The following is a 57671-nucleotide window of genomic DNA, read 5'->3' on the forward strand; positions in this document are numbered from 1 at the left end:
TATAAAAAATAATTTCTACCGATTTTTTTAACTTTTAAGGATTAAATATGTTTGGAAAAAAAAGTCAATTATCACAAGACTTTGAAAATTTACAAAATAAAATCAAAGAACTAGAAGAAGAAAACAAAAGACTTCTTTCAGAAAAACAAGAATTAATTAAAAATTATGAAAAACAACTTCAAGGAAATTGCGGAAAAACTGAACTTGAAACAAATCTTTTGGAAATGCTATTAAATGGTGTTTTAAAAGGTATTGCAAATGTTCAAAGTGATATGCAGGAAAATGTTAATAAAGCGGAAATGATTTCTCAATATTCTGATTCCTCTTTAAAAGATATGCAAGAGTTAAATTCAATAACTCACTCTATCATATCTTCACTTCAAAGCATTATAGAATCAGCTAATCGCTCAAGAGATACAGCGGGAAATTTACACCGCAGCGTTGATGAGATCACTAATGTTATTAACTTAATCAAAGATGTATCCGATCAAACCAATCTTTTAGCACTAAATGCCGCAATCGAAGCTGCTAGAGCAGGAGAACACGGCAGAGGCTTTGCTGTTGTTGCTGATGAAGTAAGAAAACTTGCTGAAAAAACACAAAAAGCAACTTCTGAAGTAGAATTAAATATTAACCTATTAAAACAAAATGCTGATGAGATGTATGGACAAAGTGAACAAGTAGAAAAAGTATCATTAGAATCTAATGAGCATATAGTAAAATTCTCTAGTAATTTTGCTCAATTAATTTCTAATGCAAATTCAACTAGTTCTCACGCTAAAAGCATTACCTCTGAAATATTCATATCACTAGCAAAACTAGATCATATTGCATTTAAATTAAATGGATATAATGAAATTATTCATGCTTCAGGAAAAACTTTATCTGATCATTTAAGTTGCAGACTTGCAAAATGGATTGCTGGTATTGGCAAGGAAAGATTTTCTAGCGGAAGAGCTTTTGGTAAGTTAAATTTACCACATCAAAAAGTACATGAAAATATGAACCAAGCCGTTGCTTTAGCACATAATGAAGATACAAGTGATAAACTAGTACAAAATCAAATTTTAGATAAATGCTCTAATGCTGAAAAGGCTTCTGAAGATTTATTTGGAATCTTTAAAGAAATGCTTGATGAAAAAGATCTAAATATTGAAAATAAAGAGGAAAAATAAAAAGAGGTAAGATTAATTCTTACCCTTAAACCATAAATACACATACTCAAGTAAAGGCGTTTTTATAGGATTTTCTTTAGAAAACTTTTCAAAATCTTTTCTTTTTATCCATACTGCTTGGATATCTTCCCCCTCAATTCCACCACCATTACCAATTTTATCATCTTCATTAATTTCAGCAAAAAATAAAAATTGTCTACTAACGCCTGAACCAAAACCTGTATAAAATTCCCCTATTTTTTCTACAACCTTAGGAGCATAACCTAGTTCTTCAATACATTCTTCTTTAGCTATTTCCTCTAAACTCAAATCTTTATCAACAAGACCTGAACAAAGCTCTATGCTAAATCCCATCTCGTTTAAATTTAAGTTATTGCGTTTTTGATAATCCCATAAAGGAATTCTAAATTGCTTTACAAAAACAAAAGAATCTTTTTGAGTATGATATAAAAAAACAGAAACACTATCTAATGCTTCTATAAAATCCCAAGTGTATTTTTTGTTATCTTTACCTATATAAGTATATCTTTTAGGTTTAATATATTTTGAGTTAGAAAATTGCTCTTCTTGTAAATTTTTCATGTAAAATCCTTATAATTTTACATCTATTATAACAAAATAAAACGAGTATGAAAAAATATAAAAGAATTTAAAAGAGTTGCTATAAAAAGCAACTCCAAAAAGAAGTAGAAAAGATGGTATTACATCATACCACCCATACCTCCCATACCGCCCATACCACTCATATCAGGCATAGCAGGTTTATCTTCTTTAATTTCGCTAATTGTAGCTTCAGTTGTTAAAAGCATACTAGCTACTGATACCGCATTAAGTAAGGCTACTCTTTCTACTTTAACAGGATCGATAATACCGCTTTCAAGCATATTTACATATTCACCTTTTGCAGCATCAAAACCAGTATTTTCTTCTTTACTATTTTCTACTGTATTTACAACTACACCAGCATCAAATCCAGCATTTTCAGCAATTTGTCTTAAAGGTGCTCTTAATGCTCTTTCTACAATAGCTGCACCAATAGCTTCATCACCTTGCAAATTTAAGCTGATTTTTGATTTTGCTTTGATTAATGCAGCACCACCACCTATTACTATACCTTCTTCAACTGCAGCTTTTGTAGCACTTAATGCATCATCAACTCTATCTTTTTTCTCTTTCATTTCAGTTTCAGTAGCCGCACCAACTTTAATCACCGCTACACCACCGCTTAATTTAGCTAATCTTTCTTGTAATTTTTCTCTATCATAATCTGAACTTGTTTCAGCAATTTGAGCTTTGATTTGGTTAATTCTTGCATCAATATTTGCTTTTTCACCTGCGCCATTTACAATAGTTGTATTGTCTTTATCAATAATCACGCTTGAAGCTTGACCTAAATCTTGAATACTAGCACTTTCTAAAGTTCTTCCAAGCTCTTCAGAAATCACTTCACCACCTGTTAAAATAGCAATATCTTCAAGCATAGCTTTTCTTCTATCGCCAAAGCCAGGAGCTTTAACTGCTGAAATATTTAAAACACCTCTTAATTTATTTACAACTAAAGTTGCCAAAGCTTCGCCTTCAATGTCTTCAGCTATAATTAAAAGTGGTTTTCCTGTTTTTTGAATTTGTTCTAAAATTGGTAATAAATCTTTTAAGTTGGCAATTTTTTTATCAAATAACAAAATAAAAGGATTTTGCAATTCAGTTGTCATTTTTTCAGTATTTGTAATGAAATATGGGCTTAAATAACCTCTATCAAATTGCATACCTTCAACTACATTTAATTCATCATTGATTGATTTTGCTTCTTCAACAGTGATAACACCATCTTTTCCAACTTTTTCCATAGCATCAGCGATTAAATTTCCGATTTTCTCGTCTGAATTTGCAGAAATTGTCGCAACTTGAGCTATTTCTTTTTTATCTTTAACTTCACGAGAAAGTTTTTTAAGTTCAGCTACTATAGCTTCGCAAGCTTTATCCATACCTCTTTTAACTTCGATAGGATTAGCACCTGCTGTAATATTTCTCAAACCTTCTTTAAAAATAGCATGTGCTAAAACTGTTGCTGTTGTTGTTCCATCGCCTGCTTGATCAGCTGTTTTACTAGCTACTTCCCTAACTAAAGAAGCACCCATATTTTCTAAAGAATCTTTTAATTCCACTTCTTTAGCTACACTCACACCATCTTTTGTGATAGTTGGAGCACCAAAACTTTTTTGGATTAATACATTACGACCGCGTGGCCCCATAGTGACTTTTACAGCATCATTAAGTTTTTTAACACCTTCATAAAGTTTATTTCTTGCTTCATCTGAAAAAAATATTTCTTTTGCCATTTTTTATCCTTTTTTATTTAATAATCCCTAAAACATCTTCAACATTAAGAACTAAATACTCTTCATTATCAAGTTTAATTTCAGTTCCACCGTATTTTGCAAACATTACTTTATCATTTACCTTAATATCTTCTATTTCTTTGCTTACTGCAACAACTTCACCATTTAATGGTTTTTCTTTAGCATTATCTGGTATAATAATCCCAGAAGCAGTAGTTTTCATTTCTTCTAAGCGTTTTACTAAAATACGCTTTCCTAGAGGTTGAAAATTCATTTTTTATCCTTTCTAAAATGTGCCATTTTTAGCACTCTTTGTTTTTGAGTGATAGAATTATACATTAAAGAAAGTTAATTGTCAATAAATTAAGTAAAATATATCATATAAGTTTAGTCTATATCACTAAATTTATATGATATATCATTATAAAGGTTTCTCATGAAAAAAATTCTTTACATTCTTTTAGGTGTAGTGTGTATAGCATTTCTAGCTATATATACATTATTATTTACAAGCATGGGTAATGCTTTTTTAAAGCCAAGAATCGAAACGATTATTGCTCAAAAAAGTGGTATGAATGTTAAATTTGAAAATTTTAAAATTAGTTTTTCACAACTTGACATTAAAGCAAATATTGATGATAAATTTTTTGCTAACATAGAAGGTGGCATATCACCTTTAAGACTAGGATTTGATTTAAACTATCTTTTAGGACTTAAACAAAACTATATTCAAAATCTTGGCTTAAAAAGCGATAAAGATTTTACATTTAAAGGTAGTGCCATAGGTAAAAGTAGTAATTTTTCAGTAAAAGGCAATGGATTTTTGTTTGATTCTAATCTTAGCTTAGATGCAAAAATTGTTGATTTTTCTCCTATAAATCTTGAATTTATTGGTAAAAATATAGATTTGGCTCAAATTTTAGATTTTGCTAATCTACCAAGATATGCTCAAGGAAAAATTAGTATTATAAGTGATATACAAGCTAAAGATTTAAAACCAAATGGTAATGCTTTGATTAATTTTTACACAAGTTCTATCAATAATACTCTAATTGAAAAAGATTTTAATCTAAGCTTACCAAAACAAAGCTATATAAAAGGTGAAATAAGATCTTTAATCCAAAGCAATGAAGTTATTTCTAAAAGTGAAATTTTAAGCAACTTCTTCAAACTTTATACACAAAAAAGCATTTATGATATAGCAAAACAAAGCTTAACTAGTGATTTTGATATCAAAATAGATGATTTTAATCAATTTTCATCTCTAGCCAAAATGAAACTCCAAGGTAAAAGTCAAATTCAAGGTAATTTAATTTTTGCAAACAATCAATTGCAAAAATTAGATGCTGACTTACTTGGATTTGGTGGTAACTTAAAAGCTGTTTTAGAAAATAATAATCTTAATATCAATACAACTAATATAGAAGTAGCAGAACTTTTAAAAACCATATCCATACCTGCTTTTATTAATTCTAAATTAGTTTTAGATTTAAAAGCACAAGGGCTTGATTTTAAAAATTTCAATCTAAACACTAGGTTAAACAATGCAAATATAAATGTTATGGAATTTAAAAAACTAAGCAATCTTGATTTTCCAAAAACAAATTTTAACTTACAAGCTAAAGCAAATGCGAAAAATTCTTTGATTGATTATGAAGCTTTACTTGATTCAAACATAGCAAAAATACCTCAACTAAAAGGTTCATATAACCTTACAAACAAAGATTTAAACGTACAAATTAGTGCTTTTGTGGATAATCTTAACAAATTAAAACCTTTAACCAAACAAGATCTCAATGGACCTTTAAATTTAGATGCCAAAGTTGATCTTAAGTCAAATCAAATTCAAAATCTTGATGCAAATATTAAAATCATGCAAGGGCTTATCAATGCAAAATCCAATGGAAAAAATTTACAAGCGAAAGTTGATAATATAAAATTAGAACAACTTTTTCCTTTGATAGGACAAAAAGTTTTAGCATTTGGTGATGTAAATGCAGATATTGACTTAAAGTCACTTGATTTTAACAATATTAATGGTGATTTTAAAGCAAATATTAATTCTTCTTTTAATGAAGTAGAATTATCTAAACTTTTAGAAAAAAAATTTCCAAAGAATACTTCAGCAAAAATCAATCTTGATGGAAAAATTTCTAAATCAATCATTGATTTTAACGCTAAAGTTCTAAGTTCATTTGCAAATATTAATTCATTAAAAGGTAAATTTGATCTTAATCAAATGGCTCTAGCAAGCACTTATAATATATCATTGCAAGATTTTTCTAAGTTAGGATTTTTAGTTGATAGAAACTTAAAAGGCAAGGCTGATTTTGAAGGAAAATTTGATTTTAAAAACGCTTTAATAGATGCAAGTATTAATAGTAAAAATATATTTAACGGCTCGTTAAATGCCACTTTAAAAAATAATATTTTTAACGCTAAAATGCAAAATACCGATCTTTCAAATTTAACTCAAAGCTTAGATTTACCTGATTATTATCAAGCAAAATCAAATTTAAGTATTGACTATAATCTTTTAAAAGAAAGTGGTGTGGTGCTAATGAATTTAGCCGATGGGCGACTTAAGAAAAATCTCATCACAGGTGCTTTAATGTTACTTTTACAAAAAGATATCACTCAAGATGTATATCGCAACGGTGAAGCCAAAATAAATATCAACAAAAATCTTATAGATTTAAATTTAAACCTAGTGGCTGATAGAAGCAATATAAATATTAGCAAAGGTAAGGTTGATACAAAAAGTACCAAATTAAACATTCCCTTTAATATCGTCATTGATAGAGCAAACTTCAAAGGTGTTATAAAAGGAACAACGCAAGATCCTAAAGTAAGTCTTGATACAAAAAGTGTTGTAAATTCTATTGTTAATACAATAGGTGGAAATGCTAGTGATGGTGCTAAAAATACAGGTAAAAAAGTAGATCAAGCAATAGATAAAATTTTTAACAAACTCTTCTAATAAATCTAGCCTTTAAAAAAGGCTAGATTTTTTAAAATAAACCAAATTTACCATCTTTTTTCTTATATAGCACTCTCATTTTTGCATCTATGTCATTAAAAACTAAAAATATATCTTTACTTGCTTTTAATTTTTCCAACGCTTCTTCAATTTCCAAAGGCTTATATAGCTCAAGTTCTGTTGGAACTATCTCATCTTCCTCAATCAAGCTCGGTAATACTAAATTTTCTTTTATCTCATCTTGATGTTTATGGGTAATATTTTTATCATGCAATCTTCTTAAAACCTTAGAAATTCTATCAGTAGCTAAATCTATAGCAGCGTATAAGTCTTTATCTTTTTGCTTTACAACCACTGTATTAATACCGGCTAGATTAATGCTAAATTCAGCCCAAAATCCTTTCTTTCCATGCCTTTCATCAGCACTTATAACACAACGCGCAGAAATCACATCTAAGCCATATTTACTTAAAGCATCAAAGCTTTTTTCCACATACTCTTTTATAGACTCAGTTAGCTCAAATTGCTTTCCAACTATACTTGTATTCATTACTTCTCCTTTTTATGAAGTTAAATACATTATAGCACTTTAATCGTAAAAAAAATAACTTTTTAAATAAAAAATAAATTTAAAATTTTAAAGGATCTAGAATAAATACACCATCCTCTGAAAGTTTTTTACCTTGAAAGTGTGTTTTACAAAAAGAAACAATTAAAGCATGAAAAATTTGATAAAGCTCATATAATTTACATTCTTTTTTTAATAAAACACACAATTCTTGTTGATTTTTAGCTATGTCTTTTTTTAAAAAATCTGCCAACTCATCATAACTTTGACACTCATAGCCTAAATAATTAGCTATTTTTGCACTATAAGCATCAACTACTAAAACTTCTTTTTTGCATATATAATTTAAAATTCCATCAGCACTTTCTTGACCAAAACCCTTAATATCCAAAAGCCATTCTCTATCAACTTCTTCTTTAAAAAGCTCAAAAGAATTAAAATATTGAAAATATTTTTGAGTAAAATTTTTAATATATTTTGCCTTAGTATTATAAAATCCACTTGGCTTTATTAAAAACGCTAAATCTTGAGTATTTAAATTTGATAAATCTTCTATTTTAGTAATATTTGCTTGTTTTAAATTTATCAAAGCTTTCAATACATTTTTCCAGTTTGTATTTTGAGTTAAAACTACAGAAATTAAAATTTCAAACTCACTTAAAGTATTATTTTCTAGCCATTCAAAATCTTTATAATCAATATTTGCATTAACTAAAGCTTTAAAAATTTCATATCCACTCATGCTTTTTCACTCTTTCTTAAATGCATCAAAATAGCCTCAATTACATCATCATCGTCTTTACTTTTTGCTTTAATGACTTCTTTGCTCTCATCATCTTTTACAAAACAAATATTTTGTTCATAATTGCTCACTAATTTATAATGTTTGCTAGCTAAAATTTTTATGATGATTAAATCCAAAAACTGCTTTGTGAAGATATCAGGTCTTCCAAAACGATCATTCATCTCACTTTCTATCTCATAAACTTCATTAGCACTCATACACTTACTAAGTCTTCTGTAAAGTTCTAATCTCAAACGATCTTCGCTAATATACTCACTATTTAAAAAAGCATTGATATTAAGCTTTAGATCTATTTTTTTCTCTTTAATTTCTTCTTTTTTACTTAATTTATTAATCTCATCTTCTAACATTTTAAGATACAAGCTATAGCCAATTTGCTCTATATGCCCACTTTGATCTACGCCTAATAAATTTCCACCACCACGAATTTCTAAATCATGGTAAGCAAGCACGCTTCCTGAACCTAAATAAGAATTACTCTCTAAACTCGTAAGTCTTTTTAAAGAATCTTTTGTGATTTTTTCCTTATCTTCAATCAAAAAATAACAATATCCTTGCTTAGCACTACGCCCTACTCTTCCTCTAAGTTGGTGTAAATCAGCCATACCAAAGCGATCTGAATTTTCTACTATGATAGTGTTTGCATTTGCCAAATCAATACCACTTTCAACTATAGAAGTACAAAGCAATAAATCATATTCTTTATTTTCGAATTTAATCATTTCTTCTTCAGTAATTTTTGCATCAATTTTAGAATGCAAGATTAAAATTTTTAAATTTGGAAACAAATCTAAAAGATATTTTTTACACTCATCAATACTTGCTATATGATTGTGTATATAAAAAATCTGTCCTGCTCTTCTTAATTCTCTTGAAATAGCTTCTTTAATCAAAGCATCACTACTTTCTCTAACAAAGGTACGCACATCCAAACGATCCTCAGGTGGAGTTTGTAAAACACTATATGACTTTAAAGAGCTAAGAGCTTGATTTAAACTTCTTGGTATAGGCGTTGCCGACATAGATAGAATATGTGAATTTTTACTTAGTTCCTTGAGTTTTTCTTTTTGTTTTACACCAAATTTATGCTCCTCATCTATCACGACTAAACCCAAATTTTCACACTCAACCCCTAAAAGAGAATGCGTTCCAACCACTACACAAGGCTTATTTTCTTTTAAAAATGCTAAAACTTGTTTTTTTTCTTTAGCACTAGTAAAACGATCTAGCTTAAAAACCTCTATATCAAAAGAATCAAATCTTCGTTTTAAGGTTTTAAAATGCTGGGCTGAAAGCAAAGTAGTTGGCACAAAAAATAAAGCCGTATAACCACTTTTTACACAAGTAAATATAGCGTTCATAGCAACTTCTGTTTTACCAAAACCCACATCGCCACTTAAAAGCCTATCCATCACCTGCATACTTTTTAAATCTTGAGTGATTTCTTGACAAACTTGACTTTGATCTTTAGTGTAAAAAAATCCTGCCTTATTGATAAATTCATCTTGTAATTCTTGAGAAATTTTTAATTCTTTTGCTTTTATCAAAGCTCTAGCCGCTGCTAAAGAAACTATATTTGAAGCAATGGCAAATAATTTTTCTTTTAATCTTTCCTTGATTTTTAAAAAACTTCCTTTTCCAAGCTTATCAAGTAAAGGCACACCACCACTTACACCGATATATTTATCAATCATATATAAATTTTCAACAGGTAATAAAAGCTTATCGTTATTTAAATACCCAAGAGCGACAAATTCTTTTTTTGCTCCCGCTATTGCAATAATCTCAAGACCTAAAAATTTAGCTACACCATAATCTTCATGCACAACAAAATCCCCAACCCTAAGCTCATCTATTACCAAGCTTGCTTTTCTAACTCTTTTATTTTTTTCTTTTTTATTTAAAGATATGATAAGCTCATCTTGAGTACTTAAATTAATTCTTTCTTGGGATATTTTTAATTTAATATTTGAAAATTCTTGTAAATTTAAAGCTTTAAACAAAGCTTCATTTTTTGCTAAAATAGTAATTTTTTTATCTTTGTGAAAAGTGAAAAAATCATAATTATAAGAACTTACCAAATCTTTATAAAATTTTGGTTCAGATAAAATATTTTGATTGATTTTACTAATATCTTCTTCAAAATCATTTACATCAAATTTTTTTATACTTACAAAATTTAAATCTAAATAATCACAAAAATCATCAACACACCAAAAACCTAAAGAATTAACATCATTTATAATACTTTGGCTTTGGAAATTTTGAATTTTTTCTTGTAAATTTTCATATTGCTCTTGACTAAAAGCACTCAAAAAAGGACAAATTTCTATATTGGAGAGTTCAGTAGGGATTGATTTTTGTGTATGTATATCAAAATATCTTATACTTTCTATCTCATCTGAAAAAAGTAAAATTCTGAAAGGTTGTTCTTCATTAATCGCAAAAATATCTATAATATCCCCGCGTATTGAAATTTCACCCTTATCTTGAACTATATCTACAAACTCATATCCACTATGTAAAATTTCTTCTTTAAATTTCTCTAAAGCAAGAAGTGAATTTCTTTTAAGAATAATGTTTTTTAGATGCTTTTTACCTGGTAACTTTTGCAAAATTGTTTTTATAGGAGATATTAAAATTTTATTTTCATTTTCTTTATGATAAGCATTTAATACTTTACAAATTTCAAAAAGTTCTTTAGAAAAAGAGCGTAAACCGCTACCAAATTCTGCTCTAAAATCAGGTAAAATAAAAGTTTTTAATTTTAAAAATAAGCAAACTTGAGCTAATTCATCTGTTTCTTTATCATTCTCACAAATTATTAACTCAGTTTTATTACTTAATAAATATTCATATAATTTAGCTTGCATTTTCTGAATTTTCTATACTCACATCAATAGTTGCAAGCTCTTCTTCTTTTTCAATTATTTTACTACTTCCGTTAAATTTCCCACCATTTTCAATACTTAATTGTTTAACTATGATATTACCATTAAGCACACCGCCGGATAAAATTTCTAAAGAATCAACTTGCATTTCTCCCTCAAAAACTCCATTGATTACTATTTTACTTGCCTTAACTTGTCCTTTTAAAACACCACTTTTACCTATCACTATCACATTAGAAGAATTAATTACTCCTGTAATTTCTCCATCTAAATGAAGCATAGAATCAAAATAAAATTTTCCTTCTATTTTTGCTCCGTTTGAAATGACTGTAGTTTCGGATACTGCAGCAATAGAGCCTTTATTAAAGATTGCCATGGCACTCTCCTTTCTTTTTCAAAAATTTGTTCATAGTTTTTTCGGTTTAAATCTATAAAAATCTTAGGATCTAAAAGTTTATTAATAAATCTAACCTCATAATGCAAATGCGGGCCCGTAGAAAGACCTGTATTTCCCGTATAACCCAACAAATCACCTTTTTTTACAAATTGCCCTGCTTTGACAACATCCTGACGCGTCATATGTGCATAAACCGTTTTAAAACCAAAATTATGGATCAAAATCACTGAGTAACCATAACCATTATTGCTATATGCAGCGTATTCAACCACTCCATTTGCAGGCGCATAAATAGGAGTTTTTAAAGCTGCTCTTAAATCAATACCTGGATGAAATTCTTTTTTATTTAATATAGGATGATGGCGCCATCCGAAATTACCTGTGACTCCATTATCTTCTATCACATGACCATTTGGAATTTGTGTTAAAAATAAATAAGCTTGATCATTAGTAAGTTTGACTTTTTCTAATCTTTCTGGTATATCTAAACTTTCATCTTGTTTTAAGCCTAAATTATCCTCAATATCTGCAAGTTGGGTTTGGAGTTCATCATATAAGGCTGTTTTTTCTTCTAAACTTTTTTGCATACTCTCATTTTGAGAAAACAATTTAGTATTCTTTGAAGATAATATTTCTTGTTCTTTTAAAAGCTCTGAACGCTTATCTGCTAGATAATTAATATATAAAGCACCTAAAACTATAACAACAAAAACAAAAGTAGTAAAATAAATTATTACTTTTTTTTATAATCTGACTTAATAAAAAATGTCTAGAACCATTTACATCTGTAATAGTTAGCGTAAATTTATCTTTCATTATAGCCTCTTAAAAATTTTTCTACCAATACAAAAGAACCAAAAACTAAATATAACTCATCTTTTTTTATTTGTTCAAATTTTTGATAAACAATATCTAATTTTTCTAAATTTTCTAGCAAAACAGAACCCGCCAAAGGTCTATCTTTACTTTCATAATCATAAATTTCAACTATTTTTATTATAGGTTTTAAAACCTTTAAAATTTTATAAGAATCTTTATCTAAAAAGCAATTATAAACTAAATGAACTTTTTTTTCCTTGAAAATTTCAACTAAAGCTAAAGCCGCCATTTCATTATGTCCTACATCAATAAAAATATTTTGACTTATTTGCTCGCACCTTCCTTTTAAATCAAGTTTTGGTAGATTTTTGATACTTTGAATTAATTCTTTTTCATTTTTAGCACAAATTTTAGAAAAAGCTTCTAAAGCTAAAAAAAGATTATCTTTTAAAAAAGTTGCAAAACTGTGCTTTTGAATATATTCTTGCACATAAGGATTAATAAAATTATTTTTTTCTAGCAAACTAATACTTAAACTAGCTCGTTTTAAATTTGCTATTTTTTGAGCCAAATTTAATACTTTTGCTTCTTGCTTATGATTAATTAAAGCTCTGGCACTCATGGCTTTTAATTTTGTTCTTGCTATTTCTTCTAAATTTTTACCTAATAAATCTTGATGATCAAATCCTATTTTAGTAAAAATACTAAAATCTATTTCAAAAACACTTGTCGCATCATACTCCCCACCTACTCCGGCCTCTAAAATCACATAATCACAATCTTTAAAAATAAAAAAAGCTAAAAAAGTAGCGTATTCAAAATAACTAAGTTTTTTTACATCTTCCAAAAAAACACTTTCTAGTTTTTCATGCGCTTTTTCTAAAAGTTCATTGCTTGCAATTTTGCCATTTAACCAAAATCTTTCATTAAATTCAAAAATATGTGGACTTGTATAATGACCTACTTTATATCCTTGCTCTAAAAGTAAAAGCGCTAAAAATCTACCCGTACTTCCTTTACCATTAGTGCCAATAATTTGGATATTTTTAGTTTTTGGAATAAATTTTTTATACTTCTCATACATGCTAAACATAAAAAATCTACTAATTTTTTGCACATACATAGTTTTTTGTGAAAGTGTTTGTTGAAATTTCATGCTAAGCTTTTTGGATTAATTCTTTTAAAATATCACCATCTGGAAATTCTTTTTTTTCTATGTAAGAAGATGATAAAATAAGTTTAACTACTTCTTCTTTATAAATAAATTTATAATCATCTATAAGCTTTAAGGCTTTTTCTATAAAAATCTGAGCACTTTCTAAATTTTTACCTGGAAGTATAACCAAATAAGAACTTTCATCTAAAATCCAAATTTCACCCATATCTTTACATAAATCTTTAAGTATCTTTTTAAACTTTCCACTAATTGCCTTAAAACTATCAACACCATAAACATTAATAACATGCTCTATATTATTAATTTTAAAAAAACATAATGCATAATTAACAGCATAAAGCTTATAGTTTTCATCAAGTTTTTTAAGTTCTTGAGCAAGACTCCACTGCTCTCTTTGCTCATCATCACTTGTAGCTTGAATTTGAGTTTTAATTTGCGCTATTTGCTCGTTTGCATACAAAAGTTTATCTTTTAGTGTATCAAAATTAATTTGAACATTACCATTTTCATCTTTAGTTAAAGCATTAATAAATTTCACATCTTCTTGGCTGTTATCATAAAGCTTTGATACCATTTCATTTAAGCTTTCTAAGTGCTGATTAAAAAAAGAAAGGTTTTTTTGTATATAATATTTATCTGTTGCTTCTTTTTTTTGCAACATTAAATAATACTCATGTGCAAATTCTTTCCTGGCAATTAATTTAGGATTTTCTTTTAAATTTTGTTTAAACTGCTCAAGCTCTTTACTTGCTCCAAACAAAGACTCCAAAGAAGCTAGTAAAAGTTCAGCCTGCTTCTCATAAGATCTCTCCTTTAACATAACAATGAGTTTTTCAACTAAAGTGTGAAAATCCAAAAACGCTCGAATATTAAATTCTTCTAATTTTTTTAAAAGCTCATAATCCTCATAAGATTTTTCAAGCTCTCTCCATTTAGCCCTTAAAAGATATATGGTTTCTAAATCCATAGCTTGAGATAATCTGTGTTGAGTAATTTTTGCTAATTCTTTGATTTTTTTATCTTTGCTAATACTAAGCTGTTGCACAATCAAATCAAGCAAAGCATAAACATCTTCATATTTTCTACTTACTTGCCTATTAAGTCTAGAAACTAAAAACATCAAAAACTCATCAATAGTTCGAATGCTTTTTCCTTTTAGCTCTTGCTTATAAATATCATCTAAAAGATTAGTATATTTTTCTATCCTTGCTTTATTAAAACTCATCACTCCCGCTTTTTTAGCACATTCTTCAAATACCTCACTATAATTTTCAGGAGTTGGATGCAACTTACGCTCTTTTAATTTTATCAATGTTTCTTTTGCAATCTCATTGATATGACTTGCCATTTATTTATAACCCCTAATAGCTATGATAGAAACAAATTCATCAAAAGCTTCACTTGATGCATTTTTAATTGCTTCAAATCTAGCTTGATCGCTAATAATAGAATTTGGATTAATATCAAAATTATAACTTCCCTTGGTATTTACAACTTCTTCTTTACCATTTTTATAACGCATAAGAAATTCCAAGTAAAGCTCTGCTTTATAATTAACTACATAACCATTTCTATCATACACTATAGGATGAAATTCTAACTTTTTCATCGTAACTATAATAGAACTATCTGCATTATGCTCATCTGTGACTTTTCTGCCAAGCTTATTAAGCATAGCTTCTCTTAAAATATCTGTTATATAAACACTATTTTCGGGATCTTGTTTACTAATATTGATTTTCAAAAATACATTTTCACCCAAAACCCTACTTGCCATTTGAGATGATGGGATATATCCACAAGATATAATAAAAAAAGCAAAAAAAGATATTAAATATTTTTTCATTTAACCACCAAATTTACCAATTTCTTATCAATATAAATTTCTTTTACAATGGTTTTTCCTTCTAGCCATTTTGCAACATTTTCTTTAGCCAAAGCTAAAATCTCATCTTCTTTAGCCTCTGAATTTATTTCAATCTGTGCTCTTTTTTTACCATTAACACTAATAGCTATATTAAAACTATCTTTTACAAAAACTTCTTCTTTTATTTTTAATACTTTAAAATTTTCACATTTAAACAAATGCTCGCTAAGCTCAAAACAAACATGAGGGATAATAGGCTCTAAAATATTTAAAATAATATAAAAAGCTTCTTTTAAAACTTCTTTATGATTTATAGCATTTAAGGCATTTAAAGCTTCCATACATGCAGCTATTAAGGTATTAAAGGCAAAACTTTCTTCATAAACTTCAAAAGATTTTTTCAAAGCTTCATATACTTTTAATCTAGCATATTTTTCTTCTTTATTTAAACTTTGATGATCAATTTCTTGTAATTTTCCACATTCTAAACTCATAGCCTTTTCATAAAGCCTATTGATAAATTTAAACGCACCCTCTAGCGCACTATCGTTCCATTCAAGTTCTTTAGCAGGTGGTGCAGCAAACAATATAAACAATCTTGCACTATCTGCTCCATATTTTTCTATAATATAATCAGGATCAACTACATTACCCTTAGATTTACTCATCTTAGCACCATCTTTAGTGACCATTCCTTGGGTTAAAAGTCTATTAAAAGGCTCATCATCTTTTAAATAACCCAAATCTCTAAGTGCTTTTTGGAAAAATCTAGCATAGAGTAAATGCAATATCGCATGTTCAATCCCGCCAATATATTCATCAACATTCATCCAATAATTAACACTTTTTTCATCCACCGCTTTTTCTTGCCATGTTTTATCATCACTTGCAAAACGCGCAAAATACCAAGAACTTTCAAAGAAAGTATCTAAAGTATCGCTTTCTTTTTGTGCTTTTTTACCACATTTTGGACAAATGCACTCTTTCCATATTTCATGCTTATCAAGTGGATTTCCCTCTCCATTTATAATCACATCTTCAGGCAAGGTAATAGGTAAATTTTCTATTTTTTGAGGAACTATGCCACAAGAATTACACTTAATCATTGGTATAGGAGCACCCCAATATCTTTGTCTAGAAACACCCCAATCACGAATTTTAAAATTGGTAACCTTTTTACCAATACCCAAAGATTCAATTTTTAAACTAATTTTTTCTCTAGCATCATTACATTCTAATTGATCAAATTCGCCACTATTAGTTAAAACACCTTCTTTTAAAGTGTAGCATTGTGCATCATTTTCATCTTTATAAATTACTTTTTTTATAGCTAAATTATAAGTTTTTGCAAACTCATAATCTCTTTCATCATGAGCAGGCACACTCATAACAGCCCCACTACCATAATCACTTAAAACAAAATTAGCTACCCATAAAGGAATTTTTTCTTTACTTAGTGGATGGATTACATGAAGATTTAAAAAATATCCTTCTTTTGGCGCAGCTTGTCTTTGGCGGGGTGTTTGATTTTGTATATTTTGAATTTTTATAATAGTATCTTGATCTAGTAATTTTTTATCAATTAATTCGTTTACTATTTCATGATCAGGTGCTAAAGCAATATAAGACACTCCATAAATAGTCTCAGCTCTTGTTGTAAAAACATTGATCTTTTTTGCGCTGATTTTATCATTTTCTTCTATATCAAAATCAAAACTAAGCCCTGTGCTTTTACCTATCCAATTTTCTTGCATAGTCAAAACCTGACTTGGCCATTTTCCTTCTAATTTTTTAAGATCTTGCAATAATTCATCTGCATAAGCGGTAATTTTTACATAATATCCTGGCATTTTTTTTCTAATGACTTCATGTCCGCAACGCCAACATTTGCCATCTTCAACTTGCTCATTTGCCAAGACTGTTTTATCATTCTCACACCAATTAACTTCAGCTTCTTTAGTATAAACAAGTCCTTTTTCATACATTTTAATGAAAAATTCTTGCTCAAATTTAGTATATAAAGGATCAGAAGTAGCAAACATTCTTTTTTTAGAAAAGGAAAAGCCCAAAGAAGCAAGTTCATTTTGCATATAATCAATATTTTCATAAGTCCATTTCTTAGGATGAATACCGTGTTTTATCGCAGCATTTTCAGCAGGCATACCAAAACTATCAAAACCTATAGGATGTAAGACATTAAAACCTTTTTTTCTATAATATCTAGCCATAGCATCACCTATGCTATAGTTTCTCACATGCCCCATATGAATTCTACCACTTGGATATGGAAACATAGATAAAATGTATTTTTTTGGTAAAGAAAAATCATCTTTTGGCTCAAAATATTCTTTTTCTTGCCAAATTTTTTGCCATTTTTTTTCTATTTTACCTGCCTCATATGCCATTTTAACTCCTAATTTTCTTCTTGACTTTTTACTGAATCAACTATAACTAAAATCATTGAAAAGATATTAGCTATCAAAGCACCAATTGCTAAAGTATAAACCATAACATTAGCCTCTGGATTAATTTGTATTAAAGCAAAAGCTGGAATTAAATGCAAATCAGCCACTAAAGAACTAGCAAATAATTCAGCTGCTAAGAAATTTCTAACTCCGATTTTCAATAAAGTAGAAATTAAATTCACACAAGCTGCAATAAATAATGCAACTTCATTTTGATCATATAAAAATCCTGCGGTTGTAGTTAAGCTCATTAGAGCAAAAAAGATATAAATAACCTTACCCCAATTCATTTTTACACCGTTCCTTTTTCATACATCGCTCTTAATTTCTCTTTTTCTTGTTTTTTCTTTACTTTTTCTAATTCTTTTTGACGATACTGCGTAACACTAAATTTAAACCATAAAAGTGCTGGACTTGCTACAAATATAGAACTTGCAGTACCTGCTACAATACCCACTATCATAGTTAGAGCAAAACCTTCTATCATAGATCCACCAAAGAAATAAAGCACTACAACAGTAATCAAAGTTAATCCCGTTGTTAAGGTAGTTCTTGATAAAGTTGCAGAAACTGATTCATTGATAATTAAATCAAGTTTTGAATTTTTACTTGTTTTAACACCTTCTCTAATCCTATCAAAAATAATAATCGTATCATTTAAAGAATATCCAAGCACGGTTAAAACAGCCGCCAAAATATCTAAATTTACATCTATTTCAAATAATGCAATAGCGCCTAAAGTAATGACTATATCATGAATTTCACACACAATAGAAGCCATAGCAAAACGCCATTCAAATCTCACTGCTAAATAAATCAAAATAGCAATCAAAGAAATTCCAACCGCCATAAGACCTTTATTACGCAGTTCATCTCCTACTTTTGGACCTACTACATCCACACGGCGCACTTCAAATTTACCTGTATCTTTTAATAAATTTGCAATACTTACTCCAATGTCACTTCCCAAGCTATCGCTACTTCCTGAAAAACGAATAATCACTTCATTAGCACTACCAAATTCAGTAACGCTAGCACCTTTTAAATTTTCATTGATAGCTAAAGCTTTGCGAATTTCAGCCAAAGGAGCTTTTTGCTCGTATTGAAGTTGTACTAAAGTTCCACCGGTAAAATCAATACCAAAATTCAAACCCTTAGTAAAAAGGATAAAAATAGAACCAAAAAATAAAATAAAAGACAAAGAGATGGCTGCAAATCTCATTCTCATAAAATCATAAACATGTTTTTGACTAAAAAATTGCATTAAGGTCTCCTATATCCAAACCATAATCTTGTATTATTGCTTTTTTCCATACGGTTCATAAACATTTCAAACATACCATGAGTTCCAACAATAGAAGTAATCATCGAAACTAAAATCCCAATACTCAAAGTCACCGCAAAACCTTTTACCGCACCTGTTCCATAAGCATAAAGTACCACTGAAGTAATAAGCGAAGTAATGTTAGAATCTAAAATCGCGCTCATTGCATGCTTATAACCATTTTCAACACTTTGCCTTATGCTAGCACCTTCTCGCAATAACTCCCTAATTCTTTCATTAATAATAACATTAGAATCTACTGCCATACCCACAGTCAGTACAAGTCCTGCCATACCAGGTAAAGTTAAGGTTGCACCAAACATAGCCATTACAGCAATAATCACTAAAATATTTGCCACTAAAGCAATATTAGCAAAAATTCCTGCTATACCATAATACATCACCATAAATGCAATAACTAATATAGAAGCACCTGCTAGGGCTATCATACTCATTTTAATACTATCAGCACCCAAAGATGGTCCAACACTTCTTTTTTCAAGCATTTTAACCGGTGCTAAAAGCGCTCCACTTCTTAAAGCAATGGCCACATCATGAGCTTCTTCTACAGTAAAGCTACCACTAATTTGGCCACTACCTCCACCTATTCTTTCATTAATTCTTGGAGCTGAATATACTTTATTATCTAAAACTATAGCTAAGCGTTTACCTACATTATTTCCTGTATAGTCTCCAAATTTTTTAGCACCTTCTGAATTTAAGGTAAAATTAATAACAGGAAGATTATTACTTTGTGCAAAACCTACTTTTGCATCTGTTAGCATAGAACCATCAAGAATAGGTATAGATTTTACTAGATATTTAATTTGAGGATTTTTTGCATCTTCAAAAATTAAATCTCCATATTCAGCAGCCTGAGCTGGAGTAAGATTATTTACCTGATCCATTCTAACATCATCTACTTCCATTAATTGCAAATGTGCAGCTTTTGCAATAAGTTCTCTAGCTCTAGCCTCATCTGCAGCAGTTTTAATACCTGGAAGTTCGACTAAAATTTTATCCTCACCTGATCTTGCTACATTTGGCTCTGCAAGACCAAATTGATCAAGTCTATTTCTAATTGTTTCTACAGCTTGCAAAATAGCTTGCTCATGAGTTAATTTAATTTCTTCTTGGGTTAAAGAAAGTGTGTAGTGTAAATTTTCGTGTGTAATAGCCAAGCCTTTAATGTCTTTTAACAACAAATCAACCTTAGCTACATCATTTTCATCCAATAAACTAAATTCAATACTAGTATCATTTACTTTGATTTTATCAACAATAATATCTTCTTTATTGATAGAATAACTAAGAGAAGAGGCTATGGATTTAACCTTTGACTTAACTGCCTCTTCCACTTCTACACCTAATAACATATGCAAACCACCTTGCAAATCAAGTCCTAGGTTAATCTTAGCACCACTTTGGGTTTGCATAAAAGAAGGTATAGAAAAAACAAGCCCTATAAGAAAAACTACAAAGAAAATAATACTTCTATAAGTAATTTTTCCACTACACATCAATTTTCTTTGCTATAAAATCTCTAGAAATTTTTACAACTACATTTTCATCATTAAGCTTAACTTTGATAAAATCCTCTTCTGGTTTTACCACCTCGCAAATTATCCCACCATTTGTGATGATTTTATCTCCTTTTTCTAAAGATGAAACCATCAATTTATGGTCTTTTGCTTGTTTTTGTTGTGGTCTAATAACCAAAAAATAAAAAATCGCAAAAAGCACAATGAGAGGCAACAATGAAGTCCAAATATTTCCGTTTTCTGCCATTTCTTCCCCTTTTTTTTAAGTTCATAAATTCTAATTCTACCACTTTTAAAATAATAAAAGCCTTTTTTTCTGCACTTTTATTGTCAAATTTTATTTATTTTTCTTTTTTTGAAAATTTACTTTTCGAATTTATCTCACCATTTTTAAGCATATATGGTTTAATTTTATTACTAAGAAACAAAAGTAAAGCAGGATATTTTTACACCGGTTTTTTTATAGGAATTTTGTGGTTTTGGTGGATAGGTTTATCATCAATTTATTTTAATTTAGCTTATTTAATTCCTTTAGAAATTATCTTAATTGGATTAATTTATGGATTTTTGTTTTTTATATGTTTTTTTCTTAAATATGATTTTTTAAGGCTTTGTGGAATTTTTTTACTTTGTTTTATTCATCCTTTTGGCTTTGATTGGCTAAATTGGGGTGTTTTAAGTGTATATGGAATCTTTGATGCAAGTTACCAAGGTATTATAGCTATGTTTTTGATTGCTTATTTTTATTATGAAAAATATATTTCAAGATATTATAAAATAGCAATTATTCTAATCCTTATTCTAATCGGAGCTCAATATAATCAAAAACAATCACAAACACTAAATTTAGACTATAAATTAATCCAAACTAATATCTCTCAAGATCAAAAATTCATACAAGAAAATTTACAAACTCATTCTAAAGATATATTTTACCAAATCAACAAGGCTATAAAAGAAGGTAAAGAAGCAATTATTTTTCCTGAAACTGCTTTTGCTTTTGCATTAAATAAAGCACCAAGTTATTTACAAGTCTTAAAAGATTTATCAAAACAAATCATCATCATTGCAGGTGCTATAAGCACTACACCTAATCATCTATACAATAGTACTTATGTATTTAATAATGGCAACATACAAGTTTTTAACAAACATTATCTTGTACCTTTTGGAGAAGAAATTCCTATATTTAAAAACTTTTTTAAAAAATATCTTTTAAATATTGATGAATTTTCAAAAGGAAAAGAATTAAATCAATACACTCTAAATAATCAGCTCATCACTAATGCTATCTGCTTTGAAGCTACAAAAGAAAAACTTTACAAACACTCAAAAATCATCATCGCTATTTCAAACAATGCTTGGTTTAATTTTTCAAGTGAGTATAAATTACAAAATTTTCTAATGCGTTTTTATGCAAATAATTATAATGTAAGTATATATCATGCAGTTAATGGAAAAGAAAATGCAGTAATTAAGCCAAAAGAAGTATTGATTTTAAAGATAAAAGAAAAATTTTTAAAGCAAAATGAAGCTTAAAAGCTTCATTTTATAATGCCTTAAATTCATCAAGTGCGTCTAATTTTTCCCAAGGATAATCAGCTTGACCCACTTGACCACGAGCAGCTACATCAGTATACATGAAAGTATCTTTACTTGGTTTATCAAGATTGAATTTATTTTTAATCCAATTTGGAGTTAATGGGAAAGTTTTCATCACAAAATCACTTAAAATATCATCATTTAATCTTGTATTTGTTCCCATGCAATCCACACTTACAGAAGTTGGTTTAGCCACACCTATAGCATAAGAAAGTTGTACTATACATTTTTTAGCAAGCCCTGCTGCTACGATATTTTTAGCAAGCCATCTTGCAGCATAAAGCCCACTTCTATCAACCTTAGTATAGTCTTTAGAAGATTGTGCACCACCTCCTATTGGAGCATAGCCACCAAAGCTATCTACTATAAGTTTTCTTCCTGTTAAACCACTATCATGCAATGAGCTGTGATTTACATATTTTCCCGTTGGGTTGATTAAAATTCTTGTTTTTTCTGGGCAAAAAAGCTCTTTTGGTAAATTTGAATCCAAAATCAAATCCATTACCAAAGCTCTTAAATCTTCTATTTTCATACTTTCAACACAAGGAGCTGAAACTACAATAGTATGGATACTTTGAGGTTTGCAATTTTCAAAATTTTCTTTATTTGCATAATCAATTGTAACTTGAGTTTTAATATCTACTCCAAGTTTATCAGGATTGTTTTTTGCAAACTCATATACTTTATCACAAAGCATTCTAGCATAAGAAATAGCTGCTGGCATATATTCTTTTGCTTCATTGCTTGCAAAACCAAACATTATACCTTGATCACCTGCTCCAATCTCTCCATCTTCTTGATCAACACCTTGATTGATGTCAGGACTTTGCTCATTTAAAAATACCATTACATCTAAATCATCAGGGTGTAAACATTGTTTTTTGCTAAAATGCGGATTTCCATTGTAACCAATATCTGCTAGAGCTTTTTTTACAATATTTTCATAATCTTGTTTTTCTAGTTTATATTTTGATTTAATCTCACCACCAATTACTACTTTATTTCCTGCTACAAAAACCTCACTAGCAACCCTTGAGTCTTTATCATGAGTTAAAAAGGCATCAACTATAGAATCAGCTATAATATCAGCACATTTATCAGGATGTCCTGCACTAACAACTTCAGAAGTAAATAAATACATATTTTATATTCCTTATCATAAAAAATTCTAGCTTTATTTTAACACAAGCTAACTTAAAAATCAAAAAGCTTATTTAAGCTTTACTTTGCTAGAATAAATTTAAATTTATCACTACAAAAAAGGTAAGAAATGAGTTTATTTTCTTATGCAATCAAACGCTATAAAGATGGAAATCTTATTTTACAAATTTGCATAGGTATTGTTTTAGGAATTTTAGTAGGTATTTTTTCTAAAGATTTAGCTATTTTTGCAAATATTTTTGGTGCTTTATTTACAGGAGCTTTAAAAGCTATAGCACCAATTTTAGTTTTTATTTTAATTTTAACAACCATTTGCACAAAAGAATTTAATCATGGAAGTGAGAAAATAAAACACATTATTTTCTTGTATATTTTTGGAACCTTTTTAGCTTCTTTAAGCGCAGTTAGTATAAGTTTTATCTTTCCTGTAGAATTAGTATTAACCGATGTTGAAAAAGCTTCCACTACAAGCCCTGCGCATATAGGCGAAGTATTTAAAACCTTACTTTTTCAAGTAGTAGATAATCCTATCCACGCTTTATCTTCAGGAAATTATTTAAGCATATTAGCTTGGGCTATTGGTGGAGGTTTTGCTCTAAGACATTGCTCTAATGATGCAAAACAACTTTTTACTGATATAAACGAGGGTGTATTAAAAATCGTTAAATTTATAGTCAAGCTTGCTCCTTTTGGAATTTTTGGACTTGTGGCTAATTCAGTTGCTCAAACAGGAGCAGCAGGACTTTTAAGTTATATTAAATTATTAATAATTTTAGTTTTGACTATGTTTTTTGTAGCTTTTGTGATTAATGCTTTAATTGTCTTTGCTTATACGAAGAAAAATCCTTATCCTTTGATTTTTATTTGCTTAAAACATAGTGCTGTTTTTGCATTTTTTACAAGAAGTTCTGCAGCAAACATCCCTGTAAATATGGCACTTTGCTCTAAATTAAATATCAACAATAATCTATATAGCATTTCTATTCCACTAGGAGCTACGATTAATATGGCAGGGGCAGCTGTAACTATAGCTATACTAAGTCTTGCAGCAGCTCATACAGTAGGTATTGAAATAAATTTTTTACAAGCTATGCTTTTGAGTGTATTAGCTGCATTTGCAGCTTGTGGAGCTAGTGGGGTTGCCGGAGGTTCGCTTTTACTCATACCACTTGCTTGCTCTTTGTTTAATATTGATTATGACATAGCTATGCAAGTAGTTGCGGTTGGATTTATCATAGGGGTTATTCAAGATAGCGTTGAAACAGCTTTAAATAGTTCAACAGATGTTTTATTTAGTGCTATTTGTTCAGATAATGAGCTTAATTTAAAAATTTAAGGAGGACTTATGAGGCATTTAATTACTACAAAAGATTTTAACGATGATGAAATCTTGGCTTTATTTAAAGAAGCAAAAGAATTTTTGGATGAAAAACCGCGTACATTTTTAGAAGGAAAAAGTGTTACAACAATTTTCTTTGAAAATTCAACACGCACTCAATCAAGCTTTGAAACAGCCGCAAGAAGACTAGGTGCTAAAGTTTTAAAATTAGATGTTTCAAGAAGTAGTTCAAGCAAAGGCGAAACACTTTTTGATACTGCTGCAAATTTAGATGCAATGGCACCAAGTGCTATTGTAGTTAGACACAAAAACTCAGGTGTGCCTCATACTTTAGCAAATTATACTCATTGTCCTATAGTTAATGGAGGTGATGGTAAACACGCTCATCCTACCCAAGCTTTACTTGATCTTTTTACCATAATGGAGCATTTTGATTATAATGTCAAAGGTAAAAAAATAGCCATAGTAGGAGATATTAAAAACTCACGCGTTGCTGCTTCAAATTTAGAATTATTACCTCGTTTTGGTATAGACATTACCCTAGTAGCCCCACCTCATTTTATGCCAAATTATCCTATTAAAAAAACAAATAAACTAAAAGAAGTTATTGATGATGTAGATATTATCATGAGCCTTAGAACACAAACTGAAAGACACAATATTCCAACCTATGCATCGCTTAAAGATTATGCAAATGATTTTTGTATTAGCAAAGATTTAATAAAAGATAAAAATCTCATTATCTTACATCCTGGTCCTGTACATAGAAATATCGATATTAGCGATGAAGTAATGTCTGATAAAAGATGTAAGGTTTTAACTCAAGTTAAAAATGGTGTTGCCATTAGAATGGCTGTATTAAAAAAACTCATTTTAGAAAGCTAAAATCATGCAAAATTGGAACTTAAGTACATTATTTAAAGATGAGCAAGAATTAAATCTTTTTTTACAAAAAACCCAAGATGAAGCTTGTGAATTTAAAAAACAATATGAAAATAATCTTCATAGTTTAAGCAATGAACAATTTTTACAAGCTTTAAAAAACTATGAAGAATTAATCTTAAAACTTTCTCACATACTAACCTATGTGTATTTAAATTTTGCTCAAGATACTACCAAAGGTGCTTTTTATGCAAAATATGAAAATTTAAGTAAAAAAATAGAAGAAAATCTTTTATTTTTTGAACTTGAATTTTGTGAGTTAAAAGAAGAAAAAAGTAAAACTTTCATCACATTTTGCAAAGATTATGAGTTTTATTTAAATAATCTTATCAAAAACAAAAAACACAATCTTTCTAAAAAAGAAGAAAGAGTTATCCTAGCTCTATCAAGTACAGGTTCAAATGCATTTGCAAGATTATTTGATGAAACCTTTAGTGCTTTAAAATTTAATTTTGAAGGACAAAAATTAAGCGAGGAAGAAATTCTAAGCAAGCTTTATGATAAAGATAGAAGCATTAGAAAAAAAGCTTCAAAATGCTTTAGTAAAACTTTAAAAAAACAAAACAAGCTTTTAGTATATATTTTTAATATGATTAAAAGTGAACTTGCTAGCATTTGTGAGTTAAGATCTTATGAAAGTCCTGAAACTCCAAGACACATAAGAAATCAAATTTCTAAAAAAAGTGTTGATGCACTTATTAGCGCTAGCGAGAATAGCTTTGATATTGTTTCTAAATTTTATAATGCAAAGAAAAAAATTCTAGGGTATAAAAAGCTAAAAGATTATGATCGTTATGCACCTATTGGAAAAGAAATGCAAGTTGATTTTGATCAAGGAAAGGATATCGTTTTAAAAGCCTTTGAAAAATTTTCTAAAGATTTTTATATGATAGCAAAAGAAGCTTTTGAGAATAATTGGATTGATATCTATCCTAAAGAATTTAAACAAAGTGGTGCTTTTTCTCACTCAAGCACGCCGCTAAGCCATCCTTTCATACTTTTAAACTATACCAACCAAAGACGCGATCTTTTCACCCTGGCACATGAGCTAGGCCACACTATACATCAAAAACTTTCTTATAAAGTAAGTTTTTTAAATCAAGATACACCTCTAACTACAGCAGAAACTGCTTCAGTGTTTGCGGAAATGTTGATTTTTGACTATATTAAAGAAAATTTAGACAAAGAAGAGCTTTTATCTTTATATGCAGCAAAAATTGAAGATATTTTTGCTACTCTTTATAGACAAATTAATTTTACTACTTTTGAACGCAGATTTCATGCTAAAAAAGAAGAGCTAAGCGCTCAAGAACTAAGTGAAATTTGGCTTGAAGAATCAAGAAAAATGTTTCAAGATAGCGTAATTTTAACCAAAAATTATGGCCTTTGGTATTCTTATATACCACATTTTATACACTCTCCATTTTACTGCTATGCTTATGCTTATGCACAACTTTTAGTTTTAGCACTCTATGGTCTATATAAAAGTGGCAAATGCTCTAATTTTACTTCAATTTATATTGAGTTTTTAAGTAGTGGGGGAAGCAAAAGCCCAAAAGAACTTGTAGCTATGTTTGGCTTTGATATAGAAAGTGATGAATTTTGGAATATAGGCTTAGAGCAAGTTAGGATACTAGTAGATGAATTTTTAAGGCTAAGCAATGATTGATAAAATTTTAAATAATAGAAATTTTATAAGTTTAATGCAAAAAAGCATTTATGAATGCTTGCAAATTTTAATTCAAGAAGATATTGAGTTTAATATCATTGTAAATACTAAATTTGTTACACTAGAACCTCCTTTGCCACCAGAATTAGATGTAGTGAGTAAAAATCCTTATTGTCTTTTTGCACTTGGCGGTTATACTTTTAAATCTATAGTTTTAACAAATGAGCATATAGAATTTCATGCAGGTTTTGGACCTGATGATTTTGCAACCTTTGTGAAAGTAGATTTGGGAGCAATTACTCAAATTCAAGTTGAAGATAATACCATTTTTGTTAATTTTTCAAACTATTTCAAAAAGCAAAATGATCAAAAATTAAAAGAAAAATCTATGAATGCTTTTTTAAATAATCCTAACAATAAAGATTTATTTAAAAAATGAGTTTTTTTGAAGGTTTAAATGATAGCCAAAAAGAAGCTATCATGCATATTGATGGAGCTATGCTAATACTAGCAGGTGCAGGTAGTGGAAAGACTAAAACCATTACCACTAGACTTGCCTATTTAATCGATCATGTGGGTATTCCTGCACAAAATACCCTCACGCTAACCTTTACAAATAAAGCTGCTAATGTAATGAAAACAAGAGCCTTAGCACTTTTGCAAGATCAAAATTTACACAATCCCCTTTTATGTACTTTTCATAAATTTGGTTTGTTATTTTTAAGACTTTATAGCGAAAGAATTAATAGAGCAAATAATTTTGTCATTATTGATACAGATGATAAAAAGAAAATACTAAAAGATTTAGCTAGCGAAAATTTGCAAAGCTCTTTAGCAAGCATAGGTGCTTATATTTCAAATTTTAAAAATCAAAGCAAAAGCGCTCAAGAAATACGCAAAGAATTAGAATTTTTAAAAGATGAAAAAAACAAAAATTACGAAGAAATCATTCATTTATATGAGCAATATGAGCATTTTTTAATCCAAAATAATTTCATGGATTTTGATGATTTACTCATGCTAACTAATAAAATTTTAGAAGATGAACAATTTGCACAAGAGCAAAGTCAAAAATATACCTATATAACAGTAGATGAGTATCAAGATACCAATGCCTTACAATATCAAATTCTAAAAAAACTTTGCGTGTCTCATGAAAACATTTGCGTGGTGGGTGATGATGATCAGAGTATTTATGGTTGGCGTGGAGCTAAAATAGAAAATATCTTAAATTTCAAAGAACAATTTAACAATGTAAAATTAGTCAAACTAGAGCAAAATTATCGCTCAACTAGCGCTATTTTGCAAGCTGCAAATGAGCTTATAGAGCATAATAGAAAAAGACTAGGAAAAACTTTGATTTGTACCAAAGATGAGGGCGAAGAAATTACAATTTTACAAAATGATGATGAAAAAATTGAAAGTTTTAAGGTTGCAAGAGAAGTTTCAAAACTTTTAAACTCGGGGATTAATCCTAGTGAAATAGCCATACTTTATAGAGTAAATGCCCTATCTCGTGCTCTTGAAGAAGCTTTTAGCAAAGAAAAAATTCCTTTTAAATTGCTAAGTGGAATTCGTTTTTATGAAAGAGCTGAAATTAAAGATATTATTTCTTATTTAAGATTGCTTTCAAATTTAAATGATGATTATTCTTTTAAACGCATTATCAACCGCCCTAAAAGAAACTTTGGTAATGCAAGTTTAGAAAAGCTAGAAAATTATGCTAAAGAAAATCATTTGTCTTTATTTGAAAGTCTATGTGCTTTGCAAGGAAGTGGTTTTTTTAGTAAAAAAACAGACAAAGAGTTAGAAAAATTCATACTAAGCATACACAAAATCAAAGAAAAAGATGATTTGCTTGCAATGATTTTAGCCTTAGAAGAAGAATTTAAAATCAAAGAATTTTACAAAGATAATCCAGAGGGTGAAGATAAACTTTTAAATATAGATGAACTTTATGCTAATTTAAAAGATAAAATTACTCATGGAAATTATAATGGATTAGATGATATTTTAAATGAAATTTCTTTACTTAATGAGCAAGATGGACTTGATAAAGAAAGTATTTGTATTATGAGTATTCATGCAAGCAAAGGACTTGAGTTTGATTATGTTTTTATCATAGGTTTAGAAGAAGGATTTTTCCCACTCACTAGCGAATCAAGCAATATAGAAGAAGAAAGAAGACTTGCCTATGTAGCAATCACTAGAGCCAAGAAAAAACTTTATTTAAGTTATGCTAATTCTAGATTTTACAAAGGAAGTCGCACAAGATTAGAAAAAAGTAGATTTTTTGGCGAGAGTAATGTAATCAAAAAAGAATTAACACTAGATCATCAAAAAAATTGCTACAAGAAAGGCGATTTAATCAAACATAAAATTTTTGGCATAGGCAGAGTCACTGGGGTAAGTAAAATAGGTGCTGAAGAAAAACTCACGATTAATTTTGGAGGCATAGAAAGAATGATAATGTCAAGTTTTGTGGAAAAAGTGATATGAATAAACTTTTTGTAGCTTACAAACCAAGTGGTATGAGTTCTAATGCTTTTTTAGGCAAACTCAAGAAAAAATACAAAAATAAAAAAGCAGGTTTTTCAGGGACACTTGATCCTTTTGCAAAAGGTGTTTTACTCATAGCCTTTGATCAATACACAAAACTTTTTCGTTTTTTTGATAAAAATCCAAAAGTTTATAAAGCAACACTTTGGCTAGGCGCGCATTCACTAAGCCTTGATAATCAAAATATCAAAGAAATCAATCTTATAAATGCTTTTGAAGAGAAAGTTTTAGAACAAATTAAAAATGAACTTTTAGGTAAAATCACCTACACCCCACCCGCATTTTGTGCAAAAAAAATAGATGGGGTGCGCTCTTATGAGCTTGCAAAAAGAGGTTTTGAAGTCAATTTAAAACCCTGCGTTATGGAAATTTTTTATACTAAAATTTTACACTATAATCACCCCTTTTTAACCATAGAAATAGCAGTTAGTGAGGGTTCTTATATACGCTCTTATTGTGAATTATTTGCTAAAAAACTTGGTATTAAAGCCACACTAAGCTCATTAGAGCGTTTAAGCGAGGGAGGGTTTTTTTATGAGAATGAAAAAGAGTTAAATCCTTTAGCTTATTTAAATCTTAGAAAAAATACGATAAAATATCCCCAAAAATTACACAATGGACAAAAAATATTTTTGGACGATTTGGAAATTCAAGAAGAAGGTAGCTATATTTTAGAAGAAAAAGATTTTTTTTCTATCATTTCTATCCAAGATAATCAAGTGCAATATTATTTAAATAAGGTATTAAAATGTTAATTTTATCAAGAAAAGAAAATGAAAGTATAAAAATCGGAGATGATATAGAAATCAAAGTAGTTCAAACAGGCAAAGGCTATGCTAAAATAGGCATCGAAGCTCCAAAGTCTTTAATGATACTACGCAAAGAGCTTATCGAGCAAGTAAAAAGTGAAAATTTACATGCAATTAGTGATGAAACGATAAAACTTGACGATCTGAGTAAAAAGCTTAAAAAATGAAAGCTTACGCAAAAGCTAATATTTTTTTAAAAATCATAGGAATTGACTCAAGATCTTATCATTTATTACAATCACGCTTTGTTTTATTAAAAGATATTTTTGATGAGTTAAACTTTAGTGATGAAAAAACCAAAGAAGGGTTTGAAATCACTGGAAATTTTACCCAAGATACCATCATACACAAAGCTTATAAAGAATTAGAAAATTTAGGATTTTCTAATGAATTAAATGAATTTTTTAAAGACAAAAGTTTAAAGCTTATCAAAAACATTCCCATAGGTGGAGGCCTTGGTGGAAGCAGTACCGATGCGGTTGTATTTTTATTAATGATCAACGAAACTTTAAATTTAAAACTCAATCAACAACAACTTAAACAAATCTGCCAAAACCTTGGCTCTGATTTAATCTTTTTTTTAAGCGGATATGATAGTGCAAATGTTAGCGGGTGTGGCGAGATTGTAGAATATTTTGAAGATGATTTTGCCCAACTTGATTTTACTTTTCCAGCTATTGAATGCTCAAGTGCAAAAGTATATAAAGCATTTGATGAAAGTTCATATGATTTAACAGCGAATTTAAATTTAGCCAAAACACTCAAAACACTCAAAACAAGTGAAATTTTAGAGTATAAAAATACTGATTTAAACGACTTATTTGCTCCTTGTGTAAAAATTTATCCTAAAATGCAAACTTTTCTTAATGAGGCTTATTTTTTAAGTGGAAGTGGAAGTGGAGTTTTTAAGGCTAAATGATGAAAAAAACTATAGTAAAAAACAAAAAAGCTTTTTTTGATTATGAAATTTTGGAAAAATTTGAAGCAGGTATTGTTTTAAAAGGTTCTGAAGTAGTGGCATTAAGAGCTAGTAGAGCAAATTTGAAAGATTCTTTTGTGCGTATTATCAAAGGTGAAATTTTCTTACTTAATGCTCATATTTCTCATCTTAGCACTACACATTCTTTTTATAAGCATGATGAAAAAGGTGCGCGAAAACTTTTAATGCATAAAAAGCAAATCGATAGGCTTTTTGGTAAAATTAGCATCCAAGGCTTTACTATAGTGCCATTAGAACTTTATTTTAATGAAAAAAATAAAGCAAAAGTCTTAATAGCCTTAGCCAAAGGAAAAAACTTACACGATAAAAGAGAAAGCTTAAAGAAAAAACAAGCAGATCTTGAAGCAAGAGCTGCTATGAAAAATCATTATTAAAAAAGGATTTTGATGAAAAAAATTACTTATTTATTTTTTACATTTGCTTTTGCATTTTTAATAAGTGCTTGCTCAAGTGAAGAAAAAATCGAAAATGAATTTGCATTTGCTGAGTATAAAATGGGTGATGAAATTCTTTTAAAAAGTGTCAATGGTGGCGAGAAAACCCTAGTAAGAACACAAAATGGTTTTGTAGTAAAAGGTGAAGAGGGTAAAATTTTAATGTTTGATTTTTTTGGAACCTTTTGCACACCTTGTCAAGAAGAAGCCACTCATCTAACAAGTTTGTGGCAAAAAAATGCTGACAATTTTATCATCATAGGACTAAGTCATTTTGAAAATGTTAGCGATCAAGCTGTAAAAGATTTTGCCATTAAATATGGGGCGTATTATTTCTTAAGCAATTCTAAAGAAAATGATAGAATTGTTGCACAAGCATTAAAAGATATCAACTATCAAAGCATGGAACAACTTCCTTTTAAAGTAGTTTTAAAAGATGGAAATTATCAAGATCTAACAGATTTTTGGAATAAAGACTCAAAAAGTTATGTGAAATATTATCTTGGAAAAGTTTCTACTGAGATTATGCAAGAAGATATTACTAGGATATTAAATGAGTCTAAAAAATGAAATTTTAGAACAACAAAAACTAGCAGAACCTAAAATGTTTAAGGTTTTGCTTTTAAATGATGATATTACCACCATGGATTTTGTAATTGAAATTTTAATGAATATTTTTCATCATGATTTTGAAAAAGCAAGTGCAATTATGCTTGAAATCCATCATCAAGGAAGCGGAGTTTGTGGCATATACACAGAAGAAATTGCACTTAGCAAAAAACAGCAAGTTGACATGGCAGCGAAAAATAAGGATTTTCCACTCCAAACAAGGATAGAAGAACAATGAAATATAAAGAATTGATTGACTCATTTATACCAAATGCAAGACATTTAAGCTTTATCAATCATCATGAATTTATCACTTGTGAGCATTTGCTTTTTGCTTTAGTTAAGCTTAGCAATGATTTTAAAAATCTACTTGAAGAAATCGGAGATGGTGATTTACAAGGCTTTGAAAATGAATTAAAAAATTATCTAGCTAAAAATAATGAAATTTTAAAAAAAGAAATAGAACCTATTTTTTCTGTGATCTTGGAAAATATATTACACAAGCTAAATGCAAAAAATCAAACAAGTGTGATTGATTTTATCATTGCACTTTGCAAAGAAGAAAAAGCTTATTCTTATAATATCTTAAAAAAACACCTAATAGAAGAAGAAAAAATAAAAGAATTGTTACAAAATGCTGAATTTGAAAATTTAAAAACCCATACCATAGAGCTAGTTGAGCTTGCAAAAAAAGGCAAAATAGATCCTGTTATAGGTAGGAAATTTGAACTTGAAAGAATGATGCAAATTCTAAGCCGTCGTAAGAAAAATAATCCTATTTTAGTTGGTGAACCAGGTGTTGGTAAAAGTGCTATTATAGATGGGCTAGCACTAGCTATAGCTGAAGAAAAAGTACCAAAACATTTAAAAAACTCAAAAATTTATAGCCTTGATATGACAAGCTTGCTTTCGGGGACAAAATATAGGGGTGATTTTGAAAAAAGGTTAAAAGATATCATTAAAGAATTAGAAAATATCCCTAATGCTATTTTATTTATAGATGAAATTCACACCATAGTAGGAACCGGCGCAAGCAATGAAAGTCATGCAGATATGTCAAATTTATTAAAACCTGCATTAAGTAATGGCAACATCAAATGCATAGGTGCAACTACTTTCATAGAATACAAAAATACCTTTGATAAAAACAAAGCTCTAAGTAGAAGATTTGCAAAAATTGATATAGATGAGCCAAGCGAAGAAGAGTGTTTTTTGATCTTGCAAGGCTTAAAAAGCAAATATGAAAATTTTCACAAAATCAAAATTAGTGATGAAATTTTACAAACAAGCATAAAACTAGCAAAACAATTTTTACATGATAAATTTTTACCCGATAGTGCAATTGATTTAATTGATGAACTTGGCGCAAGCTTTGCTTTAGAAGATAAAAAAAGTAAAAAAATAGTAAAAATAAAAGATTTAGAAAATACTTTAGCAAGAATGACACATTCTCATAAAATTTATGAAAGTGATCAAGGTAAAATCTTAAAAAATTTAGAGCAAAACTTAAAGCAAAATATTTTTGGACAAGATGAAGCCATTAAAGCTTTGTGTTCTATTTTAAAACAAAGCTATGCGGGGTTAAAAGGCAAAAATACCCCAAAAGGCGTGTTTTTATTTACCGGTTCAAGTGGAGTTGGTAAAACCGAACTTGCAAAAAATTTAGCACAAATTTTAAACCTTAATCTTGAAAGATTTGACATGAGTGAATACTCGCAAAAACATGATGTGAGCAAACTCATAGGAACTTCAGCAGGTTATGTGGGCTATGAAGATGGTGGCTTGCTTAGTAACAGCATTAGAAAAAATCCATTTAGCGTAGTCTTATTTGATGAGATAGAAAAAGCTCATCCTGATTTAACTAATACCTTTTTACAAATTTTTGATAATGCAAGTTTAACAGATAATAGTGGATTAAAAGCTGATTTTAAAAATACTATTATCATTATGACTTCAAATTTAGGTCTCAAAGAAAGTAATGAGCTTGGTTTTTTAAGCAGCGATAAAGAAAAAAGTAATAAAGCCATAAAAGATTTCTTCGCACCTGAATTTATCAACCGTATAGATAAAATCATTCATTTTAATGACTTAAGTCAAGAAATTTTAGAACAAATCGTTCAAAAAGAACTAGATTTAATGGCAAAAAATTTAAACAACATCACCATGGAAGCTGATAAAAAAGTAAAAGAATTTCTTGCTAAAAAAACTAATAATAAAGAATTTGGAGTAAGATTATTAAAACGCATTATTGCTGAAGAATTAGGAGAGAGATTAAGTGATGAAATTTTATTTGGAAAATTAAAAAATGGTGGTAAATTAAAACTCAAACTTTCCAAAAATGAAAAAATTGAATTTGTATTCTAAACTTTTAAAAAGCCCTGATGATGCGCCTGTTTTTATTAGTGAAAAACTAGAAGTAGATTTTATACCTCATGCTTATAGCTTAGGGCTTTTTCCATGGACTAGCAATCCTGTTACTTGGTGGTGTCCTTCTCCTAGAATGGTACTTTTACCTGATGAAGTGCGCATACAAAAAAGCATAAAAAAAGCTTTAAAAACTTATGAAATAAGACTTAATTTTGATTTTAACTCGCTTATAAGTCATTGCGCAAAAAGAAAAAAAACTTGGATAAGTCAAGAATTTATACAAGTTTATACAAAGCTTTTTGAGCAAAATTTAGCTCATAGTGTTGAAGTTTATGAAAATGATATTTTAATCGGTGGTTTATACGGACTTATAATAGGTAAAATATTTTTTGGTGAAAGCATGATAAGTCTTAAAAAAGATGCCTCAAAAGTAGCCCTAATAAGACTTTGTGAGCTTTTAAAACCATATGATTTTTTAATAGATTGTCAAGTGTCTAATGAGCATTTAAAATTTATGGGTGCTAAAGAAATGACAAAAAAAGATTTTTTGAAAACACTAGAAAAAAAAGTTTCACTTGAAAGTGGCTTTAAAAATTTCAAAAATTTACTATAAAAAGATATACTTATACATAAATAAAATTGCATAAATATTTTGGAATGATTTTTGCTTTTAGTCTATAAAAGCTTTATTTTAAAGGAAAAATTATGATAAGCCCTTTTAAGTCAAAAGAACTTATTGTTGATGCTTTAGCAGGAAGAAACCTAAGAAGTCAAATGATTAATTCTAACCTTGCAAATGTTGATACTCCTTTTTATAAAGCAAGAGATATAGAATTTGAAACTGCTTTAGTTAATAGAGCAAATGAAATTTTCAAAAAAAAAGATACTAAAGAGCTTGAATTAGCAAGCACAAATACGAATCATCAAAAACCTTGGAAATTTCCAGATCCTAATAAATCAACTATTTATTTAAGAGATGGGCATTTGGCAAGAAATGACGCAAATACAGTAGATCTTGATGTAGAAACTACTGAAATGAGCAAAAATACTATGATGATTTCTGCTTTAGATGGTATTTTAAGAAGACAAAGCAATATTTTTTCAACCATCATAGAAACAAGCTCTAAATTAGGCTAGGAGAAAAATAATGGCTTATTTAAGTGATTTTGATATTAGTGGATATGGACTTAGTGCTCAACGCTTTAGAATGAATGTAATTAGCTCAAATATAGCTAATGCTAATACTACTAGAACAGCAGAAGGTGGTCCATATAGAAGAAGAGAAGTGATTTTTAAAGCAACTGATTTTAACGAATTGCTAAACAAGCAAATAGCTAAAGATAATAATTTTTTAGAATATGAAAATCCTTTAAACGATCCTGCTTCACAAAAAGATGCAAAACCTGCTATAATGAGCGTAGTAGTTGATAAAGTTGTAAGAGATGATAAAGATTTTCGTATGAAATTTGACCCATCTCATCCAGATGCGAATGAACAAGGTTATGTTGCTTATCCAAATATAAATCCTGTTATTGAAATGGCCGATTTAATAGAAGCAACAAGAGCTTATCAAGCTAATGTAAGTGCCTTTACTAGCACCAAAACTATAGCACAAAGTGCAATAGATTTACTAAGAGGTTAATAAATGAACACTATTAATGGTATAAATCAATTTAACAATGTTAATAACAAAAACAATAATAACAATACAAGCAACATAGGAGATGAGTTTTCGAGTTTATTAAAAAATTCCATCAACGATCTTAATAAAACTCAAGAAACCGCCGAAGCTGCTATGGTAGACATTGCAACAGGTGAAGTCAAAGACTTACATCAAGCTGCAATTGCGATTAGCAAAGCTGAATCAAGTATGAAATTTATGCTTGAAGTTAGAAATAAGGCTATAAACGCATATAAAGAAATTTCAAGAACTCAAATTTAATATATGCTTTCAAACACCATTAGAAATAGGGTTTCAAAAGTAGCTTTTGCTTTTTGTATGGCTCTGTTTTTTATGGCCTTATTTTTACTTTCTACTTTTTTTCTAACCTCAAAACGCCATATACCAAATACTCAAAAAGAACAATATTTTTCCGCTCTTAGAGGTAATATCATCACAAGCGATAATTTTACCGTAACTTCTAGTAGGCAAATTTATAGAGCTGAAATTGATCTAAGGAGCTTAAATCCCGATAAAAAGGATTTGTTTTTAACTCTTTTTCAAATTTATAGCGGCGCAAGCGATGAACAAATGCAAGATATAAAAAAAAGAATGCTTGCAAAGAAAAAAAGGAGTTATAATTTTATTTTACTCCAAGATATTAACTCAAAAGACGCAAGTTATTTAAAAGAACTAGCTAAAAAACTTTATACTCAAGGTTTTTTTAAATCTTTCACAAATAATAATGGCAGAGTGGAGACAAGAGGGCTTGATATTATAGAACACAAAGAAGATCGTGTATATATGCCAAAAGATTCACTTACTCCAATCATAGGCTACACAAGAACCTATATGGATGAGCAAAGTGAAATTTTTAAAAATGTCGGCATAAAAGGTTTGGAAAAATACTATAATGAATGTTTAAATCCTTTGCAAAATGCTAAAATTCAAGGTTTAAGAGATATAGGTGGTAATATTATCTTAAATTTGCATTCTTATGAACAACGCAAAATAGATGGTTGTAATTTATACTTAAATATTTCCTTAAAACTTCAAAAAGGTTTAGAAAAAGCTATCGATAAAAGAAATGAAGATCTAAAAGCCAATGAAATTATAGTTGCCATCATGGAAAGCAAAAGCGGAAAAATTCTAGCACTTGCTAGCTCAAGAAGATATGATCCGCAAAATCGCGGAAAAGATCTATCTGTACTCAATGCAAGTGCCATAGAATATGGCTATGAAGCAGGATCTGTTATAAAACCTTTTATATTTACCACTGCATTAATGCTTGATAAAATCAAAGTTGATGAAATCATTGATACTCAAGGTGGACAATACAAACTTGGTCGTTTTACCATACGCGATGATCACAAAAAAAATAAAATGAGCATGGAAGAAGTTATTACTTACTCTTCAAATGTCGGTATGATTAAAATTGCCCAAAGATTAAGTAATCTTGAAATCATCTCAGGACTTAGAATTTTTCGTTTTGGAGAAAAAAGCGGTATTGATCTTCCTTATGAGCAAAAAGGAGAAATACCAAATCCAAAAAGATTAAGAGAAGTTGAAAAATCTGTATTAAGTTATGGTTATGGCTTGAAAACAACTTTTATACAACTTTTAGCTGCTTATAATGTATTTAACAATGATGGAATTTACATCACCCCACAAATTGCAAATAAAATTTATCAAGATGGGCGCTTAATAAAACTTGATGATGAAGTTAAGAAAGAAAAAATTCTTTCAAGCAAAGCTGCCAAAGAAATGCAGCAAATTTTAATTAATGTTATAGAAAAAGGAACCGGTAAAAAAGCACGAACTCAAGGTATCATTATAGGTGGAAAAACGGGTACAGCTAGGATTGCTGAAAGAAAAGGCTATACTTCAAATCGCTATAATGCCTCGTTTTTTGGCTTTGCAAATGATGAGAAAAATACCTACACCATTGGAGTTTTAGTAAGACATCCTACCAAAGCTTATAGTTATTATGCCGCACAAAGTGCTTTACCTATGTTTAAAGATACAGTAAATCTTTTGATTAAAGAAAGTTATTTAAAACCCATAGAAAGCAAAAACAATGACATTAAAAAATAAAATTACAATAATAATCTTTTTTATATTGATTTTTTGTTTCGCTTATTTAAAACATTGGGTTTTATTATTTATAACTTTACTTGTGTTTTTAGTTATATTGTATTTACTCAAACTGCAATCAAAAAAGATAATCCACAAACCAAAAACAAAAGAAACTCTTAAATATTTGATACTATCAGATATTCCGCTTAAAAATATAGATACAAGTTTAATTCAAGATATGAGCTATTTATTTAGTAGTATTAGTGAAGAAAAATTTATAGGTATAGAAACTTGGGATACAAGTAATGTTGACAACATGGAAGGGATGTTTTTAGGATGTAAAAATTTTAATTCCTATATCAACAACTGGGATGTAAGCAAAGTAAAAAACATGGCTAAAATGTTTCAAGGGTGTGAAAATTTTAATCAAGCTCTAGATAAATGGAATACATCTAATCTTGTTAATACACATAAAATGTTTCAAGGGTGTAAAAAATTTAATCAAAATATTAATTCTTGGAATACATCTAATCTAAGAATAACTTCTAAAATGTTTTATAATTGCATAAGTTTTAATCAATCTCTAGATAAATGGAATACACTTAAAATTACAAATTCAAAATCTATGTTTGAAAATTGTAAAAATTTCATGCATTCACTTGATAATTGGGACATAAAAAATATAACTATCAAAGATAATATGTTTAGTGGCTGTTGCAAATCCATATTTTCTTTGGCAAATTTTAAACAATATGAGAAATTATTCAAAGACCACAAAAACAATACAACACAATCTTTTCTTTTTGGTAAAAAAGAATATGCTCATATGTATAATCCAAAAACCAAAAGCGAACTAAAAGCCTTAGTTAATGATTTAAATACAAGCCTTAAAGATATCAATGTAAGCAATATACAAGAAATGGATTGTTTATTTAAAAATAGCAAAAGAAAAGATTTTAGTGGTATAGAAGAATGGGATGTATCAAATGTAACAAGCATGAATGAAATGTTTTATGGATGTAAAAAATTCAATCAAAATCTAAATAATTGGGACACAAAAAGTTTAAAGTCCATTGCTGGGATGTTTTACAATTGCAAAACATTTAACCAGCCACTAGATAAATGGAATACTAGCAAAATCATTAGCATGCACGCGGCTTTTGCTGGTTGTGAAAATTTCAATCAAAATCTAAATAATTGGGACGTAACTAAAGTTATAAATATTAGTTATATGTTTTCAAATTGCTTTAGTTTTAATCAAGCTTTGGATAAATGGAATGTTTCAAATGTATTATGGATGGAATATGCATTTTTTTGTGAATCTATTTTCAAAATTCCTTTTTCAAAAACTCCAAAATTTAATCAAGATTTAAACAATTGGAATATTGATAGTGTTATAAGCACACAAAGTATGTTTAGTGGATGTATAAATTTCAATCAAAAACTATCAAACTGGAATTTAGAAAATATCCCGAGAAAAAAATATATGTTTTTTAATACCGCTATAAAACATTAATATAAAAACTATATTTTTACTTGATTTAAAATAAACTCTATAAACTCATCACTATCATTAGGACATTTAATAAGCTCATAATCGCTTTTTGCTAAGTGCCTATATTCAACTCCAAGCTCAAAAATCGTTTCAGAGCAATCTATACAAAAAGATATAGGATAAATCAAAGCTTTTTGATCTAAACTTTCTAAAATATCACTTGTGTTAGGCTCAAGCCATTTAACTGGACCTAGTTTTGATTGATATGATAAAATGATTTGGTCAAATTTATTTTTAAGTTTTCCTTTTAAAATATCCACATGCTCTTGCACATGTTTTTCATACAAATCACCTTTTTTAATTACTGAAAGCGGTAAAGAATGCGCAGAAAAAATCAAAGTTTTATAATCGTATTCTCTTTTTTTTTCTAAAATATGCTTTATAATCATTTCATTATAAAGTTCATCTTTATAAAAAACATCAATGATTTTTACATTAACTTGGTTTTGGATATTTCTTAGCTCATTTTCCACTACTTCTAAAGAACTAGTTACAGTGGTTTTAGAATGATGAGGATACAGAGGAAATAAAATAATTTCGTCATTTTGCTTAAAATCATATTTTGAAAAAACCTCATTTGCAAAAGGTGGTACATAAAGACTAATAAAATCAAATTTATATTCTCTAGTTTTAGAATTTAATTTATCACATAAACTTTGTGTGATTTGAGTAAGCGGGGATTTCCCACCCATTTTTTCATAGTTTTGTTTCATAGCTTTTAATCTTGATTTTCTTATCATAAAAGCTACAAATTTTCTTAAAAAAACATTTTTTATCCCTAAAATATAAGGATCATTAAACATATTTTTTAAAAAAACTTCACATTCGTCAAGTTTATTCACTCCACCCATATTTAAAAAAAAGACATATTTCACTATCAAACACCTTCTAAAATTTCTTGTACTCTCAAAGCATCTTCAATGCTAGCCAAATTTTCACAAACCCCATTTTGTAAAAACTCAAAAAAAGCCTCATGCTCAGCATATAAAGGAGAATTTTTATATAAATTTGGAATTTTTTGCATATTAATAAAAAGTTCAAAATTTTTAAGATCAAGTTCATAAGTATGTTTTTTACCTAAAAGTGTGATCTTTCTTATAATGCATTGTCCATTCCAACTATCATGGATATTTGCTAAAATATTTTCCAATTTTAAACCTATCATTACCTCATCTTCAAATTTATCATGATGAAAGCTTTTATAAATATTTGCTTTTAAAATTTGTTCTTGACTTAAAAATCTAACTAAGTCAATATCATGCACACTAAGATCACTTAAAACACCCACATCATTTATTCTTTGTGGATAAGGAGAAATTCTTTGTATGTTAATACTTATAATATCATCTTCTAAAAGTTTTTCTTTTAAAGTTAAAATAGCCGGATTAAATCTCTCACAAAAGCCCACCCCTACTCTGACTTTATTTTCTCTAGCTTTTTGCTCTAAAATTAAAATTTCATCTACATTTAATGCCAAAGGTTTTTCTATCAAAATATTTTTTATTTTAGGAAAAACCTTTAAAGCTATATCTAAATGCGTATGAGTAGGCGTAGCAATGATAACACCATCAAGATTTTGTGCTAAAAAATCATCAAAATTTTTATGAAAAAAGTGTTTAAATTTATCTTTACAGAAAGGATCATAAAGATGAATTTCTTTTACTTTTAAATTACGCTCGAGTTCTCTTAAATGGTTTTTACCCATTTTACCAAGGCCTATAAGCCCTATTTTCATTTAAAAGCCTCAATCACTCTAATTTGGTGTTCTTCTTTTAAAAACGCACTCATAGGTAAGGATAAAATTTCATCACTTAATAGCTCTGTATTTGGCAAATTACCTTTTTTATAAGCAAGATAATCGAAAGCTTCTTGCAAATGAAGCCCCAAAGGATAATGCACCGCAGTAGGTATACCTTGCTCTTGTAATTTTTGCATGAATTTTTCTCTATTCTTTACACGCACGCTATATTGAGCCCAAGCACTCACAAAATCATCTTTTCTTGGCGGCAAAATACAATTTTTTAAATTTTCATCATAAACTTTTGCTATTACTTCTCTTTTTTTAATCTCTTCATCTAAGTATTTTAATTTCACATTTAAAACAGCCGCTTGGATGGTATCAAGCCTTCCATTAATACCGATGTATTTATGCTTATATCTTTGCACTTGTCCATGATTTAAATAAATTTTTATTTTTTGCGCTAATTCATCATCTTGGGTAAAAATCGCCCCGCCATCTCCATAAGCACCTAAAGGCTTAGACGGAAAAAAGCTTGTGCAAGATATATCAGCTATAACACATGATTTTATACCTTTTTGACTAGCTCCAAAACTTTGCGCACTATCTTCTATCAAAGCAATGTTTTGACTTTTACAAAGTTCTTTTAAAGCAAACATATCAGGCATAAGCCCAAAAATACTCACAGCAATTATAGCTTTAGTTTTAGGCGTGATAGCACTTTGAACTTTTTCTAAACTAAGATTATAATCTTTAAAATCAATATCTACAAAAACAGGCTTAGCACCGACTAGAGCAACCATTTCAGCCGTAGCTATAAAGGTAAAACTTGGCACTATTACCTCATCATCCCTACCCACACCCAAAGCCATCAAGGCTAAAAATAACGCGCTTGTGCCACTTGAACAGCCTATTGCATATTTAACACCTACATATTTAGCCAAATTATTTTCAAATTCTTCTAATTTTGCACCACCTATAAAAGAGGTGCTTTGTAAAACTTCACCAATAGCCTCATCGATTTCATTTTTATAAGCATTATATTGAGCATTTAAGTCTATAAAAGGAATTTTCATTATATTAACCTTATAAATTTAAAATCATGATTATAAGATAGTTTTACTTAATTTAAAGTATTTTTGGTATTATTTTAAGCAAAAAACTAGCTAGGAAAATCTATGGATATAAGAAAAGAATATTTAGAATTTTTTAAATCAAAAGGACATGAAATCACTCCTTCAAGCCCTTTGGTGCCTGATGATGCAACTTTACTTTTTACTAATGCAGGTATGGTACCTTTTAAAAGCATATTTACCGGAGAAGTACCACGCCCTAATCCTCCGCGTAAAACAAGCTGTCAAACTTGTATAAGAGCTGGTGGAAAACATAATGACTTAGACAATGTAGGCTATACGGCAAGACATCATACTTTCTTTGAAATGCTTGGGAATTTTAGTTTTGGAGATTATTTTAAAGCACAAGCCATTGCTTATGCTTGGGAATTCGTAACTGAAGTTTTAAAATTACCTAAAGAAAGATTATATGTAACCGTTCATGAAAGTGATGATGAAGCATATGAGCTTTGGCAAAAACATATAGAAAAAGAAAGAATTTATAAATTTGGCGATAAAGATAATTTCTGGCAAATGGGCGATACTGGACCATGCGGGCCTTGTAGTGAAATTTTTTATGATCAAGGCGCTGAGCATTTTAATTCTAGTGAAGATTATATGGGTGGAGATGGAGATAGGTTCTTAGAAATTTGGAACCTAGTTTTTATGCAGTATGAAAGAAGTGCAGATGGAACGCTTACTCCATTACCAAAACCAAGTATTGATACAGGCATGGGGCTTGAAAGAGTTAGTGCTATAAAAGAAGGAAAATTTAGTAATTTTGATAGTTCTTTGTTTATGCCTATTATTGAGAGTATTGCAAAACTTTGCGATAAAACTTATACTTATGAAAGCGGAGCTAGTTATAGAGTAATTGCTGATCATATAAGATCAAGTGTATTTTTACTTGCTCAAGGAGTTGGGTTTGATAAAGAAGGCAGGGGCTATGTTTTAAGAAGAATTATGCGTCGTGCCTTAAGACATGGATATTTGTTAGGTCTTAAAAGAGCTTTTATGTATGAGCTTGTAGATGTAGTTTGTGAGTTAATGGGTAGGCATTATACTTACTTAAATGAAAAAAAAGAATTTATTAAAGAACAAATCAAACTAGAAGAAGAAAGATTTTTAAGCACTATTGAAAATGGTATAGAAATTTTTAACGAAGAACTTAAAAAAACTAAAGATATTTTTAGTGGTGAAGTAGCTTTTAAACTTTATGATACTTATGGTTTTCCGCTTGATTTAACCCAAGATATGCTAAGAGAAAAAAATCTTAGTATAGATGAGGCTAAATTTAATGAGCTTATGCAAGAACAAAAAGATAGAGCTAAGGCTTCTTGGAAAGGAAGTGGGGATAAAGCAGTTAGCGGGGACTTTAAAGTTTTATTAGAAAAATTTGGCAAAAATGCTTTTAGTGGCTATGAAAATTATGAAGAAAAAACTAAAATCATGGCTATTTTGGATGAAAATTTTAAAATCACAACCGAAGCTAAGGCAGGAGATATAGCGTGGTTAATGCTTGAAAAAACTCCATTTTATGCAACAAGTGGAGGGCAAAGTGCTGATATAGGCTTTATCAATGAAAATGAGGTTTTAGATACACAAAAATTCTTTGATATTAATCTTAGTCAAGTGAAATTAAAACAAGATCTTAAAACAAACGATGAAGTGTTAGCTTGCATAGATACTAAAAAAAGAGAACAAATCGCAAGACATCATAGTGCGACACATTTATTACACCATGCTTTAAGAGAAATTCTTGGCTCACACATTAGCCAAGCAGGTTCTTTGGTAGAACATAATAAATTAAGATTTGATTTTACTCATCCAAAGGCTCTAAATAAAGAAGAATTAAAGCAAATAGAAGCTTTGGTAAATACTTACATCATGCAAGCAAATGAAGCTAAAATTGAAATTTTAGCTTTAGATGAAGCTAAAAAAAGTGGTGCAATAGCTTTATTTAGTGAAAAATATCAAGAAAAAGTAAGAGTTTTAACCCTAGGAGCTAGCAAAGAGCTTTGCGGTGGTACTCATGTGAAAAATAGCTCTGAAATAGGAAGTTTTTACATCATCAAAGAAAGTGGTGTTAGTGCTGGGGTTAGAAGGATAGAAGCGGTGGTAAGTAAAGCTGCACTTGATTATGTTAGTGAAAATTTAAAAGAGCTAAACCAAGTTAAAGAAGAGTTAAAAACTCATGATATTTTAAGCTATGTAGCAAAATTAAAAAATGAAATAGCTGGTTTAAAAAATGAATTAAAAAATTCAAGCAAAGCAGAATTAAATTCTAAAGAACTAAATGGCATTCAATATTGTGTACAAAAAATAGATAGTGGTGATATAAAAACTATGATAGATGAGTTTAAAAACAAATTTAACAAAGCTGTAATTTTACTTTTACAAGAAAAAGAAGGTAAGATTATCATAGCAGCAGGTGTTAAAGACACTTCGTTAAAAGCTGGTGTTTTGGTAAAAGAAATTGCACAAATGCTTGGTGGAAACGGTGGCGGTAGAGATGATTTTGCAACAGCTGGCGGTAAAGATACAAGTAAAATAGAACAAGCGCTTGATCATGCTAGAAAAATCATAGAAGAAAGTCTTGCTTAATGCTTTATTTAGCTTCAAGTTCGCCTTCACGCGTTGCTTTATTAAAAGAAGCAAATATCACTTTTGAGCAAATTATTATCGATTATGATGAGAGTTTAATAAAAAAAGATAATCCAAGCTCTTATGTGCAAAAAATTGTTTTAGAAAAAGAAAGACAATTTTTTACAAAATATCCTGACTTAAAAAATGTTTTATTTGCTGATAGCATAGTTTGTGCTCAAAATATCATTCTAACTAAAGCTAAAAGCGACAATGAGGCTTTTAATATGCTCAATTTGCAAAGTGGCAAAAGCATTAGCGTTTTAAACGCGATGATTTTAGTTTTAGAAGATAAAAAGATTTTTAATCTTAGCAAGTGTGATTTGATCTTAGATAAATTTGATTTAAAAGATATGCAAGAATACATTGATTCAAAACTTTATCAAGGTAAAGCCGGTGCTGTGATGTGTGAGGGATTTCATAAAAAATACATTAAAAAAATCATAGGCCATCAAAGTACAGCACTAGGGCTTAATATAGAACTTTTGAAAGCATTTTTATGATAAAAATTTTAAAAATATTTCTTTCTTTTTGTATAGTATGTATGGTTGGAGTTTTTATATTTATTGCATATTTGTTTTCTGATTCTGATTTAAATCAATACACCTTTAAAGATTACAAACCGCCTCTTACAACACAAATTTTTGATAAAAATGGAAAATTAGTTGCAAATGTTTTTGAGCAACACCGCTTTTATGCTCCTTATGAAGAACTTCCACCAAGACTTATAGAAGCTTTGGTAGCCATTGAAGATACTAGCTTTTTTGAACATGGTGGGGTTAATATAGATGCAATTTTTAGAGCAGCTATTAAAATCATAAGAAGCGGTGGAAAAACCATGGAAGGAGCTTCCACTCTTACTCAACAATTCATAAAAAATACAGAATTAACTCCTGAGCGTACTTTGAGCAGAAAGCTAAAAGAAGCTTTGCTTGCATATAAGATAGAAAGTACTTTAACTAAAGAGCAAATTTTAGAAAGATATTTAAATTTCATCTTCTTTGGACATGGATATTATGGAGTAAAAACTGCTGCGCTTGGGTATTTTAGAAAAAATTTAGATGAGCTTAGCTTAAAAGAAATTGCCATTTTGGTAGGTATGCCAAAGGCTCCAAGTACTTATGATCCTACTAGACATTTAGATCTTTCTTTAGCTAGAGCAAATAGCGTAGTACAAAGGATGTATAATCTTGGTTGGATTTCTAAAGAAGAGTATGAAAATGCCTTAAAAGAAATTCCAAAAGTATATGATGATACCTTAACACAAAATGCAGCTCCTTATGTAACTCAAGAAGTTTTAAAACAACTAAGCGGGATTAAAGACTTAAAAAGTGGTGGCTACAAAATAGAACTTGCCATTGATCTTGATGTGCAAAATATTGCAAGAGAAGCCTTAAAATTTGGCTATGATGAAATAGTTAAAAGAGATAAAGATGCAAATTTAAGCACACTCAATGGAGCTATGATAGTAGCAAATCATCAAAATGGAGACATTTTAGCCTTAGTTGGCGGGGTAAATTACACAAAAAGTAATTTCAACCGCGCCACTCAAAGCTTAAGACAACCGGGGAGTTCTTTTAAGCCTTTCTTATATCAAATTGCCATTGACATGGGCTATTCTCCTATGAGTAAGGTTGCTGATATTTCAAGAATTTTTGAAAGTACTAAAAAAGATGAGAAAGATTGGAAACCTAAAAATTATGGTGGAAAATTTCTAGGACTCATAAGTTTAAAAGAAGCGCTAACTGGCTCAAGAAACCTAGCTACCATAAATTTAGCTCTTGCCCTAGGACTTGATGTAATCCACGATAAGCTTCAATTTATGGGCTTTGAAAACATACCGGTTGATTTATCTATAGTTTTGGGTAGCTTTGGAATTTCCATTTATGATTATGCTAAACTTTACACGGTATTTGGAAACTATGGTGTGCAAAAAGACTTATTACTCATTAAAAGAGTAATCGATAAAAATGGTAAAATAGTAGTAGAATTTAATTCCGGAGAAAGAAAAATCAGCGAACCTGAACAAGCCTTTTTAGTCAATGATATGATGCAAAATGTTGTAAAAAAAGGCACTGGGCGTAATGCTAGAGTAGAAGGGATTGAAATAGCTGGAAAAACAGGCACTTCAAATAAAAGCATTGATGCGTGGTTTTGTGGCTTAACTCCTGAAATAGAAGCTATCATTTGGTATGGAAATGATGATAATAAGCCTATGAAACAAATAGAAGGTGGGGCAAGAACTGCTGCGCCGGTTTTTAAAGAATTTTTAACAAAATACTTAGAACTTTATCCTGATAGCGCTAGAAAATTTATCATCCCAAAAGGGGTTTATCAAGGAATTTATGAAAAACAAAGAGAGTACTATACCAATACTTCTCCATTTCCAAAAAACAACCCTGCTCTATCTGAAAATAATGAGGTAATTTTTTAAAAATATTTTTTATAAAATAATAAAAATTATCCTTCTATTTTCCTTTATATGTTTTAATATCACAAAATATATAAAGGATGCTTCATGAATATCACAAACGAACAATTATATAACAAAAGACGCCATTTTTTAAAACTAGGTGCTGGAGCTTTAGTTAGTTCAGCTTTAGTTCAATCTGAATTAATGGCATTAAATTTCTTTCCTGATCCTAACAATGAAAAATTAAATTTAAGTGAAGAAAAAATTGCAACTAATTATGTTAATTTTTATGAATTTTCTACTGATAAAAAAAGAGCTGTTGAGCTTGCAAAAAATTTCAACACAAATGGTTGGAAAATAGAAGTTAGCGGGGAAGTTGAAGAACCTTTGACTTTAACTATGCAAGATTTATTGGCTTTTCCATTAGAAGAGAGAATTTATAGATTTCGCTGTGTTGAAACTTGGTCCATGGTGGTGCCTTGGGTTGGTTTTGAATTGCGTGCTTTAATAGAAAAATGTAAAATTAAAAGTGAGGCTAAATTTATAAAATTTACCACTCTTTTTGATAAAAATCAATTTGCTGATCAAGCCTCATTTTTTCCAACTCTTGATTATCCTTATGTAGAGGGCTTAAGATTAGATGAGGCTATGCACCCACTAACACTTATGGCTGTGGGCATGTATAAAAAGCCTTTATTAGGACAAAATGGAGCACCAATTCGCCTTGTAGTTCCATGGAAGTATGGCTTTAAAAGTATAAAATCTATTGTAAAAATAGAATTTACCAAAGAACAACCTAAAAGCACATGGGAGTTAGCAAACCCTAGAGAATATGGATTTTATGCTAATGTTAATCCAAATGTCTCTCACCCAAGATGGTCTCAAGCAAACGAGCGTCCTTTGGGGGATTTTTTCACTAAGCCTACGCAAATGTTTAATGGCTATGAAAAAGAAGTAGCGCATTTGTATAAAGATATGGATTTAAAGGTTAATTTTTAATGAGCAAAAAAGTTTATAATATCAGTGGATTTTTAGCTTTTGTTTTAAGTATTGTTTTTAGTGTTTATCAAATCATGCAAGAATTTGATATTGTAAAATCTGTATATTTTTATAGTGGTGTATTTGGCTTAATCTTTTTTGGATTAAGCCTATTTTTTTCACTTTTAAAGTATAAACACACAAAAGATTACCCTAAATTTTTAGGTTTTTATGCATTTTTTTGGGCTTTGATTCACTTTTTTAATTACTTTGCTTTTAGTAAAAATTTAGATTTAATGCTTTTTTTCAAAGATACTTTTAGTAAAAATTTAGAATTTAGTGGTTTTATAAGCTTTTTCACACTCACACTTATGTTTATAAGCTCATTTAAGCTTTTTAAAAAATTAAGTAAGATAAGAAAATTTGGCTATTTTTGCTTTTTACTAGTATCTTGGCATTATTTTTTATCTGCAAAAATACCGCAAATTCCACATTTTTTAGCACTGAGCCTAGCTTTAATTCTCTTATTTTTTAAATTATGGAATAATTACAAAAAAAGAAGAAATAAATATTTACAAGCTCAATCATTATAAAAACATTTTATATTTTCCACAAACCCTCAACAGAGAGTTTGTGATTTAATCATCGTTTTTAATACTAATATAAACTAACGCTAAAAGCATATAGGTTACTAATCTAGTAGCATCAGGCAAACCATTCCAAGTTTTACTCATCCACATGCCAAACCACTCTGCAGCCACCACTTGAAAACCAAAAAACCATAACAAACAACAACAAGTTAAAGCAATGATTCCAAATTTTTTAGCTTCATGGAAAGTTTTTGCATCTAAATTTCTTGCTTTAAACATATCTAAAGCACCTTTTAAAGCAGTCAGCATAATAAAAGCTTCAAAACAAATAATAAAGATATAGGCAATATGATGAATCGTAGAATTTGTAATAGCCCTATAAACAATAGCATTACCTAAATAATCAGGCTTAGTATCCATACTCATAACATGTTTTACAAACTGAAAATTTGAATTATAATCAGTTATATTACCAAAAACAACAATAGCAGCCAAAGAGGCAACGGTAAGCAAGATAATCATTTTAGAATATCTTATTACACTCATCATAGAAAAACTACAATTGCAATTCATTAAATACTCCTTTTTGTTAAAGTTATATTAATATAATACAACAAATATTAAATAAAACTGAAATATCTAACGCAATCTTAAAGAATTGACTACAACCGTTACCGAACTAAAACACATTGCTAAAGCTGCCAAATGCGGACTAAGACTTATAAATGGCACAAGACCTGCCGCAATGGGAATACATAAAGCATTGTAAACAAAAGCCCAAAAAAGATTAAGTTTGATGATATTTTTAGTTCTTTGAGAAAGCTCAAAACAATAAGCTATTAAAGATAAATCATCTTTTATCAAAATCAAATCTCCGCTTTTTTTAGCAAGCTCACTTGCTTTAGAAAAACTTATGCTTGCGCTAGCTAAATTTAAAGCAGGAGCATCATTGATACCATCTCCTATAAAAAGAACTTTTTCTTTTTTGATTTTTTCTTTTATGAAATCAAGTTTTTGCTCAGGTTTTAAATCAGAATAATATTCATCAACATTAAGTTCATTTGCTATTTTAGTAACACTTTTTTTATTATCACCACTTAAAATAATACTTTTTATACCTTTTTGCTTTAAATTTGCTATCAAATTTTTAGCTTCGTTTTTAAGTTCATTTTTTAAACAAACCCCGCCAAGACAAATATTATTTTTTGCAAAATACAAACATATAGGTGCTTGATCTTCAAATTCTTGCAAAAATTGCTTGCTTTTTTGTATATCAACACTATTTTCAAGCATTAATTTTTCATTGCCTATTAAATATTTATCATCATTTTCCTCATAAAGCAAACCACTACCCACTAAAACACTTAATTTTCCTTGTAAATTTAAATTTACATTCAATTTTTTAGTAAAAGCCTTTGCGATTGGATGTGAGCTTAAATTTTCAATTTGCGTGAGTTTTTGAAAATTTTCTTGAGTTAGATCATACTTATAAACACTTAAATCATCTTGACTTAAAGTGCCTGTTTTATCAAAAATAGCAAGTTTTATACTAGCTAAATTCTCTAATACCGCTGGATTTTTTACTAAGATAAAATTTCTTGCACCATTTGCTAAAGCACTAACTATGGCTATAGGGGTTGCTAAGCCCAAAGCGCAAGGACAAGAGATTAAAAGAGTGGCACAAGCATGTAAAAATGCTGCGTTGACTCCTTCTTTAAAATACCAAAAAACAAACACAAAAAGCGATAAAACAATAATACAAGCTACAAAATAAGCTGAAATTTTATTAGCTAAATTTGCTAAAGGTGTTTTGATATTGCCTGCTTTAAAAACAAGATCTTTAATTTGTTCTAATGAGCTTTCAATCGCCTTTTTACTAGCTTTAATTTTTAAGCTTCCATTAATCAACACACTTCCTGCTAGAATTTCATCATTTTGTTTTTTCAAAAGTGGTAAAAATTCTCCTGTTAAAAAACTCACATCAACCTCAGCCTCGCCTGCTATAATCACCCCATCAACAACAACGCTTTCACCCTCTTTCACTAAAATCACATCATTTTCTTTTACAAAAGCACTAGGTATGCTTTTTATACTTGCATCTTCTAAGATTATATTAGCTTTTTTAATATCTATATTTTTTAGTTTGTTTTGATATTCTAAGGATTTAAATTTAGCCTTTTCTTCTAAGTATTTACCTAATAAAACAAAGCTTACAATCATCGCTCCGCCACTAAAATACAAATAACCATCTTTACTAAATACCTCAAAATACACAAAAAAAGAATATATAAAAGAAGTAAAAGCTCCTAAAGATATCAAGGTATTCATATCTAAATTTTTATGTTTTAATCCTTTAAGAGCGTGGATAAAAAAACCTTTTCCGCAATAAAAAATCGCTATCATAGATAAAAACATTTGAATTAAAGCAGAAACATTTCCTTGAACAAACATTTCAAAATACATCACAATAGAGCTTAAAATTATACTCATAATAAGCTTTGTTTTCATATTTTTAAGCTCTTTGAGTTTAAATTCGTATAAATTTTGCTCTTCTTGTAATATTTCAAAACCCAAAGCCTTAATTTTTTCTTTGATCTTTGCTTCTAAAGATAAATCTTTAAGCAAAAACACTCCACTAGAATTGACATAAGAAACACTTACATCTTCTACCCCATCAATTTTTGCACAAACTTTTTCTATAGCATTAGAGCAATTAACACAAGTCATATTGCCTATTTTTAACTTTAACTCATGCTTCATCTATCTCAAAACCTAAATCTTGCAATTGTTTTTTAAACTCTTCAACTTGCTCTGCTTTTAAATCAATCTCTATGCTTTTATTTTCAACACTTATTTGCATAGCACCAAATTCATCTTCCAATGAAGCTTTGATTAAATTTACACAACTTTGACAATTAATATTTTTAGTTTTTATAATCATTTATTCTCCTTTTTCTCTGTATTCATATTTATGAGCGTGAAAAATTTTATTTTTTATAAATTTAAAACCCATTTTTTCATAAAGCATTTTTGCATTTATATTTTCATCTTCTACGATTAATGAAAGCTTTTTACCATTTTTCAAAGCTTCATTGAAGGCATATTCAATCAATTTCTTAGCAATACCTTTCCCTCTTGCCTTTTCATCTACGCAAATACTATCTAAATAAAACTCATTATCACATTCTTTTAAAACTTTTTCATTAATTCCTAAAAATTCTAAATGCTCATTGAAAGGCTTATCTAGCTCATCTGCCAAAGCCCCATCATAAAAACAAATCACACCTAAAATTTCATTATCTTCTTCATAAACATATATATTTTCATAGCTTAAACGATTATTTTCATGAGTGAAGAAATTTTCTAAAACCTCTATGGCTTTTTGATGATCATTATAGCCACTAAGTTTATATATAAAATGATCCATTGCCAAAGCAAGCAATTGTATACATTTTTTAACATCATCTTTCCTAGCTTTTCTGATCACTCTTTTGCTCCTTTAAAATCAAATTTAGACTTCTTAGTTTATACTTTTAACTTTAAAACAATATAAGAAAGAGAGGATTTATGGGAAGAGCGTTTGAATATCGCAGAGCCTCTAAAGAAGCAAGATGGGATAAAATGAGCAAACTTTTTCCAAAACTTGCAAAGGCTATACAAGTAGCAGCAAAAGAAGGCGGAGCTGATCCTGATATGAACCCAAAGCTTCGTAGTGCCATAGCTACTGCAAAAGCTAATAATATGCCAAAAGACAATATCGATGCAGCTATTAAAAGAGCAAGTGGAAAAGATAGTGCTGATATTAAAAATATCCACTATGAGGGAAAAGCAGCACATGGGGCTTTAATCATTGTTGAGTGTATGAGTGATAATCCTACACGCACAGTGGCTAATGTAAAAGCAATTTTTAGCAAAAATGGTGGAGAAATTTTGCAAAATGGCTCTTTGACTTTTATGTTTTCACACAAAGCTGTTTTTCATCTTGAAAAATATGATGGAGATTTAGAAGAACTTGAGCTTGAACTTATTGATGCAGGACTTGAAGAACTTGAGCAAAATGAAGAGGAATTACTAATTATAGGTGATTACACTGCTTTTGGTGAGCTTAGTAATGCCATAGAAAAAAAAGGCTTAGTGCTTAAAAAAGCAGGACTTGAATATCTTGCTAATAACCCCGTAAGCTTTAGCGAAGAGCAACTTCTTGATATTGAAAAATTGCTTGATAAATTAGAAGATGATGATGATGTACAAGCAGTTTATACCAACATAGAATAGGAGCAAAAAATGCTTAAAAAAATCGACATAAAAGATGCAAAAAAATACAATTTTGCTATCATTAGCACCGAAAAAGGTGATATGAAATTAGAATTATTTCCCGATGAAGCACCACAAACTGTGTGTAATTTTGCTAATTTAGCTAATGAAGGTTTTTATGATGAGCTTGTTTTTCACCGTGTGATTCCAAATTTTGTAATACAAGGTGGTTGTCCTTATGGTATAGGTTCAGGTGGTCCTGGTTATGAGATAGAATGTGAATGTGACGATCAAAAACACAAACATTTAAGAGGTAGTTTATCTATGGCTCATGCTGGTAGAGATACAGGTGGTTCACAATTTTTTATTTGTCACAGCCCGCAACCTCATTTAGATGGAGTGCATACTATCTTTGGACAAATCAATCCTGAAGACAAAGAAAGTTTAGAAGTACTAGATAGCATTAGAGCAGGAGATAAAATCAAAACTATCCAAATTTTAGAAAAACTTTAATTTTACATCTCCTTAAAATTGTGCTATGATTTTTTAAGGAGATTAGTTATGCATTTTATTTTTATTTGTATTCATCTTATCTGTGCTATATTTTTTATAGCCTATGTGTTTTTTGATGTTTGTGTTTATTGCTTTGCTTATAAACACGAAAGCAAAGAAGATTGCGATAAAATTAAAAAAGCCTATACCAAGTCAAGTATTTTTATTTTTGCTAGTATTTTTATCTTACTTTTATTGAGTGGTTTTTATCTTTTAAGTTTTTATGAATTTAATTCTTTTTGGGATTTTTTTGCAAGCAATTTTGGAGTATTTTTATTTATCAAGCTTTTGCTACTAATAACAATGTTAGCTTTAACTTGTTATTCTTTGTTTTTTATAAAAATTTTAAAAAGAAAAGATCCTTTAAAATCTCACTTGATTGCATTGATTTTATGCATTTTAATAGCCATTTGTGCAAAAGCCATGCTATATTTTTAAAACATTAAAACTAAATTTATATCATTAGTTTAAAAAATTAAAGGGTGTTTATGCTTGGAGATATTATAGATTTTTTACTTACTCTTGCAAAAGATTGGGGTTATTGGGGGATTATCTTTCTTATGTTTATAGAAAGCTCCTTTTTTCCTTTTCCTAGTGAAGTAGTCATGATACCTGCTGGATATTTAGCTCATCAAAACGAACTTAACTTTTGGCTATGTCTACTTTGTGGGACTTTTGGAGCTCTTTTGGGTGCTTTATTAAATTATTACTTATGTTATTTTTTAGGGCGTAATGTTATTTTAAAAATATGTAAATATTTTGGAGTTAATGAAACAAAATTTGCTCAGTTTGAAGCCTTTTTCAATAAACATGGTGAAATATCAACATTTAGCGGTAGATTAATCCCTGGATTGCGTCAATACATTTCTTTACCTGCTGGACTTGCAAGAATGAATTTGAAAAAATTTATATTTTATACTAGTTTGGGAGCTGGAATTTGGTGTTTGATTTTACTTATATTAGGTTATATTTTAGGTAAAAATGAAGACTTACTTAAAGAATATCTACATTTTGTTATTATTGCTTGTATTATTTTTATAAGTATGCTTTTAGCTATCTATATTTATATACAAAAAAAGAAAAATCACACTTAATTTTTTTTAACTTCCTTAAATTACCTAGTGCATACATTTTTAATATTTTTACAAAAATATTTTAAATTTATAAGATTTTATATTTTAATTTTGATAAAATCTTTAAAAACTATTTTAAAGAATATTTATGCAAAAACCATCAATTCAAAATTTAACTAATTTTTTAATCGAATATATTAGCGTTTTTCTAAGTGCAGGAACTTACACAGCAAGAGTAGCAAAATGCGTTGGAAGGATAGCTAATGCGTATGGTTATGAAATTAATATGAATTTTTTCTTTCATCATACTACGCTAAATATTTTTGATAAAGATGACAATTCTATACAAAGAACCTACATTATACCTAACAAACACAATCATATTAATTTTAAACTTATTTTAGAACTTAGTGCATTAAGTTGGCAAATTCATGATCATAAATATAACCTAGAAGAAGCCAAAATTTCTCTTTTAAAACTCAAACAAACCAAAAGAAATCCTTTTTTAGCTAATTTATTTTTAGTTTCAGCAGCAAATTCGGCCTTTTGTAAGCTATTTGGGGGAGATTTTTATGGATGTTTATTTGTATTTTTAGCTACTTTGGTTGGTTTTAGTTTGAGAGTTTTACTCACTAGAATAAAAATTGATTTAAGAATTCAATATATTTTTTGCTCTTTTTTATCTTCTTTTATTGTGTTTTTTGGAGTGGATTTAAAGCTTATACAAGAAGCAAATATTGCTTTGGGTTCTAGTATCTTGTATTTAATACCTGGAGTTTATTTTATAAACTCAATTATAGATATTTTAAAAGATCACATACTTATGGGTTTTAGTCGTATTATTAGTGTGGCGATATTGGTATGCTGTATTGCTATTGGAATTTATACCACTCTTAGCATTAGTGACTTTGGAATTTTAAGATGATTGATTATTCTTCTATACTTTGGGATATGTTTTTTGCAGCTTTAACAGGATTTGGTTTTGCTTATGTGTGTAATCCGCCCTTTAAAACACTCATACTTTCAGCCATATTAGCCGCCATAGCACATGGTATGCGTTTTACTCTAATGGGGTATTTTGGCTTTCAAACTTTAGCTATTGCGACCTTTATAGCTTCTTTTAGCATAGGTTGTCTTGGTTTGTTTTTGGCTAAGATTTTTAAAACACCTGCTGAAATTATAGCTTTTCCTGCTCTTATCCCTATGATACCCGGAATTTACGCATACAAAGCTATATTGTATTTGATTTCTTTTATACGCTCAGAGGATATTGGCGAAAAAACTAATTTTTTGATTCATTTTTTTGATTATTTCTTTACAACACTTTCGGTAACATTAGCTCTAGCAGTAGGAGTAAGCATAACCTTGCTTTTATTTTTTGAACAAAGCTTTATGATGACAAGAAGTATTAAAAAAAGCAAAAATCACGATCAAAATTAATCGTGATTCATTTTATTCTTTGCCTCTATTCCCATGAGTGCAAAAGCTGTTTTAATACTCAAGGCACATATGGCAAAAAGTTTTAAAAGCTCATCTTCATTGCTTGAGCCAACAACTTTATTTTCATTATAAAATTTATGAAATAAAGAGGCTAAATTTTTTAAATAATCAGGAATTTTTTGCAAGGCTCTTGATTCGAATGCATCATTAAGTACTGCTTTTAAATTTAAGCTTTCAAACAAAAGATTCATACCATCTTCATTTAAACTCTCAAATTTAGCATATATAACATCATTTACACTCTTACCTGCTTTGGCAAATACTTGATGAATTCTCGCATGAGCATAATTAATATAATACACAGGATTAGAGCTATCTTCTTTTTTAAACTCATCTACATCAAATTCCAAATGCGTATCACATTTTTTACTGATAAAAATATATCTTAGCACATCACTACCAAGTTCTTCTAAAACATCACCCATTAAAATGAAATTTCCTGCTCTTTTACTCATCTTATAAGGCTCGCCATTTTTTAAGAGTGAAACCATTTGTGCTAAGATAATTTCAAGATTTTGACTATCATGACCTAAAAATTCCATAGCAGCTTTCATTCTAGCAATATAGCCGTGATGATCAGCCCCCCATATATTGATACACTTATCATAACCACGACTCATTTTATCTTTATGATAAACTATATCAGCAGCTAGATAAGTTCCTTTTCCATTATCTTTAATAATCACAC

At 29.2% G+C, this 57671-nt stretch carries 57 protein-coding genes and 2 pseudogenes (2 of these 59 running past the window's edge); 34 read left to right on the forward strand and 25 right to left on the reverse strand.

Features of this window, described 5'->3' with window-relative positions; genetic code table 11:
* From L8Y18_RS00925 to L8Y18_RS08700, 3 genes and pseudogenes are all read left to right on the forward strand, one after another.
* Positions 1-12 carry the 3' portion of a YdcH family protein gene (locus tag L8Y18_RS00925; RefSeq protein WP_133318720.1) on the forward strand. The gene continues 204 nt to the left of window position 1, outside the view, so the window shows 12 of its 216 coding nt (coding positions 205-216); its start codon lies off the left edge, out of view; its stop codon occupies positions 10-12.
* 431 nt (positions 13-443) lie between these two features.
* Positions 444-728 (forward strand): annotated as a pseudogene (locus tag L8Y18_RS08695) (methyl-accepting chemotaxis protein); the annotation flags it as partial.
* A gap of 99 nt (positions 729-827) precedes the next feature.
* Positions 828-1175, forward strand: coding sequence for a CZB domain-containing protein (locus L8Y18_RS08700; protein WP_393921283.1), 348 nt, complete (start codon positions 828-830; stop codon positions 1173-1175).
* A 12-nt stretch (positions 1176-1187) separates the two neighbouring features.
* On the opposite strand, the gene L8Y18_RS00935 is transcribed toward L8Y18_RS08700, so the two are convergent.
* The 3 genes from L8Y18_RS00935 to groES form a co-directional block, all read right to left on the reverse strand.
* The gene (locus L8Y18_RS00935; RefSeq protein WP_220566857.1) at positions 1188-1757 is read right to left on the reverse strand and encodes an NUDIX domain-containing protein; all 570 of its coding nucleotides are present in this window, start codon (positions 1755-1757) and stop codon (positions 1188-1190) included.
* 119 nt (positions 1758-1876) lie between these two features.
* Positions 1877-3514 carry a chaperonin GroEL gene (gene groL, locus L8Y18_RS00940; protein WP_257403999.1) on the reverse strand — a complete coding sequence of 546 codons (1638 nt, stop codon included), beginning with the start codon at positions 3512-3514 and terminating at the stop codon, positions 1877-1879.
* 13 nt (positions 3515-3527) lie between these two features.
* On the reverse strand, positions 3528-3788 hold the full coding sequence (gene groES, locus L8Y18_RS00945; RefSeq protein ID WP_039626536.1) for a co-chaperone GroES: 261 nt from the start codon (positions 3786-3788) through the stop codon (positions 3528-3530).
* A 162-nt stretch (positions 3789-3950) separates the two neighbouring features.
* On the opposite strand from groES, the gene L8Y18_RS00950 reads away from it, so the two are divergent.
* The gene (locus L8Y18_RS00950; protein WP_263676078.1) at positions 3951-6494 is read left to right on the forward strand and encodes a hypothetical protein; all 2544 of its coding nucleotides are present in this window, start codon (positions 3951-3953) and stop codon (positions 6492-6494) included.
* 31 nt (positions 6495-6525) lie between these two features.
* Here L8Y18_RS00950 and hpf read toward each other — a convergent pair whose 3' ends face one another.
* The 13 genes and pseudogenes from hpf to yajC all read right to left on the reverse strand — a co-directional run bounded on the left by hpf (position 6526) and on the right by yajC (position 20595).
* Positions 6526-7044 (reverse strand): ribosome hibernation-promoting factor, HPF/YfiA family, encoded by a 519-nt coding sequence (hpf, locus tag L8Y18_RS00955; RefSeq protein WP_220566860.1) that lies wholly within the window; start codon positions 7042-7044, stop codon positions 6526-6528.
* A 79-nt stretch (positions 7045-7123) separates the two neighbouring features.
* A complete protein-coding gene (locus tag L8Y18_RS00960) occupies positions 7124-7804 on the reverse strand; it encodes an endonuclease III domain-containing protein (protein ID WP_263664382.1) in 681 nt (226 codons plus the stop codon).
* Positions 7801-10740, reverse strand: a complete 2940-nt coding sequence (locus L8Y18_RS00965; RefSeq protein WP_263676079.1) for a DEAD/DEAH box helicase — start codon at positions 10738-10740, stop codon at positions 7801-7803. The genes L8Y18_RS00960 and L8Y18_RS00965 overlap by 4 nt, the downstream gene beginning before the upstream one ends.
* Complete coding sequence (locus tag L8Y18_RS00970; protein ID WP_263660127.1) at positions 10730-11134, reverse strand: bactofilin family protein; 405 nt, start codon at positions 11132-11134, stop codon at positions 10730-10732. The genes L8Y18_RS00965 and L8Y18_RS00970 overlap by 11 nt, the downstream gene beginning before the upstream one ends.
* Positions 11062-11974 (reverse strand): annotated as a pseudogene (locus L8Y18_RS00975) (M23 family metallopeptidase). The gene L8Y18_RS00970 and the pseudogene L8Y18_RS00975 overlap by 73 nt, the downstream one beginning before the upstream one ends.
* A complete protein-coding gene (locus L8Y18_RS00980; RefSeq protein WP_263676081.1) occupies positions 11961-13130 on the reverse strand; it encodes a Mur ligase family protein in 1170 nt (389 codons plus the stop codon). Before L8Y18_RS00980 ends, L8Y18_RS00975 begins: the two are co-directional and overlap by 14 nt.
* Before the next feature lies 1 nt (position 13131).
* Positions 13132-14499, reverse strand: a complete 1368-nt coding sequence (locus L8Y18_RS00985) for a hypothetical protein (RefSeq protein ID WP_133318710.1) — start codon at positions 14497-14499, stop codon at positions 13132-13134.
* Positions 14500-14997: an LPS assembly lipoprotein LptE gene (gene lptE, locus L8Y18_RS00990; RefSeq protein ID WP_263665249.1), complete on the reverse strand. Its 498-nt coding sequence runs from the start codon at positions 14995-14997 to the stop codon at positions 14500-14502.
* Positions 14994-17423, reverse strand: coding sequence for a leucine--tRNA ligase (gene leuS, locus L8Y18_RS00995; RefSeq protein ID WP_263661829.1), 2430 nt, complete (start codon positions 17421-17423; stop codon positions 14994-14996). Before leuS ends, lptE begins: the two co-directional genes overlap by 4 nt.
* 8 nt (positions 17424-17431) lie before the next feature.
* Positions 17432-17773, reverse strand: coding sequence for a DUF6394 family protein (locus L8Y18_RS01000; protein ID WP_133318707.1), 342 nt, complete (start codon positions 17771-17773; stop codon positions 17432-17434).
* 2 nt (positions 17774-17775) lie between these two features.
* On the reverse strand, positions 17776-18747 hold the full coding sequence (secF, locus tag L8Y18_RS01005; RefSeq protein ID WP_133318706.1) for a protein translocase subunit SecF: 972 nt from the start codon (positions 18745-18747) through the stop codon (positions 17776-17778).
* Positions 18747-20327 (reverse strand): protein translocase subunit SecD, encoded by a 1581-nt coding sequence (gene secD / locus L8Y18_RS01010; RefSeq protein ID WP_263676083.1) that lies wholly within the window; start codon positions 20325-20327, stop codon positions 18747-18749. Before secD ends, secF begins: the two co-directional genes overlap by 1 nt.
* Complete coding sequence (gene yajC, locus L8Y18_RS01015; RefSeq protein WP_263664378.1) at positions 20320-20595, reverse strand: preprotein translocase subunit YajC; 276 nt, start codon at positions 20593-20595, stop codon at positions 20320-20322. The genes secD and yajC overlap by 8 nt, the downstream gene beginning before the upstream one ends.
* Here yajC and L8Y18_RS01020 point away from each other — a divergent pair.
* Positions 20565-21887, forward strand: coding sequence for an apolipoprotein N-acyltransferase (locus L8Y18_RS01020; protein ID WP_263664377.1), 1323 nt, complete (start codon positions 20565-20567; stop codon positions 21885-21887). The genes yajC and L8Y18_RS01020 overlap by 31 nt on opposite strands.
* A 10-nt stretch (positions 21888-21897) precedes the next feature.
* On the opposite strand, the gene metK is transcribed toward L8Y18_RS01020, so the two are convergent.
* Complete coding sequence (metK, locus tag L8Y18_RS01025) at positions 21898-23091, reverse strand: methionine adenosyltransferase (RefSeq protein WP_263676085.1); 1194 nt, start codon at positions 23089-23091, stop codon at positions 21898-21900.
* Between the two features lie 129 nt (positions 23092-23220).
* On the opposite strand from metK, the gene sstT reads away from it, so the two are divergent.
* The 18 genes from sstT (at position 23221) to L8Y18_RS01115 (ending at position 40091) form a co-directional block, all read left to right on the forward strand.
* Positions 23221-24447, forward strand: coding sequence for a serine/threonine transporter SstT (gene sstT / locus L8Y18_RS01030; RefSeq protein WP_263676086.1), 1227 nt, complete (start codon positions 23221-23223; stop codon positions 24445-24447).
* A 9-nt stretch (positions 24448-24456) separates the two neighbouring features.
* Complete coding sequence (locus L8Y18_RS01035) at positions 24457-25335, forward strand: aspartate carbamoyltransferase catalytic subunit (protein ID WP_263664375.1); 879 nt, start codon at positions 24457-24459, stop codon at positions 25333-25335.
* A 4-nt stretch (positions 25336-25339) separates the two neighbouring features.
* Positions 25340-27061, forward strand: coding sequence for a M3 family oligoendopeptidase (locus L8Y18_RS01040; protein WP_263676088.1), 1722 nt, complete (start codon positions 25340-25342; stop codon positions 27059-27061).
* Entirely contained in the window at positions 27054-27500 is a 447-nt protein-coding gene (locus L8Y18_RS01045) for a hypothetical protein (RefSeq protein WP_263676090.1), read from the forward strand. The genes L8Y18_RS01040 and L8Y18_RS01045 overlap by 8 nt, the downstream gene beginning before the upstream one ends.
* The gene (locus L8Y18_RS01050) at positions 27497-29560 is read left to right on the forward strand and encodes an ATP-dependent helicase (protein ID WP_263659034.1); all 2064 of its coding nucleotides are present in this window, start codon (positions 27497-27499) and stop codon (positions 29558-29560) included. The genes L8Y18_RS01045 and L8Y18_RS01050 overlap by 4 nt, the downstream gene beginning before the upstream one ends.
* Positions 29557-30375: a tRNA pseudouridine(55) synthase TruB gene (gene truB / locus L8Y18_RS01055; protein WP_263676091.1), complete on the forward strand. Its 819-nt coding sequence runs from the start codon at positions 29557-29559 to the stop codon at positions 30373-30375. The genes L8Y18_RS01050 and truB overlap by 4 nt, the downstream gene beginning before the upstream one ends.
* Positions 30369-30596 (forward strand): carbon storage regulator CsrA, encoded by a 228-nt coding sequence (gene csrA, locus L8Y18_RS01060; RefSeq protein ID WP_012661763.1) that lies wholly within the window; start codon positions 30369-30371, stop codon positions 30594-30596. The genes truB and csrA overlap by 7 nt, the downstream gene beginning before the upstream one ends.
* A complete protein-coding gene (locus L8Y18_RS01065; protein ID WP_263659032.1) occupies positions 30593-31348 on the forward strand; it encodes a 4-(cytidine 5'-diphospho)-2-C-methyl-D-erythritol kinase in 756 nt (251 codons plus the stop codon). Before csrA ends, L8Y18_RS01065 begins: the two co-directional genes overlap by 4 nt.
* Positions 31348-31803, forward strand: a complete 456-nt coding sequence (gene smpB, locus L8Y18_RS01070; protein ID WP_257399249.1) for an SsrA-binding protein SmpB — start codon at positions 31348-31350, stop codon at positions 31801-31803. Before L8Y18_RS01065 ends, smpB begins: the two co-directional genes overlap by 1 nt.
* Positions 31804-31815: 12 nt before the next feature.
* Entirely contained in the window at positions 31816-32433 is a 618-nt protein-coding gene (locus tag L8Y18_RS01075; protein WP_220566879.1) for a TlpA family protein disulfide reductase, read from the forward strand.
* Positions 32417-32710: an ATP-dependent Clp protease adaptor ClpS gene (locus tag L8Y18_RS01080; protein ID WP_263660137.1), complete on the forward strand. Its 294-nt coding sequence runs from the start codon at positions 32417-32419 to the stop codon at positions 32708-32710. The genes L8Y18_RS01075 and L8Y18_RS01080 overlap by 17 nt, the downstream gene beginning before the upstream one ends.
* On the forward strand, positions 32707-34836 hold the full coding sequence (locus L8Y18_RS01085) for an AAA family ATPase (protein ID WP_133318694.1): 2130 nt from the start codon (positions 32707-32709) through the stop codon (positions 34834-34836). The genes L8Y18_RS01080 and L8Y18_RS01085 overlap by 4 nt, the downstream gene beginning before the upstream one ends.
* Positions 34811-35452: a leucyl/phenylalanyl-tRNA--protein transferase gene (gene aat, locus L8Y18_RS01090; protein WP_263676092.1), complete on the forward strand. Its 642-nt coding sequence runs from the start codon at positions 34811-34813 to the stop codon at positions 35450-35452. Before L8Y18_RS01085 ends, aat begins: the two co-directional genes overlap by 26 nt.
* 92 nt (positions 35453-35544) lie before the next feature.
* Complete coding sequence (flgB, locus tag L8Y18_RS01095; protein WP_263666131.1) at positions 35545-35976, forward strand: flagellar basal body rod protein FlgB; 432 nt, start codon at positions 35545-35547, stop codon at positions 35974-35976.
* A 10-nt stretch (positions 35977-35986) separates the two neighbouring features.
* Positions 35987-36481, forward strand: a complete 495-nt coding sequence (gene flgC / locus L8Y18_RS01100; RefSeq protein ID WP_133318691.1) for a flagellar basal body rod protein FlgC — start codon at positions 35987-35989, stop codon at positions 36479-36481.
* A gap of 3 nt (positions 36482-36484) precedes the next feature.
* Positions 36485-36781, forward strand: coding sequence for a flagellar hook-basal body complex protein FliE (fliE, locus tag L8Y18_RS01105; protein WP_133318690.1), 297 nt, complete (start codon positions 36485-36487; stop codon positions 36779-36781).
* Positions 36782-36784: 3 nt separating this feature from the next.
* Positions 36785-38593: a peptidoglycan D,D-transpeptidase FtsI family protein gene (locus L8Y18_RS01110; RefSeq protein WP_263660141.1), complete on the forward strand. Its 1809-nt coding sequence runs from the start codon at positions 36785-36787 to the stop codon at positions 38591-38593.
* A 166-nt stretch (positions 38594-38759) separates the two neighbouring features.
* The gene (locus L8Y18_RS01115) at positions 38760-40091 is read left to right on the forward strand and encodes a BspA family leucine-rich repeat surface protein (protein ID WP_263664366.1); all 1332 of its coding nucleotides are present in this window, start codon (positions 38760-38762) and stop codon (positions 40089-40091) included.
* Positions 40092-40099: 8 nt separating this feature from the next.
* On the opposite strand, the gene hemH is transcribed toward L8Y18_RS01115, so the two are convergent.
* The 3 genes from hemH to L8Y18_RS01130 are packed head-to-tail and all read right to left on the reverse strand — an operon-like array spanning position 40100 to position 42938.
* The gene (gene hemH, locus L8Y18_RS01120; protein ID WP_263664365.1) at positions 40100-41005 is read right to left on the reverse strand and encodes a ferrochelatase; all 906 of its coding nucleotides are present in this window, start codon (positions 41003-41005) and stop codon (positions 40100-40102) included.
* A 2-nt stretch (positions 41006-41007) separates the two neighbouring features.
* On the reverse strand, positions 41008-41865 hold the full coding sequence (locus L8Y18_RS01125; protein ID WP_263666129.1) for a Gfo/Idh/MocA family protein: 858 nt from the start codon (positions 41863-41865) through the stop codon (positions 41008-41010).
* On the reverse strand, positions 41862-42938 hold the full coding sequence (locus L8Y18_RS01130) for a DegT/DnrJ/EryC1/StrS family aminotransferase (protein WP_263676106.1): 1077 nt from the start codon (positions 42936-42938) through the stop codon (positions 41862-41864). Before L8Y18_RS01130 ends, L8Y18_RS01125 begins: the two co-directional genes overlap by 4 nt.
* Before the next feature lie 108 nt (positions 42939-43046).
* Here L8Y18_RS01130 and alaS point away from each other — a divergent pair, with 108 nt between their 5' ends.
* The 5 genes from alaS to L8Y18_RS01155 all read left to right on the forward strand — a co-directional run bounded on the left by alaS (position 43047) and on the right by L8Y18_RS01155 (position 49607).
* Positions 43047-45584, forward strand: coding sequence for an alanine--tRNA ligase (gene alaS / locus L8Y18_RS01135; RefSeq protein ID WP_263676095.1), 2538 nt, complete (start codon positions 43047-43049; stop codon positions 45582-45584).
* Positions 45584-46126: a septum formation inhibitor Maf gene (maf, locus tag L8Y18_RS01140; protein ID WP_263664362.1), complete on the forward strand. Its 543-nt coding sequence runs from the start codon at positions 45584-45586 to the stop codon at positions 46124-46126. Before alaS ends, maf begins: the two co-directional genes overlap by 1 nt.
* Positions 46126-48057, forward strand: coding sequence for a PBP1A family penicillin-binding protein (locus L8Y18_RS01145; RefSeq protein WP_263664474.1), 1932 nt, complete (start codon positions 46126-46128; stop codon positions 48055-48057). The genes maf and L8Y18_RS01145 overlap by 1 nt, the downstream gene beginning before the upstream one ends.
* Before the next feature lie 84 nt (positions 48058-48141).
* A complete protein-coding gene (gene msrP, locus L8Y18_RS01150) occupies positions 48142-49035 on the forward strand; it encodes a protein-methionine-sulfoxide reductase catalytic subunit MsrP (protein ID WP_263676097.1) in 894 nt (297 codons plus the stop codon).
* Positions 49035-49607, forward strand: coding sequence for a sulfite oxidase heme-binding subunit YedZ (locus L8Y18_RS01155; RefSeq protein WP_263676099.1), 573 nt, complete (start codon positions 49035-49037; stop codon positions 49605-49607). The genes msrP and L8Y18_RS01155 overlap by 1 nt, the downstream gene beginning before the upstream one ends.
* Positions 49608-49652: 45 nt before the next feature.
* Here L8Y18_RS01155 and L8Y18_RS01160 read toward each other — a convergent pair whose 3' ends face one another.
* The 4 genes from L8Y18_RS01160 to L8Y18_RS01175 all read right to left on the reverse strand — a co-directional run bounded on the left by L8Y18_RS01160 (position 49653) and on the right by L8Y18_RS01175 (position 53091).
* On the reverse strand, positions 49653-50177 hold the full coding sequence (locus tag L8Y18_RS01160; protein WP_263666126.1) for a DUF2165 family protein: 525 nt from the start codon (positions 50175-50177) through the stop codon (positions 49653-49655).
* A gap of 66 nt (positions 50178-50243) precedes the next feature.
* Complete coding sequence (locus L8Y18_RS01165; RefSeq protein WP_263676100.1) at positions 50244-52364, reverse strand: heavy metal translocating P-type ATPase; 2121 nt, start codon at positions 52362-52364, stop codon at positions 50244-50246.
* Complete coding sequence (locus tag L8Y18_RS01170) at positions 52354-52545, reverse strand: heavy-metal-associated domain-containing protein (protein WP_263661840.1); 192 nt, start codon at positions 52543-52545, stop codon at positions 52354-52356. The genes L8Y18_RS01165 and L8Y18_RS01170 overlap by 11 nt, the downstream gene beginning before the upstream one ends.
* Positions 52546-53091 (reverse strand): GNAT family N-acetyltransferase, encoded by a 546-nt coding sequence (locus tag L8Y18_RS01175; protein ID WP_263676101.1) that lies wholly within the window; start codon positions 53089-53091, stop codon positions 52546-52548.
* An 80-nt stretch (positions 53092-53171) separates the two neighbouring features.
* Between L8Y18_RS01175 and L8Y18_RS01180 the strand changes: the two genes are divergently transcribed.
* From L8Y18_RS01180 to L8Y18_RS01205, 6 genes are all read left to right on the forward strand, one after another.
* The gene (locus tag L8Y18_RS01180; RefSeq protein WP_039618745.1) at positions 53172-53879 is read left to right on the forward strand and encodes a YebC/PmpR family DNA-binding transcriptional regulator; all 708 of its coding nucleotides are present in this window, start codon (positions 53172-53174) and stop codon (positions 53877-53879) included.
* Between the two features lie 9 nt (positions 53880-53888).
* On the forward strand, positions 53889-54371 hold the full coding sequence (locus tag L8Y18_RS01185; protein WP_133318677.1) for a peptidylprolyl isomerase: 483 nt from the start codon (positions 53889-53891) through the stop codon (positions 54369-54371).
* A 48-nt stretch (positions 54372-54419) separates the two neighbouring features.
* Entirely contained in the window at positions 54420-54848 is a 429-nt protein-coding gene (locus L8Y18_RS01190) for a trehalose-6-phosphate synthase (protein WP_263676102.1), read from the forward strand.
* Between the two features lie 50 nt (positions 54849-54898).
* Entirely contained in the window at positions 54899-55504 is a 606-nt protein-coding gene (locus L8Y18_RS01195; RefSeq protein WP_220566899.1) for a DedA family protein, read from the forward strand.
* A 127-nt stretch (positions 55505-55631) separates the two neighbouring features.
* Entirely contained in the window at positions 55632-56408 is a 777-nt protein-coding gene (locus L8Y18_RS01200; RefSeq protein WP_220566900.1) for a threonine/serine ThrE exporter family protein, read from the forward strand.
* Positions 56405-56923, forward strand: coding sequence for a threonine/serine exporter family protein (locus L8Y18_RS01205; RefSeq protein WP_133318673.1), 519 nt, complete (start codon positions 56405-56407; stop codon positions 56921-56923). The genes L8Y18_RS01200 and L8Y18_RS01205 overlap by 4 nt, the downstream gene beginning before the upstream one ends.
* Here L8Y18_RS01205 and argS read toward each other — a convergent pair.
* A protein-coding gene (argS, locus tag L8Y18_RS01210; protein WP_220566901.1) for an arginine--tRNA ligase crosses the window boundary here: on the reverse strand, positions 56920-57671 show its final stretch. It continues 844 nt past the right edge of the window; only the last 752 of its 1596 coding nucleotides appear in the window; its start codon lies beyond the right edge, outside the window — the gene reads right to left on this strand; the stop codon is at positions 56920-56922. The two genes, L8Y18_RS01205 and argS, sit on opposite strands and share 4 nt — an antisense overlap.

This window comes from Campylobacter sp. CNRCH_2007_0968H (assembly GCF_025773245.1).
Taxonomy (GTDB): Bacteria; Campylobacterota; Campylobacteria; order Campylobacterales; family Campylobacteraceae; genus Campylobacter_D; species Campylobacter_D lari_D.

Excerpts from the sequence above, each read along its gene's own strand:
- L8Y18_RS00935 (WP_220566857.1), bottom strand. The coding sequence starts at position 1,757 with ATGAAAAATTTACAAGAAGAGCAATTTTCTAACTCAAAATATATTAAA.
- groL (WP_257403999.1), bottom strand. The coding sequence starts at position 3,514 with ATGGCAAAAGAAATATTTTTTTCAGATGAAGCAAGAAATAAACTTTAT.
- groES (WP_039626536.1), bottom strand. The coding sequence starts at position 3,788 with ATGAATTTTCAACCTCTAGGAAAGCGTATTTTAGTAAAACGCTTAGAA.
- L8Y18_RS00950 (WP_263676078.1), top strand. The coding sequence starts at position 3,951 with ATGAAAAAAATTCTTTACATTCTTTTAGGTGTAGTGTGTATAGCATTT.
- hpf (WP_220566860.1), bottom strand. The coding sequence starts at position 7,044 with ATGAATACAAGTATAGTTGGAAAGCAATTTGAGCTAACTGAGTCTATA.
- L8Y18_RS00960 (WP_263664382.1), bottom strand. The coding sequence starts at position 7,804 with ATGAGTGGATATGAAATTTTTAAAGCTTTAGTTAATGCAAATATTGAT.
- L8Y18_RS00965 (WP_263676079.1), bottom strand. The coding sequence starts at position 10,740 with ATGCAAGCTAAATTATATGAATATTTATTAAGTAATAAAACTGAGTTA.
- L8Y18_RS00970 (WP_263660127.1), bottom strand. The coding sequence starts at position 11,134 with ATGGCAATCTTTAATAAAGGCTCTATTGCTGCAGTATCCGAAACTACA.
- L8Y18_RS00980 (WP_263676081.1), bottom strand. The coding sequence starts at position 13,130 with ATGAAATTTCAACAAACACTTTCACAAAAAACTATGTATGTGCAAAAA.
- L8Y18_RS00985 (WP_133318710.1), bottom strand. The coding sequence starts at position 14,499 with ATGGCAAGTCATATCAATGAGATTGCAAAAGAAACATTGATAAAATTA.
- lptE (WP_263665249.1), bottom strand. The coding sequence starts at position 14,997 with ATGAAAAAATATTTAATATCTTTTTTTGCTTTTTTTATTATATCTTGT.
- leuS (WP_263661829.1), bottom strand. The coding sequence starts at position 17,423 with ATGGCATATGAGGCAGGTAAAATAGAAAAAAAATGGCAAAAAATTTGG.
- L8Y18_RS01000 (WP_133318707.1), bottom strand. The coding sequence starts at position 17,773 with ATGAATTGGGGTAAGGTTATTTATATCTTTTTTGCTCTAATGAGCTTA.
- secF (WP_133318706.1), bottom strand. The coding sequence starts at position 18,747 with ATGCAATTTTTTAGTCAAAAACATGTTTATGATTTTATGAGAATGAGA.
- secD (WP_263676083.1), bottom strand. The coding sequence starts at position 20,327 with ATGTGTAGTGGAAAAATTACTTATAGAAGTATTATTTTCTTTGTAGTT.
- L8Y18_RS01020 (WP_263664377.1), top strand. The coding sequence starts at position 20,565 with ATGAAGTCCAAATATTTCCGTTTTCTGCCATTTCTTCCCCTTTTTTTT.
- yajC (WP_263664378.1), bottom strand. The coding sequence starts at position 20,595 with ATGGCAGAAAACGGAAATATTTGGACTTCATTGTTGCCTCTCATTGTG.
- metK (WP_263676085.1), bottom strand. The coding sequence starts at position 23,091 with ATGTATTTATTTACTTCTGAAGTTGTTAGTGCAGGACATCCTGATAAA.
- sstT (WP_263676086.1), top strand. The coding sequence starts at position 23,221 with ATGAGTTTATTTTCTTATGCAATCAAACGCTATAAAGATGGAAATCTT.
- L8Y18_RS01035 (WP_263664375.1), top strand. The coding sequence starts at position 24,457 with ATGAGGCATTTAATTACTACAAAAGATTTTAACGATGATGAAATCTTG.
- L8Y18_RS01040 (WP_263676088.1), top strand. The coding sequence starts at position 25,340 with ATGCAAAATTGGAACTTAAGTACATTATTTAAAGATGAGCAAGAATTA.
- L8Y18_RS01045 (WP_263676090.1), top strand. The coding sequence starts at position 27,054 with ATGATTGATAAAATTTTAAATAATAGAAATTTTATAAGTTTAATGCAA.
- L8Y18_RS01050 (WP_263659034.1), top strand. The coding sequence starts at position 27,497 with ATGAGTTTTTTTGAAGGTTTAAATGATAGCCAAAAAGAAGCTATCATG.
- truB (WP_263676091.1), top strand. The coding sequence starts at position 29,557 with ATGAATAAACTTTTTGTAGCTTACAAACCAAGTGGTATGAGTTCTAAT.
- csrA (WP_012661763.1), top strand. The coding sequence starts at position 30,369 with ATGTTAATTTTATCAAGAAAAGAAAATGAAAGTATAAAAATCGGAGAT.
- L8Y18_RS01065 (WP_263659032.1), top strand. The coding sequence starts at position 30,593 with ATGAAAGCTTACGCAAAAGCTAATATTTTTTTAAAAATCATAGGAATT.
- smpB (WP_257399249.1), top strand. The coding sequence starts at position 31,348 with ATGAAAAAAACTATAGTAAAAAACAAAAAAGCTTTTTTTGATTATGAA.
- L8Y18_RS01075 (WP_220566879.1), top strand. The coding sequence starts at position 31,816 with ATGAAAAAAATTACTTATTTATTTTTTACATTTGCTTTTGCATTTTTA.
- L8Y18_RS01080 (WP_263660137.1), top strand. The coding sequence starts at position 32,417 with ATGAGTCTAAAAAATGAAATTTTAGAACAACAAAAACTAGCAGAACCT.
- L8Y18_RS01085 (WP_133318694.1), top strand. The coding sequence starts at position 32,707 with ATGAAATATAAAGAATTGATTGACTCATTTATACCAAATGCAAGACAT.
- aat (WP_263676092.1), top strand. The coding sequence starts at position 34,811 with ATGAAAAAATTGAATTTGTATTCTAAACTTTTAAAAAGCCCTGATGAT.
- flgB (WP_263666131.1), top strand. The coding sequence starts at position 35,545 with ATGATAAGCCCTTTTAAGTCAAAAGAACTTATTGTTGATGCTTTAGCA.
- flgC (WP_133318691.1), top strand. The coding sequence starts at position 35,987 with ATGGCTTATTTAAGTGATTTTGATATTAGTGGATATGGACTTAGTGCT.
- fliE (WP_133318690.1), top strand. The coding sequence starts at position 36,485 with ATGAACACTATTAATGGTATAAATCAATTTAACAATGTTAATAACAAA.
- L8Y18_RS01110 (WP_263660141.1), top strand. The coding sequence starts at position 36,785 with ATGCTTTCAAACACCATTAGAAATAGGGTTTCAAAAGTAGCTTTTGCT.
- L8Y18_RS01125 (WP_263666129.1), bottom strand. The coding sequence starts at position 41,865 with ATGAAAATAGGGCTTATAGGCCTTGGTAAAATGGGTAAAAACCATTTA.
- alaS (WP_263676095.1), top strand. The coding sequence starts at position 43,047 with ATGGATATAAGAAAAGAATATTTAGAATTTTTTAAATCAAAAGGACAT.
- maf (WP_263664362.1), top strand. The coding sequence starts at position 45,584 with ATGCTTTATTTAGCTTCAAGTTCGCCTTCACGCGTTGCTTTATTAAAA.
- msrP (WP_263676097.1), top strand. The coding sequence starts at position 48,142 with ATGAATATCACAAACGAACAATTATATAACAAAAGACGCCATTTTTTA.
- L8Y18_RS01155 (WP_263676099.1), top strand. The coding sequence starts at position 49,035 with ATGAGCAAAAAAGTTTATAATATCAGTGGATTTTTAGCTTTTGTTTTA.
- L8Y18_RS01160 (WP_263666126.1), bottom strand. The coding sequence starts at position 50,177 with ATGAATTGCAATTGTAGTTTTTCTATGATGAGTGTAATAAGATATTCT.
- L8Y18_RS01165 (WP_263676100.1), bottom strand. The coding sequence starts at position 52,364 with ATGAAGCATGAGTTAAAGTTAAAAATAGGCAATATGACTTGTGTTAAT.
- L8Y18_RS01170 (WP_263661840.1), bottom strand. The coding sequence starts at position 52,545 with ATGATTATAAAAACTAAAAATATTAATTGTCAAAGTTGTGTAAATTTA.
- L8Y18_RS01180 (WP_039618745.1), top strand. The coding sequence starts at position 53,172 with ATGGGAAGAGCGTTTGAATATCGCAGAGCCTCTAAAGAAGCAAGATGG.
- L8Y18_RS01185 (WP_133318677.1), top strand. The coding sequence starts at position 53,889 with ATGCTTAAAAAAATCGACATAAAAGATGCAAAAAAATACAATTTTGCT.
- L8Y18_RS01190 (WP_263676102.1), top strand. The coding sequence starts at position 54,420 with ATGCATTTTATTTTTATTTGTATTCATCTTATCTGTGCTATATTTTTT.
- L8Y18_RS01195 (WP_220566899.1), top strand. The coding sequence starts at position 54,899 with ATGCTTGGAGATATTATAGATTTTTTACTTACTCTTGCAAAAGATTGG.
- L8Y18_RS01200 (WP_220566900.1), top strand. The coding sequence starts at position 55,632 with ATGCAAAAACCATCAATTCAAAATTTAACTAATTTTTTAATCGAATAT.
- L8Y18_RS01205 (WP_133318673.1), top strand. The coding sequence starts at position 56,405 with ATGATTGATTATTCTTCTATACTTTGGGATATGTTTTTTGCAGCTTTA.